Annotated in this window: 54 protein-coding genes and 2 tRNA genes; 27 read left to right on the forward strand and 29 right to left on the reverse strand. The window is 63.5% G+C overall.

What is annotated here, in order from left to right; translation table 11 throughout:
• Positions 1-131: 131 nt before the first annotated feature.
• Positions 132-208, reverse strand: a tRNA-Arg gene (locus tag NMG80_RS34770).
• Between the two features lie 61 nt (positions 209-269).
• Entirely contained in the window at positions 270-575 is a 306-nt protein-coding gene (locus NMG80_RS34775) for an ETC complex I subunit (RefSeq protein WP_254022323.1), read from the reverse strand.
• Here NMG80_RS34775 and NMG80_RS34780 point away from each other — a divergent pair.
• Both NMG80_RS34780 and NMG80_RS34785 read left to right on the forward strand, forming a co-directional pair.
• Positions 574-864 carry a hypothetical protein gene (locus NMG80_RS34780; RefSeq protein ID WP_254022324.1) on the forward strand — a complete coding sequence of 97 codons (291 nt, stop codon included), beginning with the start codon at positions 574-576 and terminating at the stop codon, positions 862-864. The genes NMG80_RS34775 and NMG80_RS34780 overlap by 2 nt on opposite strands.
• A 44-nt stretch (positions 865-908) precedes the next feature.
• Positions 909-985: transfer RNA gene (locus tag NMG80_RS34785), tRNA-Pro, on the forward strand.
• 131 nt (positions 986-1,116) lie between these two features.
• Here the strand turns inward: NMG80_RS34785 and NMG80_RS34790 are convergent.
• Positions 1,117-1,944, reverse strand: a complete 828-nt coding sequence (locus NMG80_RS34790) for an alpha/beta fold hydrolase (protein ID WP_254022325.1) — start codon at positions 1,942-1,944, stop codon at positions 1,117-1,119.
• A gap of 120 nt (positions 1,945-2,064) precedes the next feature.
• Between NMG80_RS34790 and NMG80_RS34795 the strand changes: the two genes are divergently transcribed.
• Positions 2,065-3,093: a GlxA family transcriptional regulator gene (locus NMG80_RS34795; protein WP_254022326.1), complete on the forward strand. Its 1,029-nt coding sequence runs from the start codon at positions 2,065-2,067 to the stop codon at positions 3,091-3,093.
• 471 nt (positions 3,094-3,564) lie between these two features.
• Here the strand turns inward: NMG80_RS34795 and hdaA are convergent, their stop codons facing one another.
• The 3 genes from hdaA to NMG80_RS34810 are packed head-to-tail and all read right to left on the reverse strand — an operon-like array spanning position 3,565 to position 6,003.
• On the reverse strand, positions 3,565-4,269 hold the full coding sequence (hdaA, locus tag NMG80_RS34800; RefSeq protein WP_254022327.1) for a DnaA regulatory inactivator HdaA: 705 nt from the start codon (positions 4,267-4,269) through the stop codon (positions 3,565-3,567).
• Between the two features lie 5 nt (positions 4,270-4,274).
• On the reverse strand, positions 4,275-5,474 hold the full coding sequence (locus NMG80_RS34805) for an AI-2E family transporter (protein WP_254022328.1): 1,200 nt from the start codon (positions 5,472-5,474) through the stop codon (positions 4,275-4,277).
• A complete protein-coding gene (locus NMG80_RS34810; RefSeq protein WP_254022371.1) occupies positions 5,446-6,003 on the reverse strand; it encodes a CDP-alcohol phosphatidyltransferase family protein in 558 nt (185 codons plus the stop codon). Before NMG80_RS34810 ends, NMG80_RS34805 begins: the two co-directional genes overlap by 29 nt.
• A 260-nt stretch (positions 6,004-6,263) precedes the next feature.
• Between NMG80_RS34810 and purM the strand changes: the two genes are divergently transcribed.
• The 5 genes from purM to NMG80_RS34835 all read left to right on the forward strand — a co-directional run bounded on the left by purM (position 6,264) and on the right by NMG80_RS34835 (position 9,540).
• Positions 6,264-7,328, forward strand: coding sequence for a phosphoribosylformylglycinamidine cyclo-ligase (gene purM / locus NMG80_RS34815; RefSeq protein WP_254022329.1), 1,065 nt, complete (start codon positions 6,264-6,266; stop codon positions 7,326-7,328).
• On the forward strand, positions 7,325-8,035 hold the full coding sequence (gene purN / locus NMG80_RS34820; protein ID WP_254022330.1) for a phosphoribosylglycinamide formyltransferase: 711 nt from the start codon (positions 7,325-7,327) through the stop codon (positions 8,033-8,035). Before purM ends, purN begins: the two co-directional genes overlap by 4 nt.
• Before the next feature lie 58 nt (positions 8,036-8,093).
• Entirely contained in the window at positions 8,094-8,369 is a 276-nt protein-coding gene (locus NMG80_RS34825; protein ID WP_254022331.1) for a type II toxin-antitoxin system ParD family antitoxin, read from the forward strand.
• Positions 8,370-8,372: 3 nt separating this feature from the next.
• Complete coding sequence (locus NMG80_RS34830) at positions 8,373-8,666, forward strand: type II toxin-antitoxin system RelE/ParE family toxin (protein WP_254022332.1); 294 nt, start codon at positions 8,373-8,375, stop codon at positions 8,664-8,666.
• Between the two features lie 358 nt (positions 8,667-9,024).
• Positions 9,025-9,540 (forward strand): SixA phosphatase family protein, encoded by a 516-nt coding sequence (locus NMG80_RS34835; protein WP_254022333.1) that lies wholly within the window; start codon positions 9,025-9,027, stop codon positions 9,538-9,540.
• A 105-nt stretch (positions 9,541-9,645) separates the two neighbouring features.
• Here NMG80_RS34835 and NMG80_RS34840 read toward each other — a convergent pair whose 3' ends face one another.
• The 5 genes from NMG80_RS34840 to NMG80_RS34860 all read right to left on the reverse strand — a co-directional run bounded on the left by NMG80_RS34840 (position 9,646) and on the right by NMG80_RS34860 (position 15,837).
• A complete protein-coding gene (locus tag NMG80_RS34840; RefSeq protein ID WP_254022334.1) occupies positions 9,646-9,915 on the reverse strand; it encodes a DUF680 domain-containing protein in 270 nt (89 codons plus the stop codon).
• 355 nt (positions 9,916-10,270) lie between these two features.
• Positions 10,271-10,969, reverse strand: a complete 699-nt coding sequence (locus NMG80_RS34845) for a DUF2270 domain-containing protein (protein ID WP_254022335.1) — start codon at positions 10,967-10,969, stop codon at positions 10,271-10,273.
• Positions 10,970-11,025: 56 nt separating this feature from the next.
• Positions 11,026-13,134 (reverse strand): molybdopterin-containing oxidoreductase family protein, encoded by a 2,109-nt coding sequence (locus tag NMG80_RS34850; protein ID WP_254022336.1) that lies wholly within the window; start codon positions 13,132-13,134, stop codon positions 11,026-11,028.
• A gap of 246 nt (positions 13,135-13,380) precedes the next feature.
• Positions 13,381-15,258 (reverse strand): ABC-F family ATP-binding cassette domain-containing protein, encoded by a 1,878-nt coding sequence (locus NMG80_RS34855; RefSeq protein ID WP_254022337.1) that lies wholly within the window; start codon positions 15,256-15,258, stop codon positions 13,381-13,383.
• A 393-nt stretch (positions 15,259-15,651) separates the two neighbouring features.
• A complete protein-coding gene (locus NMG80_RS34860) occupies positions 15,652-15,837 on the reverse strand; it encodes a hypothetical protein (RefSeq protein ID WP_254022338.1) in 186 nt (61 codons plus the stop codon).
• 129 nt (positions 15,838-15,966) lie between these two features.
• Here NMG80_RS34860 and NMG80_RS34865 point away from each other — a divergent pair, with 129 nt between their 5' ends.
• The 3 genes from NMG80_RS34865 (at position 15,967) to NMG80_RS34875 (ending at position 18,758) form a co-directional block, all read left to right on the forward strand.
• Positions 15,967-16,137, forward strand: coding sequence for a hypothetical protein (locus NMG80_RS34865; protein WP_077375704.1), 171 nt, complete (start codon positions 15,967-15,969; stop codon positions 16,135-16,137).
• An 83-nt stretch (positions 16,138-16,220) separates the two neighbouring features.
• Positions 16,221-18,302: an ATP-dependent helicase gene (locus NMG80_RS34870; protein WP_254022339.1), complete on the forward strand. Its 2,082-nt coding sequence runs from the start codon at positions 16,221-16,223 to the stop codon at positions 18,300-18,302.
• 153 nt (positions 18,303-18,455) lie between these two features.
• Positions 18,456-18,758 carry a DUF982 domain-containing protein gene (locus tag NMG80_RS34875; RefSeq protein WP_254022340.1) on the forward strand — a complete coding sequence of 101 codons (303 nt, stop codon included), beginning with the start codon at positions 18,456-18,458 and terminating at the stop codon, positions 18,756-18,758.
• Positions 18,759-18,845: 87 nt separating this feature from the next.
• Here NMG80_RS34875 and NMG80_RS34880 read toward each other — a convergent pair whose 3' ends face one another.
• Together NMG80_RS34880 and NMG80_RS34885 are read right to left on the reverse strand one after the other, a co-directional pair.
• Positions 18,846-19,634, reverse strand: a complete 789-nt coding sequence (locus NMG80_RS34880) for a GGDEF domain-containing protein (RefSeq protein ID WP_254022341.1) — start codon at positions 19,632-19,634, stop codon at positions 18,846-18,848.
• Between the two features lie 101 nt (positions 19,635-19,735).
• Entirely contained in the window at positions 19,736-20,248 is a 513-nt protein-coding gene (locus NMG80_RS34885) for a DinB family protein (RefSeq protein ID WP_254022342.1), read from the reverse strand.
• An 89-nt stretch (positions 20,249-20,337) separates the two neighbouring features.
• Here NMG80_RS34885 and NMG80_RS34890 point away from each other — a divergent pair, with 89 nt between their 5' ends.
• The 8 genes from NMG80_RS34890 to NMG80_RS34925 all read left to right on the forward strand — a co-directional run bounded on the left by NMG80_RS34890 (position 20,338) and on the right by NMG80_RS34925 (position 25,681).
• On the forward strand, positions 20,338-21,042 hold the full coding sequence (locus tag NMG80_RS34890; RefSeq protein WP_254022343.1) for a glutathione S-transferase family protein: 705 nt from the start codon (positions 20,338-20,340) through the stop codon (positions 21,040-21,042).
• Positions 21,043-21,182: 140 nt separating this feature from the next.
• Positions 21,183-21,818 (forward strand): 5,6-dimethylbenzimidazole synthase, encoded by a 636-nt coding sequence (bluB, locus tag NMG80_RS34895; RefSeq protein WP_254022344.1) that lies wholly within the window; start codon positions 21,183-21,185, stop codon positions 21,816-21,818.
• Between the two features lie 136 nt (positions 21,819-21,954).
• Positions 21,955-22,251 carry a DUF1905 domain-containing protein gene (locus NMG80_RS34900; RefSeq protein ID WP_192362266.1) on the forward strand — a complete coding sequence of 99 codons (297 nt, stop codon included), beginning with the start codon at positions 21,955-21,957 and terminating at the stop codon, positions 22,249-22,251.
• Positions 22,252-22,390: 139 nt separating this feature from the next.
• Positions 22,391-22,813 carry a nucleoside-diphosphate kinase gene (ndk, locus tag NMG80_RS34905; protein WP_254022345.1) on the forward strand — a complete coding sequence of 141 codons (423 nt, stop codon included), beginning with the start codon at positions 22,391-22,393 and terminating at the stop codon, positions 22,811-22,813.
• 300 nt (positions 22,814-23,113) lie between these two features.
• The gene (locus NMG80_RS34910) at positions 23,114-23,437 is read left to right on the forward strand and encodes a BufA1 family periplasmic bufferin-type metallophore (RefSeq protein ID WP_202363394.1); all 324 of its coding nucleotides are present in this window, start codon (positions 23,114-23,116) and stop codon (positions 23,435-23,437) included.
• A gap of 27 nt (positions 23,438-23,464) precedes the next feature.
• Positions 23,465-24,394 carry an MNIO family bufferin maturase gene (gene bufB / locus NMG80_RS34915; RefSeq protein WP_254022346.1) on the forward strand — a complete coding sequence of 310 codons (930 nt, stop codon included), beginning with the start codon at positions 23,465-23,467 and terminating at the stop codon, positions 24,392-24,394.
• Positions 24,381-25,187 carry an HvfC/BufC N-terminal domain-containing protein gene (locus NMG80_RS34920; protein WP_254022347.1) on the forward strand — a complete coding sequence of 269 codons (807 nt, stop codon included), beginning with the start codon at positions 24,381-24,383 and terminating at the stop codon, positions 25,185-25,187. Before bufB ends, NMG80_RS34920 begins: the two co-directional genes overlap by 14 nt.
• Positions 25,184-25,681: a DoxX family protein gene (locus NMG80_RS34925; RefSeq protein WP_254022348.1), complete on the forward strand. Its 498-nt coding sequence runs from the start codon at positions 25,184-25,186 to the stop codon at positions 25,679-25,681. The genes NMG80_RS34920 and NMG80_RS34925 overlap by 4 nt, the downstream gene beginning before the upstream one ends.
• Positions 25,682-25,727: 46 nt before the next feature.
• Here NMG80_RS34925 and NMG80_RS34930 read toward each other — a convergent pair whose 3' ends face one another.
• The 5 genes from NMG80_RS34930 to NMG80_RS34950 form a co-directional block, all read right to left on the reverse strand.
• On the reverse strand, positions 25,728-26,216 hold the full coding sequence (locus tag NMG80_RS34930; RefSeq protein WP_254022372.1) for a molybdenum cofactor biosynthesis protein MoaE: 489 nt from the start codon (positions 26,214-26,216) through the stop codon (positions 25,728-25,730).
• Between the two features lies 1 nt (position 26,217).
• A complete protein-coding gene (gene moaD / locus NMG80_RS34935; RefSeq protein ID WP_023800670.1) occupies positions 26,218-26,475 on the reverse strand; it encodes a molybdopterin converting factor subunit 1 in 258 nt (85 codons plus the stop codon).
• A 1-nt stretch (position 26,476) separates the two neighbouring features.
• The gene (gene pgsA / locus NMG80_RS34940) at positions 26,477-27,073 is read right to left on the reverse strand and encodes a CDP-diacylglycerol--glycerol-3-phosphate 3-phosphatidyltransferase (protein ID WP_254022349.1); all 597 of its coding nucleotides are present in this window, start codon (positions 27,071-27,073) and stop codon (positions 26,477-26,479) included.
• A gap of 98 nt (positions 27,074-27,171) precedes the next feature.
• Positions 27,172-29,259, reverse strand: a complete 2,088-nt coding sequence (gene uvrC / locus NMG80_RS34945) for an excinuclease ABC subunit UvrC (RefSeq protein WP_254022350.1) — start codon at positions 29,257-29,259, stop codon at positions 27,172-27,174.
• A complete protein-coding gene (locus NMG80_RS34950) occupies positions 29,256-30,032 on the reverse strand; it encodes an SDR family oxidoreductase (protein WP_254022351.1) in 777 nt (258 codons plus the stop codon). The genes uvrC and NMG80_RS34950 overlap by 4 nt, the downstream gene beginning before the upstream one ends.
• Positions 30,033-30,439: 407 nt before the next feature.
• Between NMG80_RS34950 and NMG80_RS34955 the strand changes: the two genes are divergently transcribed.
• The 6 genes from NMG80_RS34955 (at position 30,440) to NMG80_RS34980 (ending at position 36,698) form a co-directional block, all read left to right on the forward strand.
• Positions 30,440-31,099: an outer membrane protein gene (locus tag NMG80_RS34955; protein ID WP_254022352.1), complete on the forward strand. Its 660-nt coding sequence runs from the start codon at positions 30,440-30,442 to the stop codon at positions 31,097-31,099.
• Between the two features lie 278 nt (positions 31,100-31,377).
• Entirely contained in the window at positions 31,378-32,316 is a 939-nt protein-coding gene (locus tag NMG80_RS34960; RefSeq protein ID WP_254022353.1) for a sugar ABC transporter substrate-binding protein, read from the forward strand.
• Between the two features lie 184 nt (positions 32,317-32,500).
• Complete coding sequence (locus tag NMG80_RS34965; RefSeq protein ID WP_254022354.1) at positions 32,501-33,439, forward strand: ABC transporter permease; 939 nt, start codon at positions 32,501-32,503, stop codon at positions 33,437-33,439.
• Between the two features lies 1 nt (position 33,440).
• Complete coding sequence (locus NMG80_RS34970; protein ID WP_254022355.1) at positions 33,441-34,235, forward strand: ATP-binding cassette domain-containing protein; 795 nt, start codon at positions 33,441-33,443, stop codon at positions 34,233-34,235.
• Positions 34,232-35,191: a cyclase family protein gene (locus tag NMG80_RS34975; protein WP_254022356.1), complete on the forward strand. Its 960-nt coding sequence runs from the start codon at positions 34,232-34,234 to the stop codon at positions 35,189-35,191. The genes NMG80_RS34970 and NMG80_RS34975 overlap by 4 nt, the downstream gene beginning before the upstream one ends.
• Positions 35,192-35,216: 25 nt before the next feature.
• Positions 35,217-36,698, forward strand: coding sequence for an amidase (locus NMG80_RS34980; protein ID WP_254022357.1), 1,482 nt, complete (start codon positions 35,217-35,219; stop codon positions 36,696-36,698).
• A gap of 49 nt (positions 36,699-36,747) precedes the next feature.
• Here the strand turns inward: NMG80_RS34980 and NMG80_RS34985 are convergent, their stop codons facing one another.
• On the reverse strand, positions 36,748-38,019 hold the full coding sequence (locus NMG80_RS34985; RefSeq protein ID WP_254022358.1) for an ROK family protein: 1,272 nt from the start codon (positions 38,017-38,019) through the stop codon (positions 36,748-36,750).
• A 314-nt stretch (positions 38,020-38,333) separates the two neighbouring features.
• The gene (locus tag NMG80_RS34990; RefSeq protein WP_254022359.1) at positions 38,334-38,930 is read right to left on the reverse strand and encodes a glutathione S-transferase family protein; all 597 of its coding nucleotides are present in this window, start codon (positions 38,928-38,930) and stop codon (positions 38,334-38,336) included.
• 459 nt (positions 38,931-39,389) lie between these two features.
• On the opposite strand from NMG80_RS34990, the gene NMG80_RS34995 reads away from it, so the two are divergent.
• On the forward strand, positions 39,390-39,959 hold the full coding sequence (locus NMG80_RS34995) for a hypothetical protein (RefSeq protein ID WP_254022360.1): 570 nt from the start codon (positions 39,390-39,392) through the stop codon (positions 39,957-39,959).
• A gap of 445 nt (positions 39,960-40,404) precedes the next feature.
• A complete protein-coding gene (locus tag NMG80_RS35000) occupies positions 40,405-40,743 on the forward strand; it encodes a transcriptional regulator (protein WP_254022361.1) in 339 nt (112 codons plus the stop codon).
• Here the strand turns inward: NMG80_RS35000 and NMG80_RS35005 are convergent.
• The 9 genes from NMG80_RS35005 to NMG80_RS35045 form a co-directional block, all read right to left on the reverse strand.
• Complete coding sequence (locus tag NMG80_RS35005; RefSeq protein WP_254022362.1) at positions 40,713-41,165, reverse strand: hypothetical protein; 453 nt, start codon at positions 41,163-41,165, stop codon at positions 40,713-40,715. The two genes, NMG80_RS35000 and NMG80_RS35005, sit on opposite strands and share 31 nt — an antisense overlap.
• A gap of 132 nt (positions 41,166-41,297) precedes the next feature.
• A complete protein-coding gene (locus NMG80_RS35010; RefSeq protein WP_254022363.1) occupies positions 41,298-42,146 on the reverse strand; it encodes a 23S rRNA (adenine(2030)-N(6))-methyltransferase RlmJ in 849 nt (282 codons plus the stop codon).
• A 3-nt stretch (positions 42,147-42,149) separates the two neighbouring features.
• A complete protein-coding gene (locus tag NMG80_RS35015) occupies positions 42,150-42,764 on the reverse strand; it encodes a hypothetical protein (RefSeq protein ID WP_254022364.1) in 615 nt (204 codons plus the stop codon).
• A 264-nt stretch (positions 42,765-43,028) separates the two neighbouring features.
• A complete protein-coding gene (locus NMG80_RS35020; RefSeq protein WP_254022365.1) occupies positions 43,029-44,129 on the reverse strand; it encodes an ABC transporter ATP-binding protein in 1,101 nt (366 codons plus the stop codon).
• Between the two features lie 9 nt (positions 44,130-44,138).
• Entirely contained in the window at positions 44,139-44,972 is an 834-nt protein-coding gene (locus tag NMG80_RS35025; protein WP_254022366.1) for a carbohydrate ABC transporter permease, read from the reverse strand.
• A 13-nt stretch (positions 44,973-44,985) separates the two neighbouring features.
• Positions 44,986-45,921, reverse strand: a complete 936-nt coding sequence (locus NMG80_RS35030; RefSeq protein ID WP_027152651.1) for a carbohydrate ABC transporter permease — start codon at positions 45,919-45,921, stop codon at positions 44,986-44,988.
• 119 nt (positions 45,922-46,040) lie between these two features.
• Complete coding sequence (locus NMG80_RS35035; protein ID WP_254022367.1) at positions 46,041-47,300, reverse strand: ABC transporter substrate-binding protein; 1,260 nt, start codon at positions 47,298-47,300, stop codon at positions 46,041-46,043.
• 27 nt (positions 47,301-47,327) lie between these two features.
• Positions 47,328-48,503, reverse strand: a complete 1,176-nt coding sequence (locus tag NMG80_RS35040) for a PLP-dependent transferase (RefSeq protein ID WP_254022368.1) — start codon at positions 48,501-48,503, stop codon at positions 47,328-47,330.
• Entirely contained in the window at positions 48,500-49,240 is a 741-nt protein-coding gene (locus NMG80_RS35045) for a FadR/GntR family transcriptional regulator (protein WP_254022369.1), read from the reverse strand. The genes NMG80_RS35040 and NMG80_RS35045 overlap by 4 nt, the downstream gene beginning before the upstream one ends.
• Between the last annotated feature and the right edge of the window lie 96 nt (positions 49,241-49,336).

The following is a 49,336-nucleotide window of genomic DNA, read 5'->3' on the forward strand; positions in this document are numbered from 1 at the left end:
CTATGATCTGGGATATTTCGACGATGAGACATGCAGGCTCGAACCACTCGAAAACCCTTTCGGGCGAAAGTGTTACCTATGTCTCCGGTATAAACCGTAACCTATGTGTCCAGAATGGACCCTGAAAATGCTGGCGATCCCGACAGGATTCGAACCTGTGACCATCGGCTTAGAAGGCCGGTGCTCTATCCAGCTGAGCTACGGGACCGCTGGCCGACGCCAAGGGCCGGCTAATTTATGCGCTGCGACGGCTGCCCAGCATTTGCCGGTCAATGCGTCCAGGGCGTCCTGCGGTCATAGCGGAAATTCTCCGCATAGGAAATCTGGCGGCGCTTGGATTCCTTCGGCTCCTCGACGCGGTAGGTCAGCCCCTCCTTCTCCGCATAGGCCACCGCCTCTTCCCTTGTGTCGAAGGTGAGCCTGATCTGGCTCCGCATGTCACCCGACGTGGTGTAGCCCATCAGCGGATCGATTTTCTTGCGCATCTCGGGATCGAATTCCAGCACCCAGTGGCCGGTCTTGGCCTTGCCGGACTGCATCGCGGTTTTGGCTGGGCTGAAAATGCGCGCGGACATGAACACCTCGTTACTACGTGCAAGCGGCACCGCCGCTGTATTCCCGTCATTACTGCGCAATGCTGCCGGCGGCAAGGCCGAGCCTGCCGTACCCCCTTCACGGCGGCCACCGACGATGATCGCGCGAGGTCAAAAAATCCATCCCCTCAATCAGCTTGAGCAGTTTGCCAGGGGAGCCTTGCTGTCGGACGGCGGTACGGCGATCGCTGGCCGGCGCGATGGTCACCGTTCGGGAGGTGGACAACGTGCCAACGGATTGCCTGCCGTTTGTTCCGTTTTCGTCTTTTAGGGGTTGCGCAGCCAGGCCCGGAACCCTATACGCCGCCAAGGACTCGGAGTGTAGCGCAGCCTGGTAGCGCATCTGGTTTGGGACCAGAGGGTCGGGAGTTCGAATCTCTCCACTCCGACCATCCATTCACGGAAATCATCGCCCGTGCTGCCGGCGCACCGGCGCCGGACAGCATCTGCGACGGGCAAAGCACCCAAGCGAACGACGGGCAGCCCGGATTTCCGGGCGAGCCCGCCTGAAGCTTGCGAAGCGTCAGCCTTGGATGAACGCCAGGAGATCCGGATTGATGATCTCCGGGTGGGTGGTGCACATGCCGTGCGGAAGGCCCTCGTAGACCTTGAGCGTGCCGTGCTTCACGAGCTTGGCTGCAAGCAGAGCGGAGTCGGCAATCGGCACGATCTGGTCGTCATCGCCGTGCATGATCAGGACGGGCACGTCGATCTTCTTCAGGTCCTCCGTAAAGTCGGTTTCGGAAAAAGCCTCGATGCAGTCGAAATGGGCCTTGGCTCCGCCCATCATGCCCTGGCGCCACCAATTGTCGACGGCCCCTTGCGAGACCTTGGCGCCCTCGCGATTGAAGCCATAGAACGGGCCGGCAGGCACATCCCTGTAGAACTGGGCGCGGTTGGCGACCAAAGCGGCACGGTAGCCGTCGAAGACCTCGATCGGCAGGCCGCCGGGGTTGTTGTCGGTCTTGAGCATGATCGGGGGCACCGCGCCGATCAGCACCGCCTTGGCGACGCGTCCTTCGCCACCGTAGCCGGCAACGTAACGCGCCACCTCGCCGCCGCCGGTCGAATGGCCGATATGGACGGCGTTCTTGAGATCAAGATGAGCGGCCAGAGCCGCGACGTCGGCGGCATAGGTGTCCATCTCGTTGCCGGTCGCGGTCTGTGTCGAGCGGCCGTGCCCGCGCCGGTCATGCGCGATGACGCGATAGCCCTTGTCGAGGAAGAACAGCATCTGGTTGTCCCAGTCGTCGGCGCTCAGCGGCCAGCCGTGATGGAACACGATTGGCTGGCCTGTGCCCCAATCCTTGTAGAAAATCTCGGTGCCGTCCCTGGTGGTGAATGTGCTCATAGTCGTACTCCTTATTAGCGGAATAGGCGGGGAAGGTTCGTTCCCTCTGTGGACAAGCTATTGCAACGGAGCCATGGTGAGAATTGGCAAAACAGACATTGAACGTGGCAAAACTGACAGGTGATTACGCTGTCTGACCGGGTTGAAATCGGGCTTGTGGTGTATCCCGGTGTTCAGGAAGCGGCAGTACTCGGTCTGACCGACCTGTTCCAGCTAGCCAACCGGCTGGCTGCCGAACGGTCGCCGGACGCGCTGAGGCTTCGCGTCAGCCATTGGCAGTGGCAGGACGCGAGCCAAACCGTCATCCGCAGCTTCGACAGCGAGCCCGGCCCCGGCCATGGACCTGCCATGGTCATCTTGCCTCCGACCCTGGGTGATCCGATCGCTCGCGAGGCGGCGGCGCCCTATGCCGACTGGCTCAGGGCCCGCCATGCTGCGGGCGCGACGCTCGGCTCGGTCTGCGCCGGCGCGTTCGTGCTTGCCGAGACCGGCCTGTTGTCGGGTCGTGCGGCGACCACGCACTGGGCCTATCGCGACGCGCTTGCGATGCGCTTCCCCGACATCGCACTGGATGCCGACAAGCTGGTCATCGACGACGGCGACATCATCACCGCCGGCGGCTATATGGCCTGGACCGACCTCGGCCTGAAACTCGTCGACCGGGTGCTTGGGCCGACCGTCATGATGGACACCGCCCGTTTCATGCTGGTCGACCCGCCGGGACGCGAGCAACGCTTCTACAGCCCCTTTGCTCCCAGGCTGAACCATGGCGACGAGGCCATCCTCAAGGTGCAGCACTGGCTTCAGGCGAGAGGCGCGCGCGATGTGACACTTGCCACCATGGCGGAGCAAGCGGCCTTGGAGGAGCGGACTTTTTTGCGCCGCTTTCGCAACGCCACCGGCCTCAAGCCGACCGAATATTGCCAGCACCTGCGCGTCGGCAAGGCGCGTGAGATCTTGCAAGCGACGACCCGATCCATCGACCAGATCGCCTGGGACGTCGGCTATGACGATCCCGGCTCCTTCCGCAAAGTGTTCGCCAGGATCACCGGCCTGGCGCCGGGCGATTACCGCAGGCGCTTTGGCGCGGGACGAGCGGCCCTGCCCGGCGGCGATCGGGCTGAAGCTGTAGCGAGGCTAGAGCAATGATCGACCGACCAATCACGACCTGCGATGAGTGCGGCAGCACCTACTTCGCCGAAAGTAGCTCAATGGCCAAATTATGTGCCGAATGCGCATTTCGGCTCTATGGGTATCCAAACTGCGAGCATCATTTCGAAAGCGGCCGATGCACGGCGTGCGGGTGGGACGGCTCTCAATCTCAATCAAAATACGTCGCCGATCTCATTCCCAGGTAAGGCCGATACGTTGAGAATGTGGCGATCGATCACCTTCCCGGCATCGTCTGCACCGGGCGGCGCTGAACCAAGGCGACGACTGCTCGGATTGCGGCATAAATGGCAAGCTCGCCGGGAGGAGAACCCCAACCGCCCCGTCTCCCGGCGAGCCTACAACCTGATTTGGTACGCATCAGGACCGGGATTAGCCGGCAAGGCTAACGTTGCAAGACAGATGCCAGCCCTTGTTTCCCAAAACGGGACACCGGCTGAGGCTGTCGTATCAGATCTCAAACTCGCCCTGCCCCTCATCCATGGCGCTGACGGTTTCGGCGGCGAGCGCCCTTGTGATCGGCGTCTTGCGCTCCAGCGCCGTGCGATCGAGCCGCTCGACCACCCGCATTGCGGTGGCCAGCGAGCGTTCGATGCGGCGCACCAGATATTGCACGACATGCGGCTCGACCTCGACCTGGCGGTCGGCGAACAGTTTGGTGATGACGCCAGCCAGCAAGAGATCGTCGGGCTCGTGGATCTCGACCGTCGCCGCCGCCTTCAGCCGCGATGCGAGGTCGGGGAGCTTGACACCCCAGGCGGACGGAAAGCGGCGCGCGGTCAAGAGCAAGGTCGAGCCGGCCGCGCGCACCGCATTGATCAGATGGAACAGCCCCTCTTCATCGACCGGACCGGCATCGACATCGTCGATCAATGCGGGCCGCGCGCCGAGGCTCGCCATGCAGTCTTCGATCCGCCCGGCGTCGATCTTCACTGCGCTGGCGCGGGCGCGCCAGATCGACGCCAGATGGGTTTTTCCACAGCCTGCCGGACCGGCGAGCACGACCACCGGCGACGGCCAGTCCGGCCAGCGATCGACCAGCGCCACCGCCTGGCTGTTGGTGCCTGAGACGACGAGTTCGTCGCGCGAATAGCCGGTGCCGTGGCCGAGATCGAGCGGCAACTGGCGCGGCGGGTCGATCTTGTTGTCCGGCATCTGGCTCAACTGCGCGGCCCACCGCTCCCGCGGCGACGCGCCGGCAGCGGCGGCACAGGTTCGGTGTTGTGGCCCTTGTAGAGCGGCGACTCGAGATAGCGGGCGATGGCAAAGCGCACCAGAACGGCAACGGCGGCCGAGGCCGGCACGGCGATCAGCAAGCCGACGAAGCCGAACAGAGCGCCGAAGGCAAACAGCGAAAACATCAGCCACACCGGATGCAGGCCGACGCTTTTTCCGACCAGCCTCGGCTGCAGGATGTTGCCCTCGATGAACTGGCCGACGAAGAACACGCCGGCCACCGCCGCGACCATAGTCCAGTCCGGCCAGAACTGGACGAAGGCGACGCCGACGGCCAGCACCAGCCCGGTCAGCGAGCCGACATAGGGGATGAAGGAGATCAGCCCGGCGAACAGGCCGATCAGGATGCCAAAATTCAGACCGGTCAGCGTCAGCCCGGTGGCGTACATGGCGCCCAGTACCAGGCACAGCGTGCCCTGGCCGCGCACAAAGCCGGCAGTGGCGGTGTTGATGTCGTTGGCGATTGCCCTGACGGTCTGGACATAATCGCGCGGCACCCAGCTGTCGACAATCGCCACCATGCGATCCCAGTCGAGCAGCATGTAGAAGGCGACGACGGGCGTGACGACGAACAGGCTGACCACCGAGACCAGCGCCACGCCCGAGCTCCAGATCGAGGTGAACACCGTGGTCAGCAGGCCGAAGCCGGAGGTCAGCAGCGAATTCAACCCTTCGCGCAGGCCATTGGCGTCGACGCCGAATTGCTCTTCCAGCCATCTCGGATCGAAGCTGGTGATCAGGCTCTGCAGCCGGGTCAGGTATTCCGGCAGCTTGCTGGCGAAATCGGCCATCTGCGAAGCCAGCACCGGAATGAGGATGACGAAGGCCAGCACCAGAACGACGATGAAGGCAAACAGGATGACAATCGTCGCCATCAGCCTGGACAGGCCGAGCCGCTGCAGCCGATCGGCGACCGGGTCGAGGAAATAGGCGAGCACCATGCCGGCGACGAACGGCAGCAGGATGCCGCTGAAGACATAGAGGAAGATCGCGAGGATGACGGCGCTGATCAGCCAGAAGCGGATCTGGCGGCGAAACACGCCAGACGCGACAGCATCGGCAGCCGCAGCCTCGGCTGCCGCGTCGATGTCCTGGTCAGGTGCCCGGTTTGGAGCCTTCGCCATAGCCGCTCATATGCCTCAGCCAAGCCACGAGATAGGCCGCGGCCGAAGCCACGGTCAAGACCCCGGACAGCAATATGAGCACCGGCCTGAGCGGATCGAGATCGATGGCGAGGGCCAGTTCGCCCAGCACCACCGCCGCCAGCCCGATCTGGACGGCGGTGTTGGCCTTCGACACGAACAGCGGCTTCATCTCGACCGGGTGGGTCATGACGGTGGACAGAACGACGGCGCAGACGATCAGCGCATCGCGCGACACCATGGTGACGACCAGCCACAGCGGCAATTCACCGATGAAGCCCAGCACCACGAACACCGAGACCAGCAGCAATTTGTCGGCCATCGGATCGAGATAGGCGCCAAGCTGCGAAAACTGGTTGAAATGGCGGGCAATGAAGCCGTCGACGCCGTCGGAAATGCCGGCGATCAGGAAGCCGGCGAAAGCCCAGTCCCAGCGCGCCTGCAGCATGGCCAGCACCACACCCGGCACCAGCACGAAACGCATGATCGTGATCAGGTTGGGGATGGTCAAACGCATGTCCCGTCGCTTCTGTTTTGATGATACATGATAGAGATGAGAGGCTACGGCAAGTGAGACCGACGCAGAAGCTGCCAATCTCCGCTCGTGGAAAGAGATTGGCTGTCTTCAAGGCCTTCGCTAATCGCCAATGTTGGAGATTTGCCTGAAGCGCTCTGTCCACGATTTTGTGATGCCGAAAGTGTCTGAGCCAGCCGTTATCCTTGCGAGGCGCAGCCGTTCATGCGAAGAGCCCCGGAAAGCAGGAAAGAGTGATGAGCAAGCGCAAGAACGGGCTCACCTATGCCGAGGCGGGTGTCGACATCGATGCCGGAAACCTCATGGTCGAGAAGATCAAGCCGCTGGTGCGCGCGACGCGCCGGCCGGGCGCCGATGGCGAGATCGGCGGCTTCGGCGGCCTGTTCGACCTCAAGGCCGCCGGCTTCACCGACCCGGTGCTGGTCGCCGCCAATGACGGCGTCGGCACCAAGCTGAAGATCGCCATCGATGCCGGCAAGCACGACACGATCGGCATAGACCTCGTCGCCATGTGCGTCAACGACATCATCGTGCAGGGCGCAGAGCCATTGTTCTTCCTCGACTATTTCGCCACCGGCAAGCTCGATCCCGACCAGGGTGCGGCGATCGTCAGCGGCATCGCCGAGGGCTGCCGGCAGGCCGGATGCGCGCTGATCGGCGGCGAGACCGCGGAAATGCCCGGCATGTATCACGGCAACGACTACGACCTCGCCGGCTTTGCCGTGGGCGCGGCCGAACGCGGCCAGCTGCTACCGACCGACGACATCGTCGAGGGTGACGTGCTGTTGGGGCTGGCCTCGTCGGGCCTGCATTCGAACGGCTTTTCGCTAGTCCGCCGCATCGTCGCCACCAGCGGGCAGGCGTGGAGCGATCCGGCGCCGTTTAACGATGAAGCCACTTTGGCCGAGGCGCTGCTCGAGCCGACCCGCATCTACGTCAAGGCGATCCTCAAGGCGATCCGTAACACGCATGGCATCAAGGCGCTGGCCCATATCACCGGCGGCGGTTTCCCGGAAAACATCCCGCGCGTCCTGCCGAAGGATTTTTCGGCCGAGCTCGACCTCGACGCCATCGAGGTGCCGGCGGTGTTCCCATGGCTGGCCAAGACCGGCGGGGTGGCGCCCGAAGAGATGATGCGCACCTTCAACTGCGGCGTAGGCATGGTCCTCGCCGTCGCCTCCGGCCAGGCCGCACAGGTCGCGGCCGTGCTGCAGGAGGCCGGCGAGACGGTGACGCCGATCGGCCGCATCGTGCCGCGCCGTGACGCCGGCGTGATCTATCGCGGCGCGATCGGCCTATGAGTGCGCGCAAACGCACCGTGGTGCTGATTTCGGGTCGCGGCTCCAACATGACGGCGCTGATCGCCGCGGCCAGCAACCCGGACTATCCGGCCGAGATCGTCGGCGTCATTTCCGACCGGGCCAATGCCGCCGGTCTCGGTATCGCGGCGGCGCGCGGCATCGCCACCAAGGTGATTTCGCGGGCCGACCATAGCAGCAAGGAAGCGCATGACGGGGCGATCGACGCGGCGCTTGTCTCGTTCGGCGCCGAGATCGTGGCGCTGGCCGGTTATATGCGCATTCTCGGCGCGCGCTTCGTCGAGAAATGGCTGGGCCGGATGATCAACATCCACCCTGCCCTGCTGCCCGCCTTCAAGGGGCTGGATACGCATGCGCGCGCCTTGCGCGCGGGCATCCGCATCCATGGCTGCACGGTGCATTTCGTCACGCTCGACATGGATGACGGCCCGATCATCGCCCAGGCTGCCGTGCCGGTCATGGTCGGCGACAATGAGGATACGCTCGCCGCGCGCGTGCTGAAGGCCGAGCACCGGCTTTACCCACTGGCGCTCGGGCTGGTCGCCGAAGGCAAAGCGCGGATGGAAGGCGGCCGCACCGTGCTTGCCCATTTCGCCGACGATGCCGACAACAGCACCTCCGTGGTCATGGCGCCCGATCCGCTGCGCGAGGAGACCGACCTCGAGCACCTGGCGCGCATCACGCCCTGAGAACCATTCTTGAACATGGTAGCAATATTTGCTACTATCTTGGCAAGGAGACAGTTCGATGGCGACAGTCGAAAAAGTCAGCGTGGCGCTTTCCCCGGAACTGCTGGACATGGTCAAAGGCGCGGTGGCCAGCGGGCAGTATGGTTCGGCAAGCGAAGTGATCCGCGAGGCGCTGCGCGAATGGCGCCTTCGCCAGCCCTTGCGCGAGGCAGAAGCGGAACGGCTGCGGAAAGCCTGGACGGAAGGGCTGGAGAGCGGCCCGTTCGCGCCTTTCGACATCGAGGACATCAAGCGGAGAGCCCGCGGCCGGCTCGTCGACGCTGTCAAGAAATAGCCCATGGCAGGCATGCCGATCATCCGCAGCCCGGCGGCCGAAAATGATCTTATCGATATCTGGCTTGCTATCGCCGAGGACAGCCCGCGAGCCGCCGATCATTTTCTGAATGCCATCGCCGAGCGCATCCTTCAGCTTGCCGCCTTTCCCGAGTCGGGGCCGCGTAGACCAAATATCGCTCGCGGAGCGCGCGCATTGACGATCGGCAACTATCTCGTGCTCTATCGCCTGACCGAACAGCAAATCGAGATCGTCCGTGTCGTCCATGGCGCGCGCGACGTCTCGACGCTATTTTGATCGCAGGCATTTCAATGGGTGCTTTTGATGGCGCAATCCGGACAACAGGCGATTTGGCCGGCGTTTTCGAATATGACGATGTAGAAGACCGGCTCAGCGCGACAGCATATTTCTACCTTGTTCAAATCGCAAACCGACAAGCGGGCCTTGTCATCAATTCAATTCACATTTGTTCAGGTGCCTGGGCAATCGATGAAGCAGACATCGCAGGTGAAATGGGACAGGGACTAACAGTGCGTGGGCCTGTTTATCTTTGGAGAACTCTGGGCAGCCTTCGACACTGCAACGGGCAAAAAATATGGTGGCGGGTATGGGAAAGACATCCAGCCCAATATCCCCTGGGACTGAGTTAAAGTCGATGAAACAACTGCTTTTGCTTCGCCACGCCAAGTCGAGTTGGGACGATCCTGACCTTATCGACTTTGACCGGCCGCTTTCCGGGCGCGGGCTGAAGGCCGCCCCGCTGGTCGGGCGCGAACTGGCCAGGCAAGGCTGGCTGCCCGATCTGGCGCTGGTGTCGCCGTCGCTGCGCAGCCGCGACACATGGCGGCTGGTCTCGGCGGAATTGCCGGCGAAAGCACCGGCCAAATTCGTCCAGGCGCTCTACGAGGCCAGCGCGGCAGACGTTCTCGCCAAGGTACGGCAGGCAACTGCGGCAACAAGCAGCCTTTTGGTGATTGGCCATAATCCCGGCCTGGAGGAATTCGCGCGCCGGCTTGCCGGCGCCGAATCGGATGCCGCGGCACTCAAAAAGCTTGAAGAAAAATTCCCGACAGCGGCTCTTGCCCGCTTCGTTTTTGACGGTGAATGGGCACGGCTGGCCCTCGGCGACGCGCGGCTGACGCACTGCGTTTGGCCGAAGGATCTGCGCTAGCGCATCGCCCCGAAAAGGGCGGCGCCTAGCCTGAGACTTCTTGATAGGCGAAAGCAAGAACGGCGGGCCAAGCCCGCCGCTCTTTGAGTTCTGGAGCTTGAGGACTTAGCGGCCCCAGTTGCCCCGGCCTGATTGTGGCGCGGCGGACTGACCCGTGCCTGACTCGGACGCCGCATTGGTGTTGACAGCGTTGTGCTCGGTCGGGAGCAGCTTGCGGATCGAACCCGTGAACGTGTTGTCGACATTTCCAACAGCCGCATTGCCAACAGGCGCGGTCGGCTGGTTGACGCCGTCCGAACCATAGTGGTCGCTGCCGGCAAAGGCGCTGCCTGTGGCAATGAGGATGGCGGCAGCGGTGAGCGCAATCTTGGTCATTTCAGGTACTCCGGTATTGTCATACTTTCAGTGTTGTTGTCCGTCTCGTGGCGTGCCTTGGGAGGATTTCGCGTCGCTCGGACTGCCCCGAGGTGGGTTGGCCATGCAGCAGTTTCCAATCACAAAGATGTTCCGGCCACACTCTGAACCGGGTGCTTGAAATCCGCTAAAAGGCTTCCTCCGCCACAATTTTTGAACTTCTTCTCAATGCTTTAGGCGCATACGTCTGCCGCGTGGCCTGGCCATTTGCTGAGCCGACGTTCACTCGGTCCACAATGCGTCAACAAAAACGAACCGATCGGTTCGTTTTCCTGCTCAAATGAAATCGCAGATCTACCGGTTTTGCGCTGCCGCTCTAAACGTGCACGTCGCCAAAAGAGAGTTCGCCGTCGTCGCTGGCAGTCAGGAACGCCGTGACCAGCAGGCCGGCATAGAAGGCGGCGACCAACACGACGATAACCACGCCGGGGATGGGCCCCAGGGCAGCGCCGGCAACGACCTCGCGCACCGAACTGACGAAGTCGATGCGGACACCTTCGGTTAGAAGACTGGGGGTCGACAGTTTCAGGATCCAGGCCAACAGCAGGATCAGCAGCATGTGGATGTAGTTTCGACGCAGACGGCGCGCCAACGCCGCTCGTTGCGAAATGAGGAATTTTGGAGTGCGCAGGCTTTCGCCGACGACCAACAGCCAATCGGACGCGAAGTCCGGCTGCGGCGAGAATATCTGCGCGAAATAGTGCCGTTCGAACTGGCGCACGCGGGCCCGGTAAACGTCGAAGAAGCGATACCGCCGCGCTTCTATCCACAGCAGCAACAAGACAAGCAGCATGGCAAAAAGCAGCACGCCGTGATGCGCGCTGGCCGTCGAAAGCGAGACGGACAACATCGCCGCGACGACCGTTATCGCCCAATTGCTCGTCCGGTCCAGGCGGTCGCGCCACCCCGTCATGCGCAGAATCTCGGCGCGATGAAAGTGCGACATCGTGGTTACCAGTTCGCCGGGCGAAAGCGTTCTTCCAATGGGGTCCGGCGCTGCCAAGGCTTCTGCCATCACCATGTCTCCACCGCCACGCAAAAACGGCTGGATGGATATATCGTTCCGACGCTTCACTTTGCCGGGCGCAACCAGACCTTGTTGTCGTGGAACGCCGCACCGCCATAGGGCGCCGGCGCGTCGGCGCCGGTCAGGACGTTGATGCCCTCGCCGCGCTCGTGGGCGCTGTTCGGCCAGATGCCTTCGGCCACCACGACGCCGCGCTTGATGCCGTCGAACAATCTTGCGTGCAGCACAACTTCGCCCCGCGCATTGCCTATCTCGACGCGGTCGCCATTGGCCAGCCCATAGGCTGCCGCATCGTCCGGATGCAAAAGCAATTCCGGCCGGCCCTCCTTGGCCTTCGACACCGGCGTCTCGGAAAAAGTCGAGTTGAGGAAATTGCGCGCCGGCGAGGTGGTCAGCCGGAGGGGATGCGCCGCATCCGCTACCTCGATCAGGTCGATGTGGTCGGGAAATTCCGGCAGTCTTGCCACCGGCCCGAACAGGCCCATGCTTTTCGGCGGCCGATTGGGCGCCGCCTGCCCGGTCCAGTCGGCGCGGAAGCGGAATTTTCCGTCCGCGTGGCCGAAGCCGTCGATAAAATGCGCCGCTTCGAAATCCGGCTGCAAGTCGACCCACTTCTCTTCCTTGAGGCTCGAAAAACTACCCAGGCCGCGCTTGCCCAAAATGATATCGATATGCTGCTGCTCGGTCATGCCGAAGCCGGGCCTGTCGCCAACGCCGAGCCTTTTACCGAGTTCCTCGATGACGAAATGGTTGGTGCGCGGCCCTTCCGGCGGGTCGATCAGCTTCGGACCGAGCGTGATGTGCTGGTTGCCGCCGCCCTTGTAGACATCGTCATGCTCTAAAAACATCGTCGCCGGCAACACGACATCGGCGAGTTTTGCGGTGTCGGTCATGAACTGCTCGTGCACGCAGGAAAACAGGTCGTCGCGCAAAAAACCCTGCTTCACCAGCCGCTGCTCCGGCGCGACATTGACCGGATTGGTGTTCTGGATCAGTAGCGCCGTCACCGGCGGGCCGCCATAGAGCGCATCCTCAGCGCCGGTCAGCACCGGGCCGATGCGCGAATGGTCGAGATGGCGGATCGCCGGGTCGCGCATCCGCGTGCCTTCCAGCAGTTCCTGGTTCAGTTTGAAGATGCCCGAATTGGAATGGAAGGCGCCGCCGCCCTCATATTGCCAGCAGCCGGTGACCGCGGCGATCGAGGCGGCGGCATGCATGTTGACCGAGCCGTTGCGCTGGCGCGAGAAGCCGTAGCCGAGGCGGAAATAGGTTTTCTTCGTCGTGCCGACGAGGTGGGCGAAAGCCTCGATCTCGTCGACCGAAAGCCCGGTGATATCCGCTGCCCATTGCGGCGTTCTCGTCTGAAGATGCGCTTCCAGACCGTGCGGATCGTCGGTGTATTTTTCCAAATAGGCGCGGTCGGCCATGCCGTCACGGAACAGCACATGCATCACCGCGCAGGCCAGCGCGCCATCGGTCCCGGGCTTCAGCACCAGGCCGAGATCGGCCTGCTTCATCGTCGCGTTCTCGTACACGTCGATGACGACGATCTTGGCGCCGCGCTCCTTGCGCGCCTTGATCGCGTGGGTCATGACGTTGACTTGGGTGACCACGGCATTAGAGCCCCAGATCACCACGCAGTCGGACTTGGCCATCTCGCGCGGGTCGGGACCGCGCAACGCGCCGGCCCCCATCATCCAGCCGGTCCAGGCCAGATTGGTGCAGATCGAACCGAAGAAGCCGGAGTACCTTTTCGCATGGCGCAACCGCTCGATGCCGTCGCGCTGCACCAGCCCCATGGTGCCGGCATAGTAATAGGGCCAGACCGTCTCCGAGCCGTATTTTGCCTCGGCCGCGATGAATTTTTCGGCGACCAGGTCGAGTGCGGCCTCCCAGCTCGCTTCCTTCCAGGCGCCCTCGCCCTTGGCGCCCGCCCGGATCAGCGGCTTCAGCAAGCGGTCGGGATGATGGACGCGGTCGGCATAACGGGCGACCTTGGCGCAGATGACGCCAGCCGTGTAGCTGTTGGCCTTGGCGCCATGGACGCGGCCGATGCGCTTGCTGCCATGCAGTTCGACCTCGAGCGCGCAGGTCGACGGGCAATCATGAGGACAGGCCGAATGGCCGATCCTGAGCTTGGCGTGTTGATTCATGGGGCGAGATTAGCGGGTTCCGGACACTGCGTGTAGGGCCAGATCGCGCCTTCCCTTCTCCCCTAGGTGGCCGAGCGAAGCTCGGTCGGATGAGGGGTGCCGGAAGAATCGTTGCGTAGGAGATGTAAGCGCTTCAAATCGTTTTATATTTTTCTCGCTGCGTTTCTTCCAACACCCCTCTTCCGTCTTGGCGCTGCGCGCCAATCCACCTTCTCCCACAAGGGGAGAAGGCAGAGGGGCGTCGCGCTACTCCGCCGTGCCTTCCTCATACTCCGCCGACATCGACAGCCATTTTTCCTCGTGCGCGGCGAGCGTCTGGGCCAGCTGCGAGCGCTCCTTGGCCAGCCGTGTCGCCGTCGACGGGTCCTTTTCATAGACCGCCGGATTGGCGAGTTCGTCCTCGATCAAGTCGATGCGCTTACGGATGCGGTCCATCAGCGCTTCGGTGGCACGGATTTCCTTGGCCAGTGGCTCGAAGGTGGCGCGGCGTGCGGCCGCGTCGCGGCGGCGGTCGGCCTTCGAGGCCTTTTCGGCCTCGCGCTTGCCGCGGCGATCGCCTGACACGCCCGTGACCAGCGTCTTGTAATCATCGAGGTCGCCATCATAGGGATTGACCGTGCCGTCCTTGACCAGCCACAGCCGGTCGGCCGTTGCCTCGAGCAGATGGCGATCGTGCGAGATCAGGATGACGGCGCCGGGAAACTCGTTCAGCGCATGGATCAGCGATTCACGGCTGTCGATATCGAGATGGTTGGTCGGTTCGTCGAGGATGAACAGGTTTGGCCCCTCGAACGCCGACAGGCCCATCAAGAGCCGCGCCTTCTCGCCGCCCGACAGGTCCTTGGCGGCGGTGTTCATCTTCTCAGTGGTCAGACCGAACTGGGCGACGCGGCCGCGCACCTTCGATTCCGGCGCTTCCGGCATCAGCCGGCGGACATGCTCATAGGCGTTTTCACTCGGTCGGAGATCGTCGAGCTGATGCTGGGCGAAGATCGCCACCGTCAGGCCGGGTGCTACCGTCATGGTCCCGCTCTCCTGCTTCAGGCGGCCGGACAGCAATTTGGCGAAGGTCGACTTGCCGTTGCCGTTGGCGCCGAGCAGCGCGATACGGTCGTCGGCATCGATGCGCAGCGTCATCTTCTTCAGGATCGGCTCACCCTCGACATAGCCGACATTGACGTTGTTGAGCGCAATGATCGGCGACGCCACCGTCTTCACCGGCTCTGGAAAGGAGAACGGTCGCACGTTGTCGTTCACGATCGCGGCGATCGGCTTCATCTTCTCCAGCGCCTTGATGCGCGACTGCGCCTGTCTCGCCTTGGAAGCCTTGGCGCGGAAGCGCTCGACGAAGGATTCCATGTGCTTGCGCGCGGCTTCCTGCTTGACCCTGCCCTTCTCCTGCAATTCGCGCTGCTCGGTGAATTGGCGCTCGAACTGGTCGTAGCCGCCACGCCAGAAGGTCAGTTTCTTCTGGTCGAGATGGACGATCGAGTTGACGGCGCGGTTGAGCAGGTCGCGGTCATGCGAGATCAGAAGCACCGTGTGCGGGTATTTCGACACGTAGTTTTCTAGCCACAGCGTGCCTTCGAGGTCGAGATAGTTGGTCGGCTCATCGAGCAGCAGAAGATCGGGCTCGGCAAACAGCACCGCGGCGAGTGCGACGCGCATGCGCCAGCCGCCGGAGAACGACGAGGCCGGCCGCCGCTGGGCATCGTCGTCGAAGCCGAGGCCGGCGAGGATGGTGGCGGCACGTGACTCGGCCGAATGGGCGTCGATATCGGCCAGCCGCATGTGGATGTCGGCGATGCGGTGCGGATCGGTCGCCGTCTTTTCCTCATCGAGCAATGCGGAGCGTTCGAGGTCGGCCTTGAGCACAATCTCGATCAGCGGCTCCTCGGTGCCGGGAGCCTCCTGCGCCACCTGGCCGATGCGCGTGTTCTTCGGCAGGCTGATCGAGCCGGTCTCGGAGGCGAGGTCGCCGGTGATCGCCTTGAACAAAGTGGTCTTGCCGGTGCCGTTGCGGCCGACAAGCCCTGCCTTGCTGCCGGCCGGCAAGGTCAGCGAGGCATGGTCAAGAAGCAGGCGTCCGGCCATGCGGAGCGAAAGGTCGTTAATGATCAGCATGGCCGCGCTTTTGCACGGGACGTCAGCGCTTCGCAAGACCTCGAGCGCCGGTTGGCCGCATAACGCATGAAAATGGCCGGGCTGGCAGCCAGTTGCTTTTGTGCCGCGGGAGGGAAGAAGGCTATTAATCCGATCGCGGCTTCGCCGGATCAGATGGCCGGCTCTGGGCAACCGCTGTGATGGCGTGGCGCTTGGCGAGCATCGGCTTCTCGCAGCCGAAATTGCGCATTTGTCAGTTAATTGCCCGTGCAAGGCGGTCGTCTTCCGCTATCGCGTCATGACGCAAAGGCAAGACTCAGCTATGTTTAGGTGTGCGGCGGACCTGATACCCGCCTGGCCGGCGCCATCGCTCCCCTCCCAAGCGGCGCCGGCCACCTTTCCTGCAGGCTTCCATCACTGCGCCGGCGGCGTGCCGGGTTGATCATCGCCTGGCGCCGAGTTGGGCGCAGGGTCGACCTGCGGGTTTTGATCGGCGCCGGGAGCCTTTGTCGGTGGAATGTTGTTGTCGCAGGCCGCGACAGCCAGCGCTGCGGCCAAAACGAGCCAGGGCGGGGCCAGCAAAATTGAGAGCTTGTTCATCGCAACCTCCTTTCACCGGGCAAACGAGACGGTGCGGATTTGGTTGCACGCTCGGGCAGAGCTTGGGCATTTGGAAAGCGGGGAACAAAACGCGGGCTCTTCGGTTGGTCCACACCAATGGAGAAAATCATGATCCGTCTGCTCATAGCCGGGGCCGCCGTCTATGTGGCCTACCGCATAGTCAGGGAAATCGTCGACGAGGTGCCCGACGACTTCGATCCGCTATTGCTGCCGCCTCCCGATGACGACAAGTCGCTGCCGCGGCAGTCAGCGGCGATGGGCGTGGAGCCGCAGCGCTAGTTTCGGTTCATCGGTGGGATCGGACGCATCGGTCGCACGTACGAAAGCGTTGCGAACAAAGCAGAAACGATGCTTGATGGGCAATGAACCTCGCTGCCCGTGATTCGACCTTCCGGCCTGCCTATCTCGCAAAGCTGAATGCCGAGCAGTGCCTTGCGGTCGAGCATGGCGACGGCGCGGTCGCCGGGCCGTTGCTGGTGATCGCCGGCGCCGGCTCCGGCAAGACCAGCACGCTGGCGCATCGCGTCGCGCATCTGATCGTCAGGGGCGCTGACCCCAGGCGCATCCTTTTGATGACGTTTTCGCGTCGTGCCGCATCGGAAATGGCCAAGCGGGTCGAGCGCATCGCCGGCGAGGTGCTCGGCCGGGACGCTTCCATTATCACCGATGCGCTGAGCTGGGCCGGCACATTTCACGGCATTGGCGCCAGGCTGCTGCGCGACTATGCGCTGGAGATCGGCCTCGATCCGGCCTTCACCATCCACGACCGCGAGGATTCGGCCGACCTGATGAACCTCGCCCGGCACGAACTCGGCTTCTCGAAAACGGAAGGCCGTTTTCCAACCAAGGGCACCTGCCTGGCGATCTATTCGCGTGCCGTCAACGCGCAGGCGCCGCTCGGCGAAGTTCTGGGTTCGGTGTTTCCCTGGTGCGCGGGGTGGGCAGAACAGCTTAAGGTGCTGTTCGCCCGATATGTCGAGGCCAAGCAGGCGCAGAACGTGCTCGATTACGACGACCTGCTGCTCTACTGGGCGCAGATGGCCGGCGAGCCGGAGATATCGGCGCATCTGGGTGGGCGTTTCGACCATGTGCTGGTCGACGAATACCAGGACACCAACCGGCTGCAGGCCTCGATCCTCGCGGCGCTCAAGCCGGACGGATTCGGGCTGACGGTGGTCGGCGACGATGCGCAGTCGATCTATTCGTTTCGCGCCGCGGAAGTGCGCAACATCCTCGACTTTCCAAAACAGTTCGCCCGGCCGGCCGAGATCGTCATGCTGGAGCGCAACTACCGCTCGACCGAGACCATCCTGGCCGCCGCCAATGCGGTGATCGGCGAGGCCTCGGAGCGCTTTACCAAGAACCTCTGGTCGGAGCGCAAATCGAACGAAAAGCCGAAACTGGTCAGCGTCCGCGACGAGGCCGAGCAGGCGAGTTACGTCTGTCAGGCGATCCTGACGGAGCGCGAGGCCGGCACGGCGCTGAAGGCGCAGGCCGTGCTGTTTCGCGCCTCGCACCACAGCGGGCCGCTGGAGATCGAGCTGACGCGCCGCAACATCCCGTTCGTCAAGTTCGGCGGGCTGAAGTTCCTCGACGCCGCCCATGTCAAGGACGTGCTGGCGGTGCTGCGCTTCGCCGAGAACCCGCGCGACCGCGTCGCCGGTTTTCGCGTGCTGCAGCTTTTGCCCGGCATCGGCCCTTCGGCGGCTTCGCAGATCGTCGACACCATGGCGACGTCGCTCGACGAAGCGATGGGGCTGGCGCGCTACCGCCCGCCGCAACGCGCCGCTGACGACTGGCCGGGTTTCGTCGCGCTGTTCTCGCAGCTTCGCACCGGGTCGGGAAAATGGCCTGCTGACCTCGAACAGATCAGGCTCTGGTATGAGCCGCATCTCGACCGCATCCATGAGGATGCAACGACGCGCCGGGCCGATATTCTGCAGCTCGAACAGATCGCCTCGGGCTACGCCTCGCGCGAGCGTTTTCTCACCGAGCTGACCCTCGATCCGCCGGATGCGACCAGCGACGAGGCCGGGCCGCCGCATCGCGACGAGGACTATCTGATCCTGTCGACCATCCATTCGGCCAAGGGCCAGGAATGGAAGAACGTCTTCGTGCTCAACACCGTCGACGGCTGCATCCCGATCGATCTCGCCGTCGGCTCGAAGGAGGATATCGACGAGGAGCGCCGCCTGCTCTACGTGGCGATGACGCGGGCCAAGGACGGCCTGCACCTGGTCATGCCGCAACGCTTTTTCGTCCACGGCCAGGCGGCGCGCGGCGATCGCCATGTTTACGCCTCGCGCACCCGCTTCATCCCAGCCTCGATCCTCGGCGCCTTCGAACAGACATCATGGGCGAGCGTCCAGGCCAAGGACGATCCGCGCCGCCAGCCGCAAGTGCGCGTCGACCTTGGCGCCCGCATGCGCGACATGTGGAAATAGGCTTCGGCACGGCGCTCATGCCACGGGACCTGGTGGCGAAAACCAAATTTCGGCAACATGGAACCTGATGCCGCAATTCGCGTTTCTGGGCGTCCGACCCCCGGTCGGAGAGCGGCGTCCGCCCGTCACCTCCGCCCAATTCGAGAGGCCAGAATGCACGACACGACATTTTTCGCCCCGGTCGCCGTAACCGTCGGCGCCGGCCATAAGCGCATGATCGCTTCGCTCTTCGACATGCATGAGTTCCTGACCGAGTTCCCGCCATCGCGGCGACGCCTGAGCTATGGCGCGGCGGTGAAGGCCTGCGAGGCGGCACGCGCCGGCGAGATCTCGCCCGAAGCCGCGCGCGACGCCTTGATCACCTTCGCAGTTTCGGCAGGCATTCTCTGGCCTTCGGCCCAGCCGGCAGTCTCGGTCAAGCCGATCGCCCGCGGCCAGGGCGGATACGCTGCCTGACTGGCCAGGCCTCTTTTGCGACTGTGGCCCGCCGAAGATGCTGTTCGTCTTCGACGGGTTTGCGACCACAAGTATCAGGCGCGGCCCTCAATGGACCGTCATCAGGTCGCCGTTCGGCAAACCGCTCAATGCCGCCGCTTCAAAGCTAACCTGGTCGCGGCCGTTCGATTTAGCCCTGTATAGGTGTTTATCCGCCACAACGAACATCTCGGCATAAGTGGTCGGTCCGCTGAAGGCGACGCCGCCGATGCTTACCGAGAGGGGACAGGGTTGCCCGCCCGGGGAAAAATCCGCCTCGCGGATACGGCGCCGTATCCCCTCCGCGACCAGCCAGGAATGCGACGGGTCGGCGCCGGGAAGGAAGACTGCGAATTCCTCGCCACCAATTCGCCCGACGATATCGGCGCCGCGCAGCTGGTCTTGAATGGTCCTGGCGATCAGCTTGAGGGCCTGATCGCCACAGTCGTGGCCGAGGCGATCGTTGACGGACTTGAAATGGTCGGCGTCGACGATCAGCAAAGCCCCGGAGCTGACGACAGAATGGCTGCGCGCTTGCTCGAGATAGGCTTCGACAAGCATTGAGAACGCGCCGCGGTTGAACACCGCTGTCAGACTGTCGGTCGCCGCGACAATTGTCAGCTCATTTTGCGCGATTGCCAGCTGACGCATTTTCCACATCAGGAAAGACAGGAACGAACCGGCCAGCACCAGCGGCAGCAGCAGATCGGTGAGTTTCGCCCGCCACAGCGCTTCAGGCGAAAGATAGGGGAAATTGAAGGAATCGACGAAAAAGGCGGCGGCGATGCACACTGCGGTCCCGGCGACGGTGACCGCCACCACCCTGCCCCAACTCGTGGGGGAAAAATCGATCCGCATGCATTGCTCCCGCTATGGCAAGCTATTTTGAAGCGGGATCACAAATGAAGTCCTAAGACTTTGCCTTCAATTCGATCATGATCGCCACAGATGATCCCAAATCACGCGTAGGCGCGGCCCTCTTCGCTGCGCTGGAACAGCGTCAGGTCGAGCGGCACCGAAGGCCGGCCGAGAATGGTCAAGATCGCGTGCGCCTGGCCGCGGTGATGGGTCTGGTGGTTGAAGAAATGATCAAGCGCCGGCGCCAATCGCTGCGAGACGGTGCGCATGTCGGAGACGGTCATGTAGGAGAAGCGGCCGGACAAAGCCTTGTCGCTTAACGCCCCAACCCAGTCGATGATCCTTCTGTCTTCGGCCTCGCGCGCCAGCCGCAAGCCCGGCAGGGCGCGGTGCAGGATCGTGTCGAGCCTGGCCGGCGCGTCGCCCTCGCCGGTAAAGCGCCTCATCCAGATGCGATCGGCAGTCAGAACGTGATTGAGCGTGCCCGTCATCGAGCCGAAAAAAACCCCGACGTTGCGGTGAAAATCTTCCTCGTCGAGATCGGTGGCGGCATCGTAGATGCGGCTATTGGCCCATTGATTGTAGGCAGCAAACATCATGAAGTGCTGTTTCATCGTTTTCTCCGGCCCGCGAGACCCCGTTTCGGGTGCTTATCGCAAGGCCCGAAACGTCGCTCTAGTAGACCGCAAGGAAGCTGCCGCCAATGACAATTCTGCTCTATGACCTCGTCGGACGCGATGGCGCCCGTCCGTTCAGCCCGCATTGTTGGAAGGCGACGATGGCGCTTGCCCACAAGGGCCTCGATATCTCGACCGTGCCGACACGCTTTCTTGAAGTGCCCACCGTTGAAGGCGGCGTTTCAAAACTCGTCCCGGTGATCCGCGACGGCGAGAAGGTGGTCGCCGATTCTTTCGCCATCGCGCTCTATCTCGACGAAGCCTATCCAGAGCGACCGACATTGCTTTGCGGTGACGGCGGCAAGGCGATGGCGCGCTTCATCGAACGCTGGTCGCAACTGACCATCCACCCCTATGTCACCACTGCGGCGATCATGGACCTGCACGCCATGCAGGACGAGGCGAACGCCGCCTATTTTCGTCAAAACCGCGAGCAGCGCTTCGGCAAGAGACTGGAAGAGGTGGTGGCGGCGCGGGACGCCGGCCTCGGTGCCTTCCGTGCCTCGCTGGAACCATTGCGCTCGATGCTTGCCTATCAGCCGTTCATCGGCGGCCAATCACCGCTGTTTGCCGACTACATCGTCTTCGGCGCGCTGCAATGGGCGCGCATCGCCTCACCCTACCGGTTGCTCGACGATAGCGATGTGGTGGCGCAATGGTTCGAGCGCTGCCTCGACCTGCATGATGGGCTCGGCCGCAAGGTGCCGGCGGCGGTCGCCGCCGCCGCGTAGGGGAGTAGGGCAGTAGGGCAGTAGGGAGTAAGGAAGTCGCGGCGGCGCACATACCTACTGCCTTATTGCCCTACTGCCCTACTGCCCTACTGCCCTACTCCCCTACTCCCCTACTCCCCTAGCAAAGGCAGTACGACACCATGACGTCAGACCCGGAATTTCGGGACGATTTTCGCGCCGATCTGGCCAATCTCTTCCTGTGGCGGCGGGACGTCAGGCGATTCAGGCCGACGCCGCTCCCCGAAGGCGCGCTGGAACGGCTGCTTGACCTCTCCAGCATTGCGCCCTCGGTCGGGCTGAGCCAGCCCTGGCGCTTTGTCATGGTCGAGAGCGCGGAATGCCGCGCCGCCGTCAGGACATGCTTCGAGCGCTGCAATGCGGAGGCGCTTGCATCGTTCGACGACGAACGCGCTGCGCTCTATGCGCGCCTGAAGCTTGCCGGCTTGAACGAAGCGCCTTCTCAATTCGCGGTCTTTGCCGACCGCGCGACGGAACAGGGACATGGGCTCGGCCGCCTGACCATGCCAGCGACCATCGAATATTCGGCGGTGATGGCGATCCACACTTTTTGGCTGGCGGCGCGCGCCGAAGGAATAGGCATGGGCTGGGTCTCGATCCTCGACCCGGCCGAAATGGCGACGATCCTGGACGCGCCGCCAGAGTGGACGCTGATCGGTTACTTCTGCGTCGGCTACCCGAGCGAGAACCACAGCGTGCCGGAACTGGAGCGAGAAGGCTGGGAGGTCCGGCGCGCTTCGATGGTGATAAGGCGGTAGCGCAACGGCGACGCTGCAATCCTCTCTTGCAGGGAAGAATGGATATCATGGATGGTTTCGCCGATCGCCGGCGTTGCCAACAAGACACCATGGCAAAGCCAGCCGTGACCGCCTTGATCTGAGGAAGGGCACAAAAATGTTTCGCTACGACGTGCAAGCCGAGATCTGGGTCTATCCAGGCAAGGGCGGCTGGCATTTTGTGACGCTGCCGCCGGAGCTTGGGGCACGGATCAAGACGGCGATGGCGGGGATGGCACGCCCCTGGGGCTCGCTTGGCGTGGAAGCCGTCATCGGCCAGACCAGATGGCGGACGTCGCTGTTTCCCGACAAGAAATCCGGCAGCCTGCTCTTGCCGATCAAGACGGCAGTGCGGGTCCGCGAAGGCCTCCGGGCTGGCGACACGGCCAAGCTGACGATCGAGATGCAGTTATGACAACATTGGTTCGGGCCGACGACGATGCGCCATCCGGCGCAGAAATGAGCGCCGCGCCGGCCTCCTCTTGGCAAGCCGGCGGGCGGCTTGTATAGAGCCCGCCACCCTGAATTCCACTCTCCATCACAAGGACGACCCCATGGCGCTCGAACGCACCTTTTCCATGATCAAGCCGGACGCAACCCGGCGCAATCTCACCGGCGCCATCACCCAGATGCTCGAGGAAGCCGGCCTGCGCGTCATCGCCTCGCGCCGGGTGTGGATGAGCCGCCGCGAGGCGGAAGGTTTTTACGCCGTGCACAAGGATCGTCCGTTCTTCGGCGAGCTGGTCGAGTCGATGTCGTCGGGTCCAACGGTCGTGCAGGTGCTGGAAGGCGAGAACGCCATTGCCAAAAACCGCGACGTGATGGGCGCCACCAACCCGGCCAACGGCGCAGAAGGCACCATCCGCAAGGTGCACGCGCTGTCGATCGGCGAGAATTCCGTGCACGGCTCCGACGCACCGGAGACCGCCGCGCAGGAGATCAAGTACTGGTTCTCGGACACCGAGATCGTCGGCTGAGCCGACAGTCCATCACCACGTAAAAAGGGGCCGGCGCAATGCCGGCCTTTTTTCGTTGCGGCGATCCGGCACCGGACGCCGAAGCCGGCAACTGACCGAACAGAGCAGGGCCGCTGCCGGCCTCTGGCTTCGATGTCGCCATCTTCTCCCATGATGATCAGCGGATCGACCTGGTGGGCCAGGCCCCAGGCGATCACGAAGTCGTGTTCCCACACAGATGTAACGCAGCGAGCCTCCGGACCGAACTGACCAATGCGCGCTTGAGGAACGGCGCGCAACAACCCAATCGGAGGTGAAAACATGTCAACAAGATCAACCGTGAGCGCGGCCTTCCTGGCCGGCGCCGTTGCCACGGCTCTCGCTTCTTTTGCGACGGCCGCGCCGCTGTCCGAGGCAGAGGCCAAGGCAGCGATGGATGCCGGCAAGGAGAAGTGCTTCGGCGTCGCCCTGAAGGGGCAGAACGACTGCGCGGCGGGACCCGGCACCACCTGCCAAGGCACCTCGACAGTCGACTACCAGGGCAACGCCTGGAAGTTCGTCGACGGCGGCACCTGCACGACGATGGACCTGCCCGGCGACCGCAAGGGCTCGCTAACGGCGCTGAGCCGCGACGTCCCTTCCTAAGCAACGCAAGCTGCCCGGAAAGCGGAGATGAAGATGAACGGACTGGCCCCAGCATCCCGCATATCGAAAACCTCGCGCTTTCCGGCGCACCCGATCGCCGGCCTTGCCGGCACCAGTTTCAAGCATGAACATCTACGCGCGATCCTCGGCGACGACCCAATGGGCGGTTTCTTCGAGGTCCACGCCGAAAACTACATGGGCGCCGGTGGCCCGCCGCACGATGCGCTGGCCAGGATCCGCCGCGACTATCCCGTTTCGCTGCACGGGGTATGCATGTCGATCGGCGGACCGCGGCCGCTCGACAAAGCGCATCTCGGTCGTTTCAGGGCGCTCGTCGACCGCTATGAGCCGGCGCTGGTTTCGGAGCATCTCGCCTGGTCGACCCACGACACCACCTATTACAACGACCTGCTTCCCCTGCCCTATACGCCGGCAACGGTTTCGCGCGTGGCGGATCACATCGATGAAATGCAGGAGACGATCGGCCGCCCGATCCTGCTCGAGAACCCCTCGACCTACGTCCTTTTCGCGGAATCGACGATGAGCGAGACGGATTTCATCGGCGCGCTGGTGCAGCGTACCGGTTGCGGCCTGTTGCTCGACGTCAACAACGTCTTCGTTTCGGCCACCAATCACGGCTATTCAGCCCTTTCCTACCTCGCGGATTTCCCGCTCGCGCATGTCGGCGAAATCCATCTGGCCGGGCACACCGAGCAGGCGGATGACGAGGGCGACCTGCTGCTCATCGACAGCCATGACGGTCCGGTCGCCGACGCGGTCTGGAACCTCTTCGATATCGTCATCGGCCGATGCGGGCCGCTGCCGACGCTGATCGAGTGGGACAGCAACATTCCCGACTGGCCGGTGCTCAAGGCGGAGGCCGCCGCCGCCCAAGCGATTCTCGACCATCAGGCCGACAGCCACCATGTGTTCGGAAAAGCCCATGCCGCAGGATGAGCTCCAGTCGGGCGATCCCGGCCGCCGGTTCGACTATGCCGCGGCATTGACCCCCGGTTTGCTCGATCCTGACCGTGCCCCGCCTGACGCTGTCTCGGGGCCGAACGGGAAGGCAGCGGTCAAACGATACGCCGTCTACCGCAACAACGTCACGGTCAGCCTGATCGATGCGCTGGCCGCCAGCTTTCCAGCGACGCTGCGCATCACCGGCCCGGACTTCTTTCGCGCGATGGCACGCTTTCATGCTCGCGAAACGCCACCCACTTCGCCGCTTCTGTTCGAATACGGCCGCGACTTTCCCGACTTCATCGAGCGCTACGAATATGCGCGGCCGATGCCATGGCTGGCTGACGTGGCGCGCTTGGAGAGGGCCTGGCTCGACGCCTATCATGCCGCTGACGCGGAACCGTTGGCTTCCGTAGCACTGGCCTCGGTCCCGCCCGAACGACTGGCCGATACCGTGTTCGTGCCGCACCCGGCAACGCACGCCATGCGCTCGCGCTATCCGGTCGTGACGATCTTTGCGGCAAATCGGCGCGACCGCCCTGTCGCGCGGATCGAGGCGGACGGCCCTGAAGATGCGCTGGTCACGCGGCCGGACCTCGAAGTCTTTGTTCGCCACCTGCCGCCCGGCGGCGCCGTTTTTCTGGATCGTCTCATGGCGGGCGAGCCACTCGGCGCGGCGGCCGCGGCGGCATTTGCGGAGCGTGCCGAATTCGACCTTGCCGCCAACATTGCCGGCCTGCTGCAAGCAGGCGCCTTCACGGCGGCACATCACGGAGGGTGGGCATGACGAACCATGGGCGGAACGTCAGCACCGGGCCGCGAGGGATCGCTGCCCTCGCCGAGAGGGTGAATGCCGCGCTGCGCACGAGTGCCACACCGTCGCTGACGCAGCTTATCCTGCGCTGCGCGCTCGCCGTCCCGTTCTGGCGGTCCGGCGTCAACAAATGGGACGGTTTTTTGCAGCTGAACGAGGTCGCCGTGCTGCTTTTCAGCTCGGAGCTCAAGCTGCATCTGCCCGGCGGCCCTTACGATTTTCCCGCGCCTGGGCTGGTGGCGTTCGCCTCAGGGTCGGCGGAAATCCTGCTGCCAATTCTTCTTGTTCTCGGCCTGGCGACACGGCTGGCGGCATTCGGCCTGCTCGTAATGACGCTGGTCATACAACTCACCGTGCCGGACGGCTGGCCGCTGCACATCACCTGGGCGGCGATGGCGCTCGGCATCATGGCGTGGGGACCCGGCCGGATTGCGCTCGATCACTGGATCGGCACTGACAAGGGCTGATCGGGGTTTGATGGGATTCCCGCCCGTCCGGCGATGACGCGAAGCATCAATTTCGTTTCGGCACGGCCTGCTTCCAGCGGCTTGCCGCCTCGTCGTCGGCCTCCTTGGCGTCGACCCAGCCGCCTTCCGAGCCGTCGGTATGGTGTTCTTTCTTCCAGAACGGCGCGCGCGATTTGAGAAAATCCATCAGGAAGTTCGCCGCCTCGAACGCCGCCTGCCGGTGCGTGGAGGCTGCGACCACCAGCACGATGTTCTCACCGGGCGCGATCCTGCCATGGCGATGGATGGCGGTGAGCCCCTGCAACGGCCAGCGGCGAACCGCCTCGGCGGCAATGCGGCCGATCTCGGCCTCGGCCATGCCGGGATAATGTTCGAGTTCGAGTGCCGCGAGCCTGCCCGCCTCGTCGCGGCAGAGACCTGAGAAAGTCACCACGGCGCCGATGTCGGCGCGGCCCTGCGTCATCCTGGCGGTCTCAGCGGCGACATCAAAATCCTCCGCCTGGATGCGCACCGTCGGCACCACCGCGCCGGGCATTTCAGCCACCCGTCATCGGCGGGAACAGCGCGATCTCGCGCGCGCCTGATATCTTCTCGCGGTGCTCCACATGTTCCTGGTTGATGGCGACGCGGATCACGTCTGGATATTGCAGCGCGTGCTCGTACTCCTCGCCGCGCGATTTCAGCCAGCGCAGCAGGTCGGCCACGGTCTCGATGCCGGCGGGCAATTCGACGTCCTCTTGCGGCTTGCCGATCCGCTCGCGCACCCAGGCGAAATAAATGAGCCTCGTCGACATGCTACTCGTCCATGATGTGCTTGAGACCGGCGCGGAAATAGTCGTAGCCGGTGTAAAGCGTCACCAGCGCGGCGATCCACAACAGCACCAGCCCGGTCTGGGTGGTCAGCGGGAAGATCTTGTCGCCGGCAGGTCCCGCGAGCAGGAAGGCGATGGCGATCATCTGGATGGTGGTCTTCCACTTTGCCAACTGCGTCACCGGTACCGAGACCTTCAGCGCCGCCAAATATTCGCGCAGGCCCGAGACCAGGATTTCGCGGCACAGGATGATAATCGCTGCCCACAGCGACCAGCCGGCGATGCCGGCATGCCTATCAGTGTCGGCCGCCAGCAGCAGCAGGCACGTGGCGACCAGCAACTTGTCGGCGATCGGATCGAGCATCTTGCCGATATTCGAGGTCTGCTGCCAGGCGCGCGCCAGATAGCCGTCGAAATAATCGGTGATCGAGGCGAGCAGAAAAATGATCAGCGCCGACCAGCGGGCGAAGTCGCTCGACTTCAGATGCCCTTCGAGAAAAAAACACAGCACAACCAGCGGCACCGCGAGAATGCGGACGTAGGTGAGCATGTTGGGCAGGTTGAATGCGCGCTGGGCCATATTTTTGGGAACTCTTTCTGCCTGCCTACTCAAATCAGAAGCGAATGTGGGGGGTCAACAGGCGATAGTCGATGGACCAACCGAAAATAGCCGAATCGTCAGCTCTCGTGAAAATGGTTGTAGACCAGCTTGGCGACCTGCTCGGAAATGCCATCGACCTTGACCAGATCCTCGATCGCGGCGCGGCTGACCGCCTTGGCGGTGCCGAAATGCATGAGCAGCGCACGCTTGCGGCCGGGTCCGATGCCGCTGATCTCGTCGAGCGGGCTCTTGACCATCTCCTTCTTGCGGCGGGCGCGGTGCGAGCCGATGGCGAAGCGGTGGACCTCGTCGCGCAGCCGCTGAACGAAATAGAGCACGGGGTCGCGCACGGGGAGCGAAAACGGTGGCTTGCCCCTGACGAAGAAGCGTTCGCGGCCGGCGTCACGGTCCAAGCCCTTGGCGATGCCGATGGCCTGGACACGGTCCTCGATGCCGAGGTCGGCGAGGATTTGTCGTACCGCCGTCATCTGGCCCTGGCCACCATCGATGAGAATGACGTCTGGCCAGGCCGGGAAGCCGCCCGCATCCTCGATATCGTCGCCCTGTTCGGCCAGGATTTCGTCTGCCGGCTGTTCGCTCTGCGGCGCCTCGCCATGTTCCTTCAGCAGCCGAGAGAAACGCCGCTCCATCACCTCGCGCATCATGCCGAAATCGTCTCCCGGTGTGATCTCGGTCGAGCGGATGTTGAATTTCCGGTACTGGTTCTTCACGAAGCCTTCCGGCCCGGCGACCACCATGGCGCCGACGGCGTTGGTGCCCATGATGTGGGAGTTGTCGTAGACCTCGATGCGCACCGGCGGTTTCTTCAGGCCGAAAGTCTCGGCGAAACCGGTGAGCAACCGCCCTTGCGTCGAGGTCTCGGCCAGCCGGCGGCCGAGCGCCTCACGGGCATTCTGCAGGGCGTTGTCGGTCAGGTCCTTCTTCTCGCCGCGCTGCGGCACCGAGATCGCCACCTTGCGACCCGCGCGGGTGGAGAGAGCCTCGGCCAAAAGTTCCTGGTCCTCGACGCCATGCGACAACAGGATGGTGCGCGGCGTCGGCTTGTCGTCATAGAATTGCGCCAGGAACGAGCCCAGCACCTCTGCCGCCTCCAGCGCCGGATCGGCCTTGGGGAAATAGGCGCGGTTGCCCCAATTCTGGCCGGTGCGGAAGAAGAACACCTGGATGCAGACCTGGCCGCCTTCCTGATGGATGGCGAAGACATCGGCCTCGTCGACGGTCTGGGGGTTGATGCCCTGATGGCTCTGCACATGCGACAGCGCCGCCAGCCGGTCGCGATAGATGGCGGCACGCTCGAAATCGAGGTTCTCCGCGGCCTGCTGCATGGCGGCGGAGATGTCGGTCTTCACCTTCTGGCTGCGGCCGGACAAGAAGTCCTTCGCTTCGGCGACCAGCCTGGCATAGTCACCATGCGAGATTTCGCCGGTGCACGGGCCGGCGCAGCGCTTGATCTGGAACAGCAGGCACGGCCGGGTGCGGTTCTCGTAGAAGGAGTTGGTGCAACTCCTGAGCAGGAAGGCGCGCTGCAGCGAGTTGATGGTGCGGCCGACGGCGCCGGCCGAGGCGAAGGGGCCGAAATAGTCGCCCTTGCGCGAGCGCGCGCCGCGATGCTTGTAGATGCCGGGCGAGTCATGATCGCCGGTCAACAGGATGTAAGGGAACGACTTGTCGTCCCGCATCAGCACATTGAATCGAGGCCGCAAGCGCTTGATAAGGTTGGCTTCCAGCAGCAGCGCTTCGATCTCGGTGCGGGTGACGACGAACTCCATCGTCGCCGTCTCGCGCACCATGCGGCCGATGCGGCTGGTGTGGAAACGGCCTTGCGCGTAATTGGTCACCCGCTTCTTCAGGCTGCGCGCCTTGCCGACATAGAGCACGTCGCCGGCGGCATTCATCATGCGGTAGACGCCGGGCGCGTTGGGCAGCCGTTTGACCAGCGTCTGGATGACTTCGGCGCCGACCATGCCGTCGGCATCGCCGGCATGCGGCGTCCAATCGATGGCCGTGAAGGCGACATCAGGGCCGCCGGAACCGGAAGCCGACGGTTCGACGATCTCCTCCGCCACCTCGTCCTCGAGATCTACATCGGGGGGCAGGTCGTCGGCGGCGCCGCCGCGTTTGTGTTTCTGGTCCATGGGACTCATTCGACAATGCCTGTCACATCCGGCGTCTGCCACGCAAGGTGCTGGCCGCCGTCCAGCGCGATCATCTGGCCGGTGACCGAGCTTGCGCGCCAGAGATAGCGGATGGTGGCGCCGAATTCAGGCAATTCCGGGCCGCGCTTCAGGATCAGGCCGTCGACCTGCGCGGCAAAATCACTGTCTTGCTGGCGCGCGCTCTTCAGCGTCGGGCCGGGGCCGATGGCGTTGACGCGAATGCGGGGTGCCAGCGCCTGCGCCATCATCTGCGTCTGCGTCCACAATGTCGATTTCGACAGCGCATAGGAGAAATAGCGAGGCGTCGGGCGCAAGACGCGCTGATCGATCATATTGACGATCAGCCCGTCTTGGCCTTCCGGCAGAGCGCGGGCGAATTCTTGCGCCAAAAGTGCCGGCGCCTTCACATGGACGACGAAGTGACGGTCCCAGGCAAGCCAGTCGACGTCCTCAACCGTGTCGTCCACGAACAGCGAGGCATTGTTGACCAGCAGTGTAACAGGTCCGAGCGCGGCTGCGGCGCGGCCGACCAGGTCGCCGACTGCGGCCATGTCGGTCAGGTCGGCGGCGACCACAGCGGCGCGGCCATCCTGGCCAAAATGGCCGCCGTTGATCCGCGCAGCCAACGCTTCCGCCTCGGTCCGCGAGCGGTTGCAATGGATGGCGACAGCAAAACCGTTCGCGGCCAGATCCTCGACGATAGCCTTGCCGATCCGCTTGCCCCCGCCCGTCACCAGCGCCGTTCCAGCGGCCTTGCTCATCCTGTCAATCCTCAATGGGCTTCGATTTCAGCCAGTCGGCGAACTATGGCTGGCCAAGCGTTAAATGCCGTTCGGACCTTGGGCAGCATTGTGGCAAAGCGGCCGGATCGGTCTTTCGACTGTGGCCGGGACTCGGCCGTCAGACCGCAATATAGGGCTCCGGACCCCTTGCTCCAAGCGGTGTTCAGCGCGGCACGGCAAAGCCTCCTGACACCATCTGTTGCGCTGATGCAACGTCAAAATTCAGCCTCATTCGTGCCCGGTAATGACCCAAGTTCAGGTTCGCTTCAGCCGCATTTCGACACGACATTCGGAACCGTTGAGCGCCAGACCCGTTTATCCCCCCGGCGGGTTGAGGGCGCTTGTGAAAAGCAAGCCTGTGCCTGTGGCTTAAGGAGTAAAGAACAATGCAAGCCAATCTAAAATTTGCGCGACCGCTGGCGGTGGCGTTCGGGCTCTTCGCCCTCGGCGGAACCGCCTATGCTGCTGACGTCATCTCGGAAGAGCCGCCGGCACCCGCCCCGATCGCCGAACTGCCGGTCGCTTCCTGGGCCGGTCCCTATGCCGGTGTGAGCGTCGGCTACGGCTTCAGCGGTCACGCCGATGCCGAGGAGTTCGGCGTCGGCGGCGTTGACGTCGACACCGATGGGTTCGTCGGCGGCGTCTTCGGCGGCTATCAGTGGCAGGCGGAGAACTTCGTGTACGGTGCTGAAGCCGATATCGGCTATAGCGGCATCGAGGGCGACGACGCCGGGGTCGAGGCCAAGGGCGGCTTCGAAGGCTCGCTGCGCGCCCGCCTGGGCTACGCCGTCACCCCGGAAATCCTGCTCTACGGCACCGCCGGTGGCGCGCTCAAGAACCAGGAGATCGAAGCGCCCGGCGCCAGCGACGAAAACACCATGCTCGGCTGGACGGCCGGCGTCGGTACCGACATCAAGATCACCGACAATGTGTTCGGCCGTGTCGAGTATCGCTACACCGACTTCGGCGACAAGGACTTTAACGGTATCGGCAACGTCAAGTCGACCGACAACCGCGTCACCTTCGGCGTCGGTATGAAGTTCTAAAATCGTCCAAGCCACGACACGAAAAAGCCGGGCCTCGCGCCCGGCTTTTTTTGTGTCTTTGTGCGACGTCCGCCCTTTTGACGTCCCCCCCTTCCGCGACAACTCGCCGCGCTCCGCCTTCCTTCCTAACCCCAACGAAATTAGCCGTTGCTCCCTATCAAGGCTTATGACTATAGTTAGTACGTGGCTCGCACGAACAAACAGTTCGATCTGTGACGACCCGTTCAGCCGAGGCTGAGAAGGTCAGCTGTGGGCAGGAACACTCGGTCAAAAGGGGAATGCAAGTGAACCGCTTTCAGAAATTCTCCGCCGCGGCGCTCGTCGCGGCATCCTTCGTACCGGCGGCGCTTGCCGCTGACGACAAGCTGACGATCGGCATCGTCACCTTCTCGACCTCCGATGTCGACACCAACCAGATGGTCGACACCATGACCAAGGAAGCCCAGTCCAAAGGCTGGACGGTGGAAACGCTCAATGCCAATGGCGATCCTTCGCAGGCGATCACCAGCATCAAGCAGCTGGCGACCAAGAAGGTGAACGCCATCATTGTCACCGTATTCGATTCGACCGGCCTCGCAGCCGGGCTCCAGGCCGCAGCGGACGCAAAGATTCCGGTGCTTTCCGCCGGCGGCGGCATGGCCGACGGTATCGCGCTTTCGGCAAGCACCGGTGCCGCGCCGCCGCTGCTCGAATTGATGCTGAAGGACATCGGCAACACGGGGACCCTGCTCAACCTTACCTATCATCCCGGCATCCCGTGCCGGGAGCGCGCCGACGCCTTCGATGCGGCGGTCAAGGCGAATCCGGGGCTCAAGGCGACCTCGCACGAGATCAGCATCCCAGGCGCCGCCGAATCCTCGCAGGCCGCGACCAGCGCCTGGCTCGCCGCCAATGCCGACGCCAAAGGGCCGTTCGCCATCTTCAACTGCTATGACGACAACGCTATGGGGGCGATCGCGGCGCTGAAGCAGAATGGCCGCAGCGACGTGAAGGTCTATTCGTTCAACGCCACGGCGCCCGCCGTCCAGGCGGTCAAGGACGGGACGATGACCGCCACGCTCGGCGTCGACCTGACTTCGGCCGGCAAGATGCTGATCGACCAGATCCCCGACATCTTGTCCGCCGGCGACCAGTGGCAGCCGAAATCCTTCGTGCCGGGCTACACGCTCGTCACCAAGGACAATGCCGACCAGTTCATGAAGAACAATCCGCAGTGAGCTTCTGTAGATTGACGATCCGGCCAGGCTTGCCCGGCCGGATCGGAGCCCCATCATGAGAGCCGCCATGTCCGCTGACCATTCCCTGTCCGAAACTCCCGTTCCGGCAGACACGCCTCGTGTTTCATCGACAACGCAGGCGTTGTATCCATCGCCCAGCGCCCGCGATCGGCGCGCGCTGCTGATGCGCCTTCTCGGGACCTACGGCACCATCATCGTGCTGGCATCGATGCTGGTGATCTTCTCGGTGCTGCAGCCGGCGACCTTCGCGACAATTGGAAATTTCCGCAACATCATCAATGACATGGCGATCGGCACCATCGTCGCGGCCGGCCTCACCGTGCCGCTCGTGGCCGGCGATTTCGACCTCAGCATCGGCTATGTCGCGAGTTTCTCCGGGCTGCTCGTGGTCGGCCTCTTGAGCAGCAGCGGGCTGCCGATCCCGCTCGCCATCGTCCTCGTCGTCGGCCTCGGCACCATCATCGGTATCGTCAACGGCATCGTCGTTTCCAAGATCGGCGTGAACGCCTTCATCGCCACGCTTGGCACCGGCACGATCGTCGTCGGACTGAACTACGCCTATTCGGGCGGGATCCCGCTGCAGCTCACCCAGTCGCGCGAATTCACGAACATCGCCATCGGCCGGATCGCCGGGGTGCCGCATCTGGTCATCATCATGGCCGTCGTATTGGTGCTGCTGTGGATGATCCTCAACCGCACGGTGCAGGGCCAGCATATCAAGGCGATCGGCGTCAGCCCGGAATCGGCGCGGCGCGCCGGCGTCGCCGTCGACCGCAGCCGCATCGTCGCCTTCGCCATCGCCAGCACCTGCGCAGCAATAGGCGGCGTGCTGATGGCTTCCAATCTAGGGTCCGGACAGGTGACGGCCGGTGACGGCTTCATGCTGACTTCGTTCTCGGCCGCCTTCCTCGGTTCGGCCGCGCTCAGGGAGGGTCAGTTCCACATCCTCGGAACCTTGATCGGCGTGCTGACGGTCGCCGTCGGCAACAATGGTCTGGCCATGATCGGCGCGCCGATCTTCACCCAGTTCCTGTTCACCGGCTGCCTGCTCGTTGTCGCCGTGGCGCTCGGCGGCATCGGCCGCCGCTACGGGAGGGGGTAGGATGGCCCAGGCTATGCTGCTCAGCCTGCGCCGGATTAGCCGCAGCTTCGGCGGTATCCAGGCGCTCGACAATGTTTCGCTGGACATCGCCAAAGGTGACGTCATCGGCCTCGTCGGCGACAATGGTGCCGGCAAGTCGACGCTGATCAAGGTCCTGGCCGGCGCCCACGATCCGACTTCCGGCGATGTCATCCTCGAAGGCCGGCCGCAAAAATTGTCGCCGCCGGCCGAGGCGCAACGCCTCGGCATCGAGACGGTCTATCAGGACCTGTCGCTGATCGGCACCTTCACCGCGGCCGAGAACTTTTTCCTCGGCCGCGAGATCGCGATTGGCCGCGGTCCGGCGCTATTGCGCTGGATCCGCCGCAAATCGATGGGCGATACCGCGATGCGGGGCCTCGAGGAACTCAACATCGACATCCCCGGCATACGCAGCAAGCCGGTCGACCGCATGTCTGGCGGCCAGCGCCAATTGGTGGCGATCGCGCGCGGCGCCTTCTGGGGCCATAAGCTGCTGCTGTTGGACGAACCGACGGCGGCGCTAGGCGTGCGCGAATCCCGCGAAGTGCTCGACCTCATCAAACGGCTCGGCGCCCAAGGGCTGACGATCGTCATGGTCACGCACAACCTCGATCACCTCTGGCAGGTGTGCAACCGCGTGGTGGTGATGCGCAGGGGCCGCAAAGCCGCCGACCTCGCGAGCTCCGCCACCAATATGGAAGACGTCGTCGCCTACATCACCGGCGCGAAGGAGCCGATGACACCCCGTCCAGCGACCACGGAAGCGGGAGCATGAGCGCGACCGACACGATAACGCTGCGACGGCTGCTGGCCGATGCGCCCAATCGCTGGGGCCATTGGGGCGCCGACGACGAGATCGGTGCGCTCAACTATCTGACATCAGACGAGGTCAAGCGCGGCCTGGCCACAGTGCGGCACGGCCGCACCTTCACGCTCGGCGTGCCGGTCGCGACCCAGGAAGGCGACGCCGTGTTTCCCGGCCGCTGGCCGGCGAAGCATTTCATGGTCGCCGACAAGGCCGGTTTCGAGAACGGCCATTGGCAGCCGCTCGCCGGCGGCCTCGAATTCGCCGACGACTATATCACCGGTTTCGCACAGGCCGGCACGCATTGCGACGCGCTCGGCCACATGTGGTTCGACGACACGCTGTGGAACGGCTTTGCCGCGAGCAGCACCAACGGCGGTATGACCAAGGCCGGCATCATGCCGATCGCCGAGCGCGGCATCGTCGGCCGCGGCGTGCTGTTAGACATGGCCCGCTTCCGCGGCAAACCGATGCTGGATCGTGCCGAGACGTTCACCCATTGCGACCTGATGGAATGCGCGCAGGCGCAAGGCGTCGACATCCTGCCGCGCAGCATTCTTCTCGTCCGCACCGGCTGGGTCGGCGCGCTGGCCGCGGGACACCAGGCGATCGGTGAAGGATATTGGGAGCCCGGCCTGACCTTCAGCCTCGACCTCGTGCGCTGGTTCGACAAGATGCAGATCCCTTGCCTGGTCACCGACACGCTGGCCAATGAGACAACCTACGAGCCCGAGACCGGGCTGATGCTGGTGCTGCACGCGGCGCTGATGCGCAATCTGGGCGTCGTGTTCACCGAAATGGCGTCGCTCGACGCGCTGGCCACCGACTGCGCCTTAGACCGCCGTTACGAAGGCTTCTACTGCGCCAGCCCGGCCAAGGTGAGCAAGGGAACGGGCGGCTCCGCAAATCCAGTGTTCATCAAATAGAACCCAACAAGACGGAATGGCTTTCATGACTTCTGCAGACGACCTGACGCAGCTCTGTTTCCTGCCGGCCACGGAACTGGCCGCGCGCATCCGGCGCCGCGACGTGTCGCCGGTCGAGGTGACCGAGGCCTATCTGCGCCGCATAGAAGCGCGCAACCCGGTCGTCAACGCCTACACGCTAGTTCTCGGCGACCAGGCGATGGACGCCGCGCGTGGCGCCGAGAAGGCGGTGATGACCGGCGGCCCTCTTGGCCCGCTGCATGGCGTGCCGGTCGGCATCAAGGATCTCGACGACGTCGCCGGGGTGCCGACCTCAATGGCGTCGCGGGCGGTGCAGAACCGGGTGCCGAAAAACAGCGCGGCGGCGGTCGAGCGCCTGCTCAATGCCGGCGCCATCGTGCTCGGCAAGACCAACACGCCGGAGTTCGGCCACAAGGGCATCACCGACAATTTGCGCTTCGGGCCGACCAGCACGCCATGGGCGACCGGCTATAATTCCGGCGGCTCGTCGGGCGGCAGCGCGGCAGCAGTCGCCGACGGCATGGCGGCGCTGGCGCAAGGCACGGATGGCGGCGGCTCGGTGCGCATCCCGGCCTCGTTCAGCGGCACCGTCGGCTTCAAGCCCTCCTTCGGTCGCATCCCTTCGGTGACGCGCCCCGACGGGTTCCTGTGGGGGCATCCGCTTGTCCATATTGGACCGCTTGCCCGCACCGTTGCGGACGCCGCGCTGATGACCAAGATCATGGCCGGGCCGCACAGCCGCGACCCGTTCAGCCTGCCCAATGATGGCGTGGACTATGTGGGCTCCGTGCAAGCCCCGGCACGGAAGCTGCGCGTCGCCTACAGCCCGCGCCTCGGCAACTTTCCGGTCGACGCTGAGGTCGCCGCTGTTATTGCCAGCGCGGTCGAGGTCATGCGGGAGCACGGCGTCGACGTTGATGAGGTCGAACTCGATTTCAAAGCCGACCACAAGGAACTGGCGGCGCTCTGGGTGCGCACGATCTCGATCCACTATGCGGCAATCGCCGTGTACTGGAAACAGGAAGGTATCGACCTGATGGGCGAGCACGCCGCGGTGCTGACCCCGCAATTCCTCGCCATGCTGGAAGGCGCCTACAGGGTGTCCGCCGTCGACCATGCGCTCGACGATCGTTTGCGCACCGGCGTCCATGACGGCCTCGAGGATGTGTTCGAGACCCATGACCTGATCGTCTCGCCGACGCTGGCCATTCCGCCGGTCAGGAACGCCACCGACGGCAACACGATCGGGCCGACATCGATCGGTGGCGAGGCGGTCGATCCGTTGATCGGCTGGTGCATGACCTACCCGATCAACTACACCGGCCATCCCGCGATCTCGGTTCCAGCCGGCCTGACAGCACAGGGCCTGCCGGTCGGCCTGCAGATCATCGGGCAGCGGCACGCCGACGAGAGCGTGCTGGCCATGGCAGCGCGATTCGAACGCATGCAGCCGTGGTTCCAAAGCTATCCAGGGCTAGCAGGGTAGTAGACGTGGCATTGGCTTCCCCTTCTCCCCGTTGTGGGAGAAGGTGGGCCTAGATCGGAAGCTGTAGCAGTTCGGAGATCACCAGTCCGGCGGCGCCTAAAAGCGCAGCCCCATCGCCTGCATCGCCAGCGATGAACTCGATCTTGCCACCCGGGCGCGAGGGAACCATGGCACGGACATGATCCGCTATCGCGCCCAGCAGGCGGTCGCCGCCGAGCACGACATCGCCATGCAGGATGAAGATGTTGGGCGCCACCGTCTGCTGCAGATTGGCGATGCCGACGGCGACGTTGCGTGCATAGCGATCGAGCAGCTCGGCCGCCCCCGGCAATCGGCGCGCCGCCATGTCGACGAGACGTGCCGAATCGATCAGTTCGGGCTCCGGCAGGGCCGCGCCGGCGGCCTCGCGCCTGAGCCAGCTCAACGTGGCGATGGTGTCCCAGCAGCCGCGCCTGCCACAGCGGCAGAGCTCGCCGTCGAGCTGTACAAAGGTGTGGCCGAGTTCGCCCCCAGCGCCTGCCGTGCCGCGGTAGAGGTGGCCGTCGAAATAGAGCGCGCCGCCCAGAACCTCGCCGGTGTAGACGACCGCGAACTGCCTGACGCCGCGCCCGGCGCCGAACCAGCGGTCGCCGACCAGCAAGGCGCGCGGATGGTGGTCGAGCTTGACAGGCAGGCCGAAGCGCCGGCCAAGCTCGTCGGCGAGCGGATAGCGGTCGAGCGCCGGCGCGAGATTGATGGTGACGATCGATCCGCGATCGGTATCGACCATGCCGCCGACGGCAACACCGATGCCGAAGGGCGTGCGTCGTGCCTTGGCCAGCGTGTCGCCGACGCATTCGGCGATCGTCTCGATGATCGGCCCGATCGGCCCCTTGCCGTCAGGCAGCGCCATCTTGCGTTCCGATTCGATATTGCCGTCGAGCGTCGCCACGCAGGCATGCACGGCGTCAGGCATCAGCAGCACGCCGCAGATCGGACGGGCATTGGGCGAGAACCACAGCGGCCGCGCCGGCTTGCCGCCGCCGGGATTGGCCGGGATAGGGTCGCTCTCGATCAGCACCTGGTCGTCGATCAGCGGCTGCACGATGCCGGAAATGGTGGTGCGGTTTACGCCGGCAAGCCGCGCCAGATCGGCACGGCTGGTGGGCCCGAGATCGAACAGAGCCTGCAGCACGCGGCCGCGATTCGTCGAGCCGACCATCGAGGAGGACAGTAGCGCCTTGCGCGGGCGCGAAACCGGTTCCGCCCCGGACGCGTCGCCCGGCGGCGCAAACAGCGCGCTGCGTCCGCCATTCAGGCTGCTATCGTCGGTTTCGTTCATCGCAGGGTTTTTCACATGGGCTCCTGGCCGCCTTTCTAGCCCAGGAGCTCACCGGTTTCGAGAACTTTGTACGAGACGGCAACAAACTTGTCGCAACATGTGCTGTGCCACAGAAGCTACCGATCTCCCCCTGGCGGCGGAGATGTCCGGCAGGACAGAGGGGGTGGGCAGGAACGCCAGCCTACGACTTGTTCTTCTGCAGTGAATGAGCTTCAAGATTATCCGAACAGGCGAAGAATCTGGAGGGACAGCACCCCTCTGCCCTGCCGGGCATCTCCCCCGCAAGGGGGAGATCGGCTATCACCACCGCCCGCTCAGCCCGGAACCGCCGGCTTCAGCTCCGGAAACTTCTCGTCGAAGCGCGCTGCCCAGCGGACCAGCCGGTTGCGGCCCTTTTCCCATTTTCCGGCAAAGCGCAGTGAGAGATAGCCAAGGCAGGCGCGCAGCGCCAGCTGGCCGGTGGTGATCTTCTTTGGCAGCTTTGGCGGATTGGCGTTGAGCAGATCGAGCGCACTGGTGATCTTCGCCCATTGGCGGTCGAGCCACGGCTGGTAGACCATGTCTTCGGGGCGCGTGCGCCGCTCATAGACCATCGACAGCGCGCAGTCGCAGATGCCGTCGGCCAGCGCTTCAAGCACTTCCGCCTCGAGGCGCTTGTCTGGATTGCGCGGAAACAGCGCGTTCTTCGACATGCGGTTGAGATGCTGGGTGATGGCGCGGCTGTCGTGGATCGAGCGGCCGTCGTCGAGCACCAGCACCGGGATCTTGCCGAGTGGATTGGCGTCGATCAGCTCAGCCGGTTTGTCTTCGGTTTTTATCGGCACCAGATCGACGGCGATGCCGGTATAAAGCACGGCCATGCGCACCTTGGAACTATAGGGTGACGTGGACGCGTAGAGCAGTCTGGGCATGATCGGGTTCCTGTTTGCCGAGTACGGAGCATGGACGCGCAAAGGACGCTGTAGCACTTTGAATCTGCGTATGATCCATTTCCGCGACACTGTTGGCCGGACATCCCGCCATGATCAACAGCCACAGGCGGAAAAACCGGGCGCCACGGCGAACGACCGTCCTCCTCCACGGTCCCGAGGCAAACGAGCGGTGCGGCAGTTCCAGCCTAAGAGCATCTGAGCAGGTCAGACGGATCCGAAACCGAGCCAACTCGGTCTTGCACCAAGAATTCTCTCCGGCACAGAGAAATGCCCCAGCGGACTTCGCCGCACGGCGAAGTCCTGGGAGCTGCGAAAAGCTGTCTTCCCTCCGCCTCTGTTGCTGCCCGAGCACCGGCCCTGCGAGCGAGGCGCCTGTCGGCACCCGCCCTCAACCGTCTTCAGCACTGTCCTCCGCGAGCGAAGAAACGCGATTACTTCTTGGCCTTCGCGGTCGCGGGCTTCGGCTTGGCCGCAGGCGCTGCTTTCTTCACCGCTACCGAAGACTTCGCTGCAGCTGCTTTCTTTGCCGGCGCAGCCTGCTTGGCCGGTGCAGCCTTCTTGGCCGGCGCAGTCTTTTTGGCCGGCGCAGTCTGGGCAGGTGCTGCCTTCTTCGCTGCCGGCTTTGCCGCGGCTTTCGCAGCCGGCTTCTTGGCCGGCGCTGCTTTTGCCTTGGCGGACGCAGCCTTGGCAGGTGCTGCTTTCTTCACCGCCGGTTTTGCCGCGGCCTTCGCGGCCGGCTTCTTGGCCGGCGCTGCTTTTGCCTTGGCCGCGGCGGCCTTCGGCTTGGCAGCAGGTGCTGCTTTCTTCACAGCTGCTGCGGCCTTTGCCGCCACTGCTTTTATTGGTGCTTTCATTGCCGGTGCCTGCTTTGCCGGTGACTTGGATGCCGGCGCTTTGGATGACTGTTTAGCCATATCATGCCCCTTCGTTGTGCCGACGGCCGTTAATGACCCGGCGTGTAATGCATATCTGACTCGCGCTTGTCTAGCCAGCGAAGCATTAGCATGATTCTTTCAGTTTAAGTTTTGATTACCGGCGACACACGCTCGTGCTGTTTTCGCAAAATGCGGCTGCTGCACTTCGCGCTTTGCCGAGGGTTTGCGACAGACATTCTGCGCGCTTTCCCGGACCAATCTCGCAACGAAGCGCTGAAGGTTAGCAGCCGTTTTGCTCGTCGATCATCGACCGGCAACACCATGATGGACTGCTTCAACCATCTCATCGTCTTGTGCAACCAGACGATCTACACAAGCTACAAAAGCAAAACGCGGCCCGCTCTGCGCCAGGACCTTGCCTGCGTTCGAGAGGACATTTTTTGCCAAGGTTGACAGATTACTCTATTCGGCAGAGTATTCTGCAGTATGCGGAGAAGCGCATGTCATTCGCGCAAAGATCAAGCGGCGCTGTCCCAGATCAGTGAGACTGAACGCCGGACACCACAGCAGGCCCGACAATGGCTGCCGACGAAATCATCCACCAGAGCGTGCGGCTCAGGATCATGGCGGCGCTGAATTCTCTGGAACGGCGCGAAGCGCTGGAATTCACCCGATTGAAGGTCATCGTGAATGCGACCGACGGCAATCTCGGCGCGCATATCGATACGCTTGCCACGGCGGGCTATGTCGATGTCGAAAAGCTGTTTGTCGGACGTCGACCGCAGACGCGGGTCAAGGCGACGTCAGTCGGACGGCGCGCATATCGCGGTCACGCCGCCTTCCTTCGCGCCGTCCTCGATGAGGCGGAGCAGCCTCGTGAACGCGGTCAGCGCAGGACGCGGCAGCGGCCGTTGTAGACCATCCAGCGGTCGAAGCCCGCGACGCAGAATTCGACATTATCGCCGATCGAGGCAAAGCCCTGCCCTTCCTCGATCAGATACCAGATGCTGCGGGCGTCGCCGTCGGACAGGCTGACGGTAGCGCCGCAATAGCGGCGGCCAATCGGCCAGGTTTCGTTGGCTGGCAGATAGCGATTCTGGTGGATGCCCTGGAAATCGGTGATCTCGACGTCGGGCAGATTCGGCACGTGGTGCACCTGATAGGAGAAGCGGCTGGTGATCTTGTTCAGCACCCAGGCCTCACCGCAAACGCCGCTGTCTTCTTCGGTATAGACGGCAAGGTCGGCCGCCTTTGCTGCCTGGGTGACAGCGAGTGACGTGCCGAGCGGCGTGCAAAGGGCGATCAGTGCGGCAAGGGCGGATTGGGCGAAGCGAGTCATGGCAGCCTCTTATGGTCGACTGCGTGCACTGTGCGGATTCGCTAGCGCGCGGTCAAGCGGTTGTAGCGACAATGGTTTCCTAGTCTGAGATCGCCTTCAACCAGGGCAGGCGCGCGGATACGTCCGCCACCTCTACGCGGCCAGCCATTCCAGCGTCCAATGCGCCGGTTTTTCAACGAAAAGCAATTTGTGCAAGGCCGGCAGCAGCGTGCGCAATTCGCGCTCCAGCGTGAACGGCGGGTTGACCACCACCATGCCGCTGCCGTCAAGGCTGGGCTCGGCCGATGGCGGCCTGATCTCGAAGCCGATGTCGAGCAGCTTCGGGACACCTGACTGCACCAGCGCCTTGCGGAAGGCGGCGACCGCCTTGCGGTCCTTGACCGGATACCACAACGCATAGACGCCTCCGGGCTGCCAGCGCTTGTGCGCTTTGCGCAGCCCGTCGACGAGGCGGTCGAACTCGCCCTCCTCCTCGAACGGCGGATCGACCAGCACGAGGCCGCGCTTTTCCTTCGGCGGCAGATGCGCGCCGAGTGCCAGCCAGCCGTCGAGCTCGATCACCCGGGTCTGGAAATCGCCGGCGAATAGCGCCCTCAGTTTCGCGGCATCCTGGCGATGCAACTCGATCGCCGACAGCCGGTCCTGCTTGCGCATGAGATGACGCGCGATCAGCGGCGAGCCCGGATACTTTTTCACGCCGCCTTCGGGATTGAGCGAACGGACGGCTTCCAGATAAGGTGCCAGAAGCGCTGCCGCCGGCGCGTCGAGCGAGGCATCGACAAGCCGGCCGATGCCGCCTTGCCACTCGCCGGTCTTTTGCGCCTCAGTCGACGACAGATCGTAGCGGCCGACGCCGGCATGGGTATCGATGACGCGAAACGCCTTGTCCTTCTGTTTCAGATATTCGACGAGCCGGCTCAGCACGACGTGCTTGACGACATCGGCGAAGTTTCCGGCGTGATAGGCGTGGCGGTAATTCACGAGCTAATTCGAGCCCCTGCCCCAGCGCGGCGGCGGCGGCTTCGAGTTCGGATCTTGCTGCCGGCGGCGGCCGTAACGAAACGCCAGCACCAGCCCGATCAGGCCGACAGCCATCAACGAGAAGCCAACCGGCTGCGCCCGGCGATCGACCTCGCCAACGCCGGAGCGCAGCACGAGGTCCACCGCCCGCATCTCGATGTCCTCGGCGTCGCCGGGGCCAACGGTGAAGATGTAGGGGCCGGGGCTGACCGTCGCGATCAGGCCTGCCTCGTCGCGGAAGACGTTGTCCGGCAGTTGCGGGCTGACCTGGCGCGGATTCTCGGCATGAGTGAACTGCAGCGTCGAGGCGAGTACCGTCCTGCCGCCTGTGGCAGCGGTCAGCGTCAGCACGGTGCGCTGTTGCGAGACGACGATGCGTTCGGCCCTGGCGGTGAGGTCGACCAGCACCCGCACCGGCGCGTCGCGAGCGGCCAGCGGCACCGTCACCGGCTTGAACCGGCCCTGTTCATAGACCCGCCAGGTCCCGATCTCATGGCCGGAGAAATTGGTCATCGCCCAGGGATAGACGACGCCGATGCCGATGCCGGCGAGCAGGATCAGAAGAAACAGAAAGCGCATGCGCTCGACTACCTTGCCTGCTTTTGTTTGACCATGATCTCGTCCGAAAATCGGTTCTCACTTTTTTGCTTCGCTGACCTTCGGTTCGGGATCATGGTCTAGCGCCGCCGTGGGCGCGTTCCATCTCGTCCCAGAGCCATGTCGGGGCCGCGATTCAAATGTCGTATCGAATTCGGCGGTGCCAAGATAGACAATAGCATCGGACCCAAAGGTGGGAACCGGTCTTGGGAGAATCCGAATGATCTGAGCGCCCGATAAGGAGGATCAGCCCTTCCCCTTCTGGAGGCTCGATTCCAATGCGCGCATTCCCGTCTCGTCGAACAAATGCAGATGTTGCGGCGGGAAAGCCACCGTCACAGTCGGTCCGGCCGTCAGCGCGGCCCGCTCGAGCGTGAAGACGTTGAACGGCAGGCCATGCAGGCCGAGATGCAGGATGATGCCGAAGCCGGTGGGCTCGATCAGGTCGACCGTCGCCCTCAGGCTGCTCTCCGAGCCCGGCGACATCTCGACATGCTCCGGCCGGATGCCAAGCGTCACCGCCGCGCCTTCCTCCAGTTGATAACCAGACGAAAGCCCAATCAGCGTTCCGTCAGGCAATCGTGCGCCGGCCGTGCCTGCGCCGACCTCATAGCGCGCCGACAGGAAATTCATGGCCGGCGATCCGATGAAGCCGGCCACGAACAGGTTGGCAGGGCGGTCGTAAAGCTGCAGCGGGCTGCCGACCTGCTGCACCACGCCCTCATGCATGGCGACGATCCGGTCGGCCAAGGTCATCGCCTCAATCTGGTCGTGGGTGACATAGATCGAGGTCGCGCCGAGATCGCGGTGCAGCTTCTTGATCTCTGCCCGCATCTGCTCGCGCAAGCGCGCGTCGAGATTGGACAGCGGCTCGTCGAACAGGAATGCCTTGGGCTGTCGCACGATCGCGCGGCCCATCGCCACGCGCTGGCGCTGACCGCCCGACAGTGCCTTGGGCCGTCGCGCAAGCAGCGGCTGCAGCTCAAGCTTCCTGGCCGCATTGCTGACGGCGGCCGTGATCTTCTCGCGGGCAGCCTTCCGGATCCGGAGGCCGTAGCTCATGTTTTCGGCGACATTCATGTGCGGGTAGAGCGCGTAGGACTGGAACACCATGGCGATGTCGCGGTCCTTGGGCGCCCGCTCATTGACGCGCATGCCGTCGATCCGGATCTCACCTTCGGTCACCTCCTCGAGCCCGGCGATCATGCGCAGCAGCGTGCTCTTGCCGCAGCCCGACGGCCCCACCAGCACCACGAACTCGCCGTTCTCTATCGACAGATCGACGCCGTGCAGCACGGAGACGATGCCGAAATTCTTGCGGACGTTGCGGATGTCGATCGATGCCATGAACCCCCCTCAGCCTTTGACCGCGCCGGCCGTCAGGCCCTGGACCAGATAGCGCTGGATGAACAGGAAGAAGAGGCAGGCCGGGATCAGCGCCAGCACGCCGGCCGCCATCATCTGCCCGAAATCGACCGAAAACTTCGACACGAAGGTGAGCAGACCGACCGGAAACGTGGCGGCGCTGTTGCCCGAAATCAGCATCAGCGCGAACAGCAGTTCGCTCCATGCGGCGGTGAATACAAAACCCAGCGTCGCGGCAATGCCGGGCAGCGTCAGCGGCAGGACGATCTGGCGAAACGCCATGAACTGCGTGGCGCCATCGATCTTGGCCGCCTCCTCCAATTCCTTGGGAATGCCGTCGAAGAACGACTGCATCAGGAACGTCGCGAAGGGGATGTTGAAGGCGGTGTAGACGACCACCAGCCCGGTCAGGCTGTTGGTCAGCCCGAGCGGCGAGAGCATCTTGAAGATCGGCGCGACCAGCATCACCAATGGAAACATCTGGGTGAGCAGCATCAGCGCAACCAGCCAGTATTTGCCGCGGAAGGTGAAGCGCGACAGCGCATAGCCGGAGAGAGACGCGAGCAGCGTCACGATCACGGCCGTCGCACCGGCAACGATCATGCTGTTCCTGAAGAAGACCGGGAACGCACTGTGGGCCAGCACGAAGCGGAAATGTTCAAAGCTCATCCGCGACGGCCACATGCGCACGCCCTCGGAATAGAGCAGGTCGTTCGGCGTGACCGATACTTTCAACAGCCAGAACAGCGGGAACAATGCAAAGAGGACGTAGCAAAGGATCGCCAGGCGGTGCAGCGCGGTGCCGAACGTCGAATAGTTGTTCATCTGGTCATCCCGATCAGGCCCGATCCATCAGGACTTGCCGCAGCATGACGATCAGCATCGAATAGGCGAGCAACAGGACGAGCAGCACCAGCGCAATGGCCGAGGCATAGCCGAAATCCAGGGCCCTGAAGGCTTGCGTGAAGATGTAGCTCGCGACGATCTGCGTGCGGTCGGCAGGCCCGCCGCTGGTCATGACGATGATCAGGTCGGCGAAGTTCGAGATCCAGACGGTGCGCAACAGCACGGTGATCGCAATGGTCGGCGCAAGGAACGGCAAGGTGATCGACGTGAACCGCCTGAATGCCCCGGCGCCGTCGATCGCCGCCGCCTCGTAGAGGTCGCGCGGGATGGCCTGGAGCGCGGCCAGCAGCGTGATGGCGAAGAAGGGAATGCCCCACCAGACGTTGGCGATGATCGGTCCCCACATGGCAAGCTGCGGATTGGAAAGGATGTTGGCCGGCTCATTCATGAGGCCGAGCGCATAAAGCCAATGCGGCAGCGGTCCGATGACGGGGTTGAACAGCCACGCCCAGTTGAGCCCGGTGAGGAAAGTCGGCACCGCCCAGGGCAGGAACACCAGCGCCTGCGCTATGGCGCGGCCGGCGAACGGCCGGTCGAGCAACAGCGCCAGGATCAGGCCGAACACGAATTGCAGCAAGACGGACGCGCCGGTCCACCACAGCGTGTTGCGCAGCGCCCGATAGAAATTGTCGTCATCATAAAGGGTGCGAAAATGATCGAGCCCGACATACCCGCCAGAAAAGGGATTGAGCAAGTGCACGTCGCGGAAGGCGTAGGACAGGCCTAGCACCAGCGGCGCCAGCATGATGGTGACGATCAGAATCAGCGCCGGGGCGGTGTAAAGATATGGCTCGGCGTGGCGCGTGATCCGGTCGACCAGCGACCGACGGCGCGATTCCGGGAACCCGGCGGTGGCGTCAAAAACCATCAGCTAACGCTTTCGCTCCAATCGACCATCCTTCCAATCGACCATTCTTCCAATCGACCATGGACGAGACCTATCGGAGCCACCCGCGATGGGCGGCTCCGACGCCTGGCGTCCGCCGTTTATTTCTTGGCCAGGTATTTCTGCTGCGCCTTGGTCAGATAGTCGGCCCACTGGTTGGCCATTTCCTCTGGCGTGATATCGCCAAGCAGTGCCTGTTGACTGGTCTTGATGACCATCGAGTCCTTGAAGAAGGCGAACTCCTCGAGATAGGTCGGCATGACCGTTGGCACTGCATCCTTGTCCTCGAGTTCAGCGAACCAGCCCTTGAACTGCTCGCTTGCGTAGAAGGGATCCTTTTCGGCCGACTTGTGGACCGGCAGCGCTCCGGTGCGCTTGTTCCACTCGATATTGCCCTCCGGCCCTTCGAGCGTTTCGATCAGCTTCCAGGAGAGGTCCTTGTTCTGACTGGCCGCCATCATCGACCAACCGGCGTAGCCGATGGTCGGGAACGTCTTTCCGCTCGGCCCCTTCGGCATGGTCGTGACACCGTAGTCTTCCGGCTTCATCCGCTCGGCTATCGCGATCAGCGCGTCTGGATCCTGATCGAGCATTGCGCAGGTGCCGGTGTAGAATCCGGCGACGATTTCATTAAAACCCCAGTTGACGCTGTCCTTCGGCGCCAATCCCTTCTTGTACAGGTCGACGACCCAGGTCAGTCCCTTGACCCAGCCTTCGCTGTTCATCGTCGAGGTGCCGTCTTCATTGAAGAACTTGTTGGAGCCGGCCATGGATGCGCCGAACATGATCCAGCCGTTGAGGCCGCCCGGCCCGCCGCGCAGGCAGTAGCCATATTTGCCTGGAAGCTTGGAAATTTTTTCCGACGCCGCCACGAACTCGTCCATCGTCTTGGGCGGCTCGGTGACACCCGCCTCCTTGAACAGCTTCTTATTGTAGAACATCGCCCGGAGATAGAAGCCGTAGGGCAGCATGTAGGCGGTGTTGTTCACGTCGCGGCCGAGTTCGAGCGCGCGATCGGTGAGACCCGAGGTGTGCTCCCATTTGGCAAGATAGGGTTCGAGGCTCTCGAGAAGGCCGTTGTTGGCATAGAGCGACAGCCAGGTATCCGGCATCTCCATGACGTCGGGGATTTCGCCGGCGGACACCATGGTCGCGAATTTCTGGAACGCCTCGCCCCAGGGCAGCGAGATGACCTCGACCTTCGTGCCCGGGTTGGCCGCCTCGAATTTGGAGACGATCGACTTCAGGGTTTCGGTGCGCTCGGGGCTGGTGATCACCTCCACGAGCTTCAGCGTCGTGTCGGCGAATGCAGCACCCGACATCAGTACGGTGGCGAATGCGGCGATAAGGAGCTTCTTCATTTTCCGTTCCCTTCTTGTCTGGTTGCTTCAGGTCTTTTCTTCGGAAGCGGCGTCGATCGCCGCTTCCAGGTCACTCCACAGCGCCCCGGTTCCCTCGAGGCCGACATGGAGACGCACGGACCGCGGATGAACGCCGAACGCCATCGCGGAATTGGGTTGGGCCTTCTGCTGCAGCACGACCTCGCCGGGCACGATGAGGCTTTCGTGGCCGCCCCAGGACACGCCCAGCTTGAACAGCTTGAGGCGGTCGGAAAAGGTGCGGATGTCGATGCCGTCGCGGAAGACAAATGAGAACAGGCCCGACGTGCCAGTGAGCCCGGCGGGAAGCAGGTTGGCCAACCCCGGATGGCAGACCTTCTCGACAACAGGATGTTCCTGCAGGCGCCGGGCGATTTCGAGGCCGGAGGCCTGATGGGCGCGCATCCGGATCGGCAGCGTGCGCAAGCCGCGAATCAAGAGCCAGGCATCGAATGGCGACAGCTTGCCGCCGAGATATGGATAGGCTTCGCCGCGGATGCGGCCGATCAATTCCTTGGAGCCCGCGACCACGCCGGCCACCACATCGCTGTGACCGCCCAGATACTTGGATGCGGAGTGGACCACAACGTCGACACCGAGCGACAGCGGCCGCTGAAAGACCGGGCTGGCCCAGCTGTTATCGATGATGGTCGGGATACCGCGGGACTTTGCCAGAGCAGCAAGCGCACCGATGTCATGCGTTTCCATGACCCAACTAGTCGGGCTTTCCATATAGAACAGCTTGGCGCCAGGCAGGGCGCTCGCGACAGCCGCCTCGTCGCGCCCGTCGACATACGTCACCTCGATGCGCATGCGCGCGAGCAATGTCCCGAACAGTCTGAACGCGTCCGGGTAGATATGCCTGACCGCGACAATGCGGTCACCCGGTTCGACGAAGCTCAGCACTGCCGATGAGATGGCAGACATGCCGCTTGCAAAACCGATCGCGTCCTCGGCGCCCTCCAGCTTTGCCAGCATTTCCTCGAACATGCGCACGGTCGGGTTCAGCCCGCGCGTGTAGGTCGGCCGCACTTTTTCGCCGCGGTATGTCTCGAGCATCTCGTCATAATTCGAGAACGTGAAGAGCGAGGTCTGCACGATCGGCGGGACGACGGCATCGAAGGCGTTGCCCTCGTCATGGGCGGCGATCAGCGAGGCCTGGTCGAAAAAATCGGGACCGTTCATTTCGACATTTCCTCGATATCCTCTTCCACGATCTCGAGGATCTTCAGCGTTTTTCCGCGCGCCAGCTCCGCATCCCTGGCGACGATGGCATCGAACAGCTCGCGGTGATACGGGAACGATCGCCGCGCGAAATCCTGCCGGTCGAAAGGATGGTCCCAGAAGCGTTCGAACGCTTCGCGCATCTGCCCCAGCAGCTGCCGGAAAAGCGGATTGTGCGTGGCGTCGTAGACGGCCAGGTGAAAGGCCAGATCTTCCGGCCCAGACGTGCCGGTGGCGAGATGGACGCGCTCCATCTCGATGAGTTTTTCCTCGATCGTCCGCAGATCGTCGACTGTCCGCCGCCGCGCCGCAACCATGCTTGCCTCGGCCTCGATGCCGCGGCGCACCTCGAGGGTGTGCAAGAGACCATCGCGCAGTTCTGCCGCATCGAGCGACAGCGGCAAATGAATCGTGCCGGCGGATATCGGCTTGAGCAGATAAGTGCCGCTGCCTTTGCGGGTCTCGGTGACGCCGAGCGCTTCGAAACGCCCCATCGCCTCCCGTATCGTCGAACGCCCGACGGAAAGCGCGGCCATCAATTCGCGTTCGGTCGGAAGCCGGTCACCGCTCTTCAGCGCAGCGCGCTCGACATAGTCAGCCAGCGCTTCCATAACTTGTTTGCCGCGGTCCAGCGGCGGGAGCGTGGCGATTGCCACACGCGTGGCAGGTGCCCCGGGCAGTTCGCCGCGCGTTCGCATGGGTACTTACGCCCAAAATTGGTCTGACATCTTAGCAGTTTTGCGCGCCGCCGGCCTTTCGTCAAGTGGCCTGGGCAGATGGGGTATTCGGCTTGC

Source organism: Mesorhizobium escarrei (assembly GCF_935825525.1).
Classification (GTDB): Bacteria; Pseudomonadota; Alphaproteobacteria; order Rhizobiales; family Rhizobiaceae; genus Mesorhizobium; species Mesorhizobium escarrei.

Bases quoted from the DNA above. Each gene is read 5' to 3' on its own strand.
- NMG80_RS34780 (WP_254022324.1), top strand. From the start codon at position 574: ATGAACACCTCGTTACTACGTGCAAGCGGCACCGCCGCTGTATTCCCG.
- NMG80_RS34775 (WP_254022323.1), bottom strand. From the start codon at position 575: ATGTCCGCGCGCATTTTCAGCCCAGCCAAAACCGCGATGCAGTCCGGC.
- NMG80_RS34790 (WP_254022325.1), bottom strand. From the start codon at position 1,944: ATGAGCACATTCACCACCAGGGACGGCACCGAGATTTTCTACAAGGAT.
- hdaA (WP_254022327.1), bottom strand. From the start codon at position 4,269: ATGCCGGACAACAAGATCGACCCGCCGCGCCAGTTGCCGCTCGATCTC.
- NMG80_RS34805 (WP_254022328.1), bottom strand. From the start codon at position 5,474: ATGGCGAAGGCTCCAAACCGGGCACCTGACCAGGACATCGACGCGGCA.
- purM (WP_254022329.1), top strand. From the start codon at position 6,264: ATGAGCAAGCGCAAGAACGGGCTCACCTATGCCGAGGCGGGTGTCGAC.
- purN (WP_254022330.1), top strand. From the start codon at position 7,325: ATGAGTGCGCGCAAACGCACCGTGGTGCTGATTTCGGGTCGCGGCTCC.
- NMG80_RS34825 (WP_254022331.1), top strand. From the start codon at position 8,094: ATGGCGACAGTCGAAAAAGTCAGCGTGGCGCTTTCCCCGGAACTGCTG.
- NMG80_RS34830 (WP_254022332.1), top strand. From the start codon at position 8,373: ATGGCAGGCATGCCGATCATCCGCAGCCCGGCGGCCGAAAATGATCTT.
- NMG80_RS34835 (WP_254022333.1), top strand. From the start codon at position 9,025: ATGAAACAACTGCTTTTGCTTCGCCACGCCAAGTCGAGTTGGGACGAT.
- NMG80_RS34840 (WP_254022334.1), bottom strand. From the start codon at position 9,915: ATGACCAAGATTGCGCTCACCGCTGCCGCCATCCTCATTGCCACAGGC.
- NMG80_RS34845 (WP_254022335.1), bottom strand. From the start codon at position 10,969: ATGGCAGAAGCCTTGGCAGCGCCGGACCCCATTGGAAGAACGCTTTCG.
- NMG80_RS34850 (WP_254022336.1), bottom strand. From the start codon at position 13,134: ATGAATCAACACGCCAAGCTCAGGATCGGCCATTCGGCCTGTCCTCAT.
- NMG80_RS34855 (WP_254022337.1), bottom strand. From the start codon at position 15,258: ATGCTGATCATTAACGACCTTTCGCTCCGCATGGCCGGACGCCTGCTT.
- NMG80_RS34860 (WP_254022338.1), bottom strand. From the start codon at position 15,837: ATGAACAAGCTCTCAATTTTGCTGGCCCCGCCCTGGCTCGTTTTGGCC.
- NMG80_RS34865 (WP_077375704.1), top strand. From the start codon at position 15,967: ATGATCCGTCTGCTCATAGCCGGGGCCGCCGTCTATGTGGCCTACCGC.
- NMG80_RS34870 (WP_254022339.1), top strand. From the start codon at position 16,221: ATGAACCTCGCTGCCCGTGATTCGACCTTCCGGCCTGCCTATCTCGCA.
- NMG80_RS34875 (WP_254022340.1), top strand. From the start codon at position 18,456: ATGCACGACACGACATTTTTCGCCCCGGTCGCCGTAACCGTCGGCGCC.
- NMG80_RS34880 (WP_254022341.1), bottom strand. From the start codon at position 19,634: ATGCGGATCGATTTTTCCCCCACGAGTTGGGGCAGGGTGGTGGCGGTC.
- NMG80_RS34885 (WP_254022342.1), bottom strand. From the start codon at position 20,248: ATGAAACAGCACTTCATGATGTTTGCTGCCTACAATCAATGGGCCAAT.
- NMG80_RS34890 (WP_254022343.1), top strand. From the start codon at position 20,338: ATGACAATTCTGCTCTATGACCTCGTCGGACGCGATGGCGCCCGTCCG.
- bluB (WP_254022344.1), top strand. From the start codon at position 21,183: ATGACGTCAGACCCGGAATTTCGGGACGATTTTCGCGCCGATCTGGCC.
- NMG80_RS34900 (WP_192362266.1), top strand. From the start codon at position 21,955: ATGTTTCGCTACGACGTGCAAGCCGAGATCTGGGTCTATCCAGGCAAG.
- ndk (WP_254022345.1), top strand. From the start codon at position 22,391: ATGGCGCTCGAACGCACCTTTTCCATGATCAAGCCGGACGCAACCCGG.
- NMG80_RS34910 (WP_202363394.1), top strand. From the start codon at position 23,114: ATGTCAACAAGATCAACCGTGAGCGCGGCCTTCCTGGCCGGCGCCGTT.
- bufB (WP_254022346.1), top strand. From the start codon at position 23,465: ATGAAGATGAACGGACTGGCCCCAGCATCCCGCATATCGAAAACCTCG.
- NMG80_RS34920 (WP_254022347.1), top strand. From the start codon at position 24,381: ATGCCGCAGGATGAGCTCCAGTCGGGCGATCCCGGCCGCCGGTTCGAC.
- NMG80_RS34925 (WP_254022348.1), top strand. From the start codon at position 25,184: ATGACGAACCATGGGCGGAACGTCAGCACCGGGCCGCGAGGGATCGCT.
- NMG80_RS34930 (WP_254022372.1), bottom strand. From the start codon at position 26,216: ATGCCCGGCGCGGTGGTGCCGACGGTGCGCATCCAGGCGGAGGATTTT.
- moaD (WP_023800670.1), bottom strand. From the start codon at position 26,475: ATGTCGACGAGGCTCATTTATTTCGCCTGGGTGCGCGAGCGGATCGGC.
- pgsA (WP_254022349.1), bottom strand. From the start codon at position 27,073: ATGGCCCAGCGCGCATTCAACCTGCCCAACATGCTCACCTACGTCCGC.
- uvrC (WP_254022350.1), bottom strand. From the start codon at position 29,259: ATGAGTCCCATGGACCAGAAACACAAACGCGGCGGCGCCGCCGACGAC.
- NMG80_RS34950 (WP_254022351.1), bottom strand. From the start codon at position 30,032: ATGAGCAAGGCCGCTGGAACGGCGCTGGTGACGGGCGGGGGCAAGCGG.
- NMG80_RS34955 (WP_254022352.1), top strand. From the start codon at position 30,440: ATGCAAGCCAATCTAAAATTTGCGCGACCGCTGGCGGTGGCGTTCGGG.
- NMG80_RS34960 (WP_254022353.1), top strand. From the start codon at position 31,378: ATGCAAGTGAACCGCTTTCAGAAATTCTCCGCCGCGGCGCTCGTCGCG.
- NMG80_RS34965 (WP_254022354.1), top strand. From the start codon at position 32,501: ATGCGCCTTCTCGGGACCTACGGCACCATCATCGTGCTGGCATCGATG.
- NMG80_RS34970 (WP_254022355.1), top strand. From the start codon at position 33,441: ATGGCCCAGGCTATGCTGCTCAGCCTGCGCCGGATTAGCCGCAGCTTC.
- NMG80_RS34975 (WP_254022356.1), top strand. From the start codon at position 34,232: ATGAGCGCGACCGACACGATAACGCTGCGACGGCTGCTGGCCGATGCG.
- NMG80_RS34980 (WP_254022357.1), top strand. From the start codon at position 35,217: ATGACTTCTGCAGACGACCTGACGCAGCTCTGTTTCCTGCCGGCCACG.
- NMG80_RS34985 (WP_254022358.1), bottom strand. From the start codon at position 38,019: ATGAACGAAACCGACGATAGCAGCCTGAATGGCGGACGCAGCGCGCTG.
- NMG80_RS34990 (WP_254022359.1), bottom strand. From the start codon at position 38,930: ATGCCCAGACTGCTCTACGCGTCCACGTCACCCTATAGTTCCAAGGTG.
- NMG80_RS35000 (WP_254022361.1), top strand. From the start codon at position 40,405: ATGGCTGCCGACGAAATCATCCACCAGAGCGTGCGGCTCAGGATCATG.
- NMG80_RS35005 (WP_254022362.1), bottom strand. From the start codon at position 41,165: ATGACTCGCTTCGCCCAATCCGCCCTTGCCGCACTGATCGCCCTTTGC.
- NMG80_RS35015 (WP_254022364.1), bottom strand. From the start codon at position 42,764: ATGCGCTTTCTGTTTCTTCTGATCCTGCTCGCCGGCATCGGCATCGGC.
- NMG80_RS35020 (WP_254022365.1), bottom strand. From the start codon at position 44,129: ATGGCATCGATCGACATCCGCAACGTCCGCAAGAATTTCGGCATCGTC.
- NMG80_RS35025 (WP_254022366.1), bottom strand. From the start codon at position 44,972: ATGAACAACTATTCGACGTTCGGCACCGCGCTGCACCGCCTGGCGATC.
- NMG80_RS35030 (WP_027152651.1), bottom strand. From the start codon at position 45,921: ATGGTTTTTGACGCCACCGCCGGGTTCCCGGAATCGCGCCGTCGGTCG.
- NMG80_RS35035 (WP_254022367.1), bottom strand. From the start codon at position 47,300: ATGAAGAAGCTCCTTATCGCCGCATTCGCCACCGTACTGATGTCGGGT.
- NMG80_RS35040 (WP_254022368.1), bottom strand. From the start codon at position 48,503: ATGAACGGTCCCGATTTTTTCGACCAGGCCTCGCTGATCGCCGCCCAT.
- NMG80_RS35045 (WP_254022369.1), bottom strand. From the start codon at position 49,240: ATGCGAACGCGCGGCGAACTGCCCGGGGCACCTGCCACGCGTGTGGCA.